Annotated in this window: 64 protein-coding genes (2 of these 64 running past the window's edge); 46 read left to right on the top strand and 18 right to left on the bottom strand. The window is 71.2% G+C overall.

Features of this window, described 5'->3' with window-relative positions:
• Both QQZ14_RS20065 and QQZ14_RS20060 read right to left on the bottom strand, forming a co-directional pair.
• Window positions 1–251: the start of a helicase C-terminal domain-containing protein gene (locus QQZ14_RS20065; protein ID WP_284536180.1), read on the bottom strand. 2,035 nt of this gene lie to the left of the window's left edge; 251 of the gene's 2,286 nt are visible here — the first part of the coding sequence; its start codon is at window positions 249–251; its stop codon lies off the left edge, out of view.
• A 65-nt stretch (window positions 252–316) separates the two neighbouring features.
• Window positions 317–823, bottom strand: a complete 507-nt coding sequence (locus QQZ14_RS20060) for an Lrp/AsnC family transcriptional regulator (protein ID WP_284536179.1) — start codon at window positions 821–823, stop codon at window positions 317–319.
• Window positions 824–889: 66 nt separating this feature from the next.
• On the opposite strand from QQZ14_RS20060, the gene QQZ14_RS20055 reads away from it, so the two are divergent.
• The 11 genes from QQZ14_RS20055 (at window position 890) to QQZ14_RS20005 (ending at window position 12,637) form a co-directional block, all read left to right on the top strand.
• Entirely contained in the window at window positions 890–2,089 is a 1,200-nt protein-coding gene (locus QQZ14_RS20055) for a trans-sulfuration enzyme family protein (protein ID WP_284536178.1), read from the top strand.
• 137 nt (window positions 2,090–2,226) lie between these two features.
• Window positions 2,227–2,988, top strand: a complete 762-nt coding sequence (locus QQZ14_RS20050; protein WP_284536177.1) for a PP2C family protein-serine/threonine phosphatase — start codon at window positions 2,227–2,229, stop codon at window positions 2,986–2,988.
• Window positions 2,985–4,073, top strand: a complete 1,089-nt coding sequence (locus QQZ14_RS20045) for an FHA domain-containing protein (RefSeq protein WP_284536176.1) — start codon at window positions 2,985–2,987, stop codon at window positions 4,071–4,073. Before QQZ14_RS20050 ends, QQZ14_RS20045 begins: the two co-directional genes overlap by 4 nt.
• Window positions 4,070–5,068: an FHA domain-containing protein gene (locus QQZ14_RS20040; RefSeq protein ID WP_284536175.1), complete on the top strand. Its 999-nt coding sequence runs from the start codon at window positions 4,070–4,072 to the stop codon at window positions 5,066–5,068. The genes QQZ14_RS20045 and QQZ14_RS20040 overlap by 4 nt, the downstream gene beginning before the upstream one ends.
• A 147-nt stretch (window positions 5,069–5,215) precedes the next feature.
• Window positions 5,216–7,600: an immune inhibitor A domain-containing protein gene (locus QQZ14_RS20035; RefSeq protein ID WP_284536174.1), complete on the top strand. Its 2,385-nt coding sequence runs from the start codon at window positions 5,216–5,218 to the stop codon at window positions 7,598–7,600.
• A 231-nt stretch (window positions 7,601–7,831) separates the two neighbouring features.
• On the top strand, window positions 7,832–8,242 hold the full coding sequence (locus QQZ14_RS20030; RefSeq protein WP_284536173.1) for an SRPBCC family protein: 411 nt from the start codon (window positions 7,832–7,834) through the stop codon (window positions 8,240–8,242).
• A gap of 69 nt (window positions 8,243–8,311) precedes the next feature.
• Window positions 8,312–8,866, top strand: a complete 555-nt coding sequence (locus QQZ14_RS20025) for a dihydrofolate reductase family protein (protein WP_284536172.1) — start codon at window positions 8,312–8,314, stop codon at window positions 8,864–8,866.
• 50 nt (window positions 8,867–8,916) lie between these two features.
• Window positions 8,917–10,536, top strand: a complete 1,620-nt coding sequence (locus QQZ14_RS20020; protein ID WP_284536171.1) for an AMP-binding protein — start codon at window positions 8,917–8,919, stop codon at window positions 10,534–10,536.
• A 69-nt stretch (window positions 10,537–10,605) separates the two neighbouring features.
• A complete protein-coding gene (locus QQZ14_RS20015; RefSeq protein WP_284536170.1) occupies window positions 10,606–11,109 on the top strand; it encodes a SigE family RNA polymerase sigma factor in 504 nt (167 codons plus the stop codon).
• Window positions 11,106–12,407, top strand: coding sequence for a hypothetical protein (locus tag QQZ14_RS20010; protein ID WP_284536169.1), 1,302 nt, complete (start codon window positions 11,106–11,108; stop codon window positions 12,405–12,407). Before QQZ14_RS20015 ends, QQZ14_RS20010 begins: the two co-directional genes overlap by 4 nt.
• A gap of 8 nt (window positions 12,408–12,415) precedes the next feature.
• Window positions 12,416–12,637: a putative signal transducing protein gene (locus QQZ14_RS20005; RefSeq protein ID WP_284536168.1), complete on the top strand. Its 222-nt coding sequence runs from the start codon at window positions 12,416–12,418 to the stop codon at window positions 12,635–12,637.
• Here QQZ14_RS20005 and QQZ14_RS20000 read toward each other — a convergent pair.
• Window positions 12,627–14,756, bottom strand: a complete 2,130-nt coding sequence (locus QQZ14_RS20000) for a S8 family serine peptidase (RefSeq protein WP_284536167.1) — start codon at window positions 14,754–14,756, stop codon at window positions 12,627–12,629. The genes QQZ14_RS20005 and QQZ14_RS20000 overlap by 11 nt on opposite strands.
• 77 nt (window positions 14,757–14,833) lie before the next feature.
• Here QQZ14_RS20000 and larE point away from each other — a divergent pair, with 77 nt between their 5' ends.
• Window positions 14,834–16,252, top strand: a complete 1,419-nt coding sequence (gene larE / locus QQZ14_RS19995; RefSeq protein WP_284536166.1) for an ATP-dependent sacrificial sulfur transferase LarE — start codon at window positions 14,834–14,836, stop codon at window positions 16,250–16,252.
• Between the two features lie 44 nt (window positions 16,253–16,296).
• Window positions 16,297–16,692 (top strand): cold-shock protein, encoded by a 396-nt coding sequence (locus tag QQZ14_RS19990; protein ID WP_284536165.1) that lies wholly within the window; start codon window positions 16,297–16,299, stop codon window positions 16,690–16,692.
• 79 nt (window positions 16,693–16,771) lie between these two features.
• Here the strand turns inward: QQZ14_RS19990 and QQZ14_RS19985 are convergent, their stop codons facing one another.
• The gene (locus QQZ14_RS19985) at window positions 16,772–18,124 is read right to left on the bottom strand and encodes an MFS transporter (RefSeq protein ID WP_284536164.1); all 1,353 of its coding nucleotides are present in this window, start codon (window positions 18,122–18,124) and stop codon (window positions 16,772–16,774) included.
• A gap of 41 nt (window positions 18,125–18,165) precedes the next feature.
• Here QQZ14_RS19985 and QQZ14_RS19980 point away from each other — a divergent pair, with 41 nt between their 5' ends.
• Window positions 18,166–18,960 (top strand): DUF3027 domain-containing protein, encoded by a 795-nt coding sequence (locus tag QQZ14_RS19980; RefSeq protein ID WP_446740506.1) that lies wholly within the window; start codon window positions 18,166–18,168, stop codon window positions 18,958–18,960.
• Between the two features lie 6 nt (window positions 18,961–18,966).
• Here the strand turns inward: QQZ14_RS19980 and QQZ14_RS19975 are convergent, their stop codons facing one another.
• Window positions 18,967–19,263, bottom strand: a complete 297-nt coding sequence (locus tag QQZ14_RS19975; RefSeq protein ID WP_284536162.1) for a DUF2530 domain-containing protein — start codon at window positions 19,261–19,263, stop codon at window positions 18,967–18,969.
• A 48-nt stretch (window positions 19,264–19,311) separates the two neighbouring features.
• Between QQZ14_RS19975 and QQZ14_RS19970 the strand changes: the two genes are divergently transcribed.
• From QQZ14_RS19970 to tuf, 7 genes are all read left to right on the top strand, one after another.
• Window positions 19,312–20,763 (top strand): NCS2 family permease, encoded by a 1,452-nt coding sequence (locus tag QQZ14_RS19970; RefSeq protein WP_284536161.1) that lies wholly within the window; start codon window positions 19,312–19,314, stop codon window positions 20,761–20,763.
• Between the two features lie 100 nt (window positions 20,764–20,863).
• Window positions 20,864–21,316, top strand: coding sequence for a MarR family winged helix-turn-helix transcriptional regulator (locus QQZ14_RS19965; protein WP_284536160.1), 453 nt, complete (start codon window positions 20,864–20,866; stop codon window positions 21,314–21,316).
• A gap of 10 nt (window positions 21,317–21,326) precedes the next feature.
• Window positions 21,327–22,700, top strand: a complete 1,374-nt coding sequence (locus tag QQZ14_RS19960) for an MFS transporter (protein WP_284536159.1) — start codon at window positions 21,327–21,329, stop codon at window positions 22,698–22,700.
• A 134-nt stretch (window positions 22,701–22,834) separates the two neighbouring features.
• A complete protein-coding gene (rpsL, locus tag QQZ14_RS19955) occupies window positions 22,835–23,209 on the top strand; it encodes a 30S ribosomal protein S12 (RefSeq protein ID WP_011757353.1) in 375 nt (124 codons plus the stop codon).
• 1 nt (window position 23,210) lies between these two features.
• The gene (gene rpsG / locus QQZ14_RS19950) at window positions 23,211–23,681 is read left to right on the top strand and encodes a 30S ribosomal protein S7 (protein ID WP_284536158.1); all 471 of its coding nucleotides are present in this window, start codon (window positions 23,211–23,213) and stop codon (window positions 23,679–23,681) included.
• Between the two features lie 72 nt (window positions 23,682–23,753).
• On the top strand, window positions 23,754–25,865 hold the full coding sequence (gene fusA / locus QQZ14_RS19945) for an elongation factor G (RefSeq protein ID WP_284536157.1): 2,112 nt from the start codon (window positions 23,754–23,756) through the stop codon (window positions 25,863–25,865).
• Between the two features lie 71 nt (window positions 25,866–25,936).
• Window positions 25,937–27,130 carry an elongation factor Tu gene (tuf, locus tag QQZ14_RS19940; RefSeq protein WP_284536156.1) on the top strand — a complete coding sequence of 398 codons (1,194 nt, stop codon included), beginning with the start codon at window positions 25,937–25,939 and terminating at the stop codon, window positions 27,128–27,130.
• Window positions 27,131–27,240: 110 nt separating this feature from the next.
• On the opposite strand, the gene QQZ14_RS19935 is transcribed toward tuf, so the two are convergent.
• Entirely contained in the window at window positions 27,241–28,584 is a 1,344-nt protein-coding gene (locus tag QQZ14_RS19935; protein ID WP_284536155.1) for an aspartate aminotransferase family protein, read from the bottom strand.
• Window positions 28,585–28,609: 25 nt separating this feature from the next.
• Window positions 28,610–29,095: a GyrI-like domain-containing protein gene (locus QQZ14_RS19930; protein ID WP_284536154.1), complete on the bottom strand. Its 486-nt coding sequence runs from the start codon at window positions 29,093–29,095 to the stop codon at window positions 28,610–28,612.
• A gap of 215 nt (window positions 29,096–29,310) precedes the next feature.
• On the opposite strand from QQZ14_RS19930, the gene trmB reads away from it, so the two are divergent.
• The gene (gene trmB, locus QQZ14_RS19925; protein ID WP_284536153.1) at window positions 29,311–29,976 is read left to right on the top strand and encodes a tRNA (guanosine(46)-N7)-methyltransferase TrmB; all 666 of its coding nucleotides are present in this window, start codon (window positions 29,311–29,313) and stop codon (window positions 29,974–29,976) included.
• Here trmB and QQZ14_RS19920 read toward each other — a convergent pair.
• Complete coding sequence (locus tag QQZ14_RS19920) at window positions 29,945–30,976, bottom strand: LacI family DNA-binding transcriptional regulator (RefSeq protein WP_284536152.1); 1,032 nt, start codon at window positions 30,974–30,976, stop codon at window positions 29,945–29,947. The genes trmB and QQZ14_RS19920 overlap by 32 nt on opposite strands.
• Before the next feature lie 47 nt (window positions 30,977–31,023).
• On the opposite strand from QQZ14_RS19920, the gene QQZ14_RS19915 reads away from it, so the two are divergent.
• Window positions 31,024–32,391: a GH1 family beta-glucosidase gene (locus QQZ14_RS19915; protein ID WP_284536151.1), complete on the top strand. Its 1,368-nt coding sequence runs from the start codon at window positions 31,024–31,026 to the stop codon at window positions 32,389–32,391.
• Between the two features lie 45 nt (window positions 32,392–32,436).
• Here the strand turns inward: QQZ14_RS19915 and QQZ14_RS19910 are convergent, their stop codons facing one another.
• The 4 genes from QQZ14_RS19910 to QQZ14_RS19895 form a co-directional block, all read right to left on the bottom strand.
• On the bottom strand, window positions 32,437–33,378 hold the full coding sequence (locus QQZ14_RS19910) for a carbohydrate ABC transporter permease (protein WP_284536150.1): 942 nt from the start codon (window positions 33,376–33,378) through the stop codon (window positions 32,437–32,439).
• Complete coding sequence (locus tag QQZ14_RS19905; RefSeq protein ID WP_284536149.1) at window positions 33,375–34,337, bottom strand: carbohydrate ABC transporter permease; 963 nt, start codon at window positions 34,335–34,337, stop codon at window positions 33,375–33,377. Before QQZ14_RS19905 ends, QQZ14_RS19910 begins: the two co-directional genes overlap by 4 nt.
• Before the next feature lie 196 nt (window positions 34,338–34,533).
• Entirely contained in the window at window positions 34,534–35,862 is a 1,329-nt protein-coding gene (locus QQZ14_RS19900; RefSeq protein WP_284536148.1) for an ABC transporter substrate-binding protein, read from the bottom strand.
• A gap of 480 nt (window positions 35,863–36,342) precedes the next feature.
• The gene (locus QQZ14_RS19895; protein WP_284536147.1) at window positions 36,343–37,152 is read right to left on the bottom strand and encodes an RDD family protein; all 810 of its coding nucleotides are present in this window, start codon (window positions 37,150–37,152) and stop codon (window positions 36,343–36,345) included.
• 41 nt (window positions 37,153–37,193) lie between these two features.
• Here QQZ14_RS19895 and QQZ14_RS19890 point away from each other — a divergent pair, with 41 nt between their 5' ends.
• Window positions 37,194–38,189, top strand: a complete 996-nt coding sequence (locus tag QQZ14_RS19890; protein WP_284536146.1) for a stage II sporulation protein M — start codon at window positions 37,194–37,196, stop codon at window positions 38,187–38,189.
• 100 nt (window positions 38,190–38,289) lie between these two features.
• On the opposite strand, the gene QQZ14_RS19885 is transcribed toward QQZ14_RS19890, so the two are convergent.
• The 6 genes from QQZ14_RS19885 to QQZ14_RS19860 are packed head-to-tail and all read right to left on the bottom strand — an operon-like array spanning window position 38,290 to window position 43,913.
• Entirely contained in the window at window positions 38,290–39,582 is a 1,293-nt protein-coding gene (locus QQZ14_RS19885; RefSeq protein WP_284536145.1) for a DUF58 domain-containing protein, read from the bottom strand.
• Window positions 39,583–39,592: 10 nt separating this feature from the next.
• Window positions 39,593–40,588 (bottom strand): AAA family ATPase, encoded by a 996-nt coding sequence (locus QQZ14_RS19880; protein ID WP_284536144.1) that lies wholly within the window; start codon window positions 40,586–40,588, stop codon window positions 39,593–39,595.
• A gap of 49 nt (window positions 40,589–40,637) precedes the next feature.
• Window positions 40,638–41,705 (bottom strand): DUF4350 domain-containing protein, encoded by a 1,068-nt coding sequence (locus QQZ14_RS19875; protein ID WP_284536143.1) that lies wholly within the window; start codon window positions 41,703–41,705, stop codon window positions 40,638–40,640.
• On the bottom strand, window positions 41,702–42,325 hold the full coding sequence (locus QQZ14_RS19870) for a DUF4129 domain-containing protein (RefSeq protein ID WP_284536142.1): 624 nt from the start codon (window positions 42,323–42,325) through the stop codon (window positions 41,702–41,704). The genes QQZ14_RS19875 and QQZ14_RS19870 overlap by 4 nt, the downstream gene beginning before the upstream one ends.
• Window positions 42,322–43,398 (bottom strand): hypothetical protein, encoded by a 1,077-nt coding sequence (locus QQZ14_RS19865; RefSeq protein WP_284536141.1) that lies wholly within the window; start codon window positions 43,396–43,398, stop codon window positions 42,322–42,324. Before QQZ14_RS19865 ends, QQZ14_RS19870 begins: the two co-directional genes overlap by 4 nt.
• Before the next feature lie 29 nt (window positions 43,399–43,427).
• Window positions 43,428–43,913, bottom strand: coding sequence for a carboxymuconolactone decarboxylase family protein (locus QQZ14_RS19860; RefSeq protein WP_284536140.1), 486 nt, complete (start codon window positions 43,911–43,913; stop codon window positions 43,428–43,430).
• Window positions 43,914–44,338: 425 nt separating this feature from the next.
• Here QQZ14_RS19860 and rpsJ point away from each other — a divergent pair, with 425 nt between their 5' ends.
• The 22 genes from rpsJ to secY form a co-directional block, all read left to right on the top strand.
• Window positions 44,339–44,647, top strand: coding sequence for a 30S ribosomal protein S10 (gene rpsJ / locus QQZ14_RS19855; protein ID WP_008360994.1), 309 nt, complete (start codon window positions 44,339–44,341; stop codon window positions 44,645–44,647).
• Window positions 44,648–44,657: 10 nt separating this feature from the next.
• Window positions 44,658–45,317 carry a 50S ribosomal protein L3 gene (rplC, locus tag QQZ14_RS19850; RefSeq protein ID WP_284536139.1) on the top strand — a complete coding sequence of 220 codons (660 nt, stop codon included), beginning with the start codon at window positions 44,658–44,660 and terminating at the stop codon, window positions 45,315–45,317.
• A 2-nt stretch (window positions 45,318–45,319) separates the two neighbouring features.
• Window positions 45,320–46,096, top strand: a complete 777-nt coding sequence (gene rplD, locus QQZ14_RS19845) for a 50S ribosomal protein L4 (protein ID WP_284536138.1) — start codon at window positions 45,320–45,322, stop codon at window positions 46,094–46,096.
• A gap of 76 nt (window positions 46,097–46,172) precedes the next feature.
• On the top strand, window positions 46,173–46,478 hold the full coding sequence (gene rplW, locus QQZ14_RS19840) for a 50S ribosomal protein L23 (RefSeq protein WP_011757332.1): 306 nt from the start codon (window positions 46,173–46,175) through the stop codon (window positions 46,476–46,478).
• Between the two features lie 29 nt (window positions 46,479–46,507).
• Window positions 46,508–47,344 (top strand): 50S ribosomal protein L2, encoded by an 837-nt coding sequence (rplB, locus tag QQZ14_RS19835; protein ID WP_284536137.1) that lies wholly within the window; start codon window positions 46,508–46,510, stop codon window positions 47,342–47,344.
• Between the two features lie 15 nt (window positions 47,345–47,359).
• Window positions 47,360–47,641, top strand: coding sequence for a 30S ribosomal protein S19 (gene rpsS / locus QQZ14_RS19830; RefSeq protein WP_091025716.1), 282 nt, complete (start codon window positions 47,360–47,362; stop codon window positions 47,639–47,641).
• On the top strand, window positions 47,638–48,078 hold the full coding sequence (gene rplV / locus QQZ14_RS19825) for a 50S ribosomal protein L22 (RefSeq protein WP_284536136.1): 441 nt from the start codon (window positions 47,638–47,640) through the stop codon (window positions 48,076–48,078). The genes rpsS and rplV overlap by 4 nt, the downstream gene beginning before the upstream one ends.
• Window positions 48,078–48,914 carry a 30S ribosomal protein S3 gene (gene rpsC / locus QQZ14_RS19820; RefSeq protein WP_284536135.1) on the top strand — a complete coding sequence of 279 codons (837 nt, stop codon included), beginning with the start codon at window positions 48,078–48,080 and terminating at the stop codon, window positions 48,912–48,914. The genes rplV and rpsC overlap by 1 nt, the downstream gene beginning before the upstream one ends.
• A gap of 3 nt (window positions 48,915–48,917) precedes the next feature.
• On the top strand, window positions 48,918–49,337 hold the full coding sequence (gene rplP, locus QQZ14_RS19815) for a 50S ribosomal protein L16 (RefSeq protein WP_284536134.1): 420 nt from the start codon (window positions 48,918–48,920) through the stop codon (window positions 49,335–49,337).
• A complete protein-coding gene (rpmC, locus tag QQZ14_RS19810; RefSeq protein WP_284536133.1) occupies window positions 49,337–49,579 on the top strand; it encodes a 50S ribosomal protein L29 in 243 nt (80 codons plus the stop codon). Before rplP ends, rpmC begins: the two co-directional genes overlap by 1 nt.
• Window positions 49,576–49,845 (top strand): 30S ribosomal protein S17, encoded by a 270-nt coding sequence (rpsQ, locus tag QQZ14_RS19805; RefSeq protein WP_284536132.1) that lies wholly within the window; start codon window positions 49,576–49,578, stop codon window positions 49,843–49,845. The genes rpmC and rpsQ overlap by 4 nt, the downstream gene beginning before the upstream one ends.
• A gap of 68 nt (window positions 49,846–49,913) precedes the next feature.
• Complete coding sequence (rplN, locus tag QQZ14_RS19800; protein WP_017932847.1) at window positions 49,914–50,282, top strand: 50S ribosomal protein L14; 369 nt, start codon at window positions 49,914–49,916, stop codon at window positions 50,280–50,282.
• A 3-nt stretch (window positions 50,283–50,285) separates the two neighbouring features.
• Entirely contained in the window at window positions 50,286–50,648 is a 363-nt protein-coding gene (rplX, locus tag QQZ14_RS19795) for a 50S ribosomal protein L24 (protein WP_284536131.1), read from the top strand.
• A complete protein-coding gene (gene rplE / locus QQZ14_RS19790) occupies window positions 50,648–51,226 on the top strand; it encodes a 50S ribosomal protein L5 (protein WP_284536130.1) in 579 nt (192 codons plus the stop codon). The genes rplX and rplE overlap by 1 nt, the downstream gene beginning before the upstream one ends.
• Before the next feature lies 1 nt (window position 51,227).
• Entirely contained in the window at window positions 51,228–51,413 is a 186-nt protein-coding gene (locus QQZ14_RS19785) for a type Z 30S ribosomal protein S14 (RefSeq protein WP_011757321.1), read from the top strand.
• A 77-nt stretch (window positions 51,414–51,490) separates the two neighbouring features.
• The gene (rpsH, locus tag QQZ14_RS19780; RefSeq protein WP_284536129.1) at window positions 51,491–51,898 is read left to right on the top strand and encodes a 30S ribosomal protein S8; all 408 of its coding nucleotides are present in this window, start codon (window positions 51,491–51,493) and stop codon (window positions 51,896–51,898) included.
• 29 nt (window positions 51,899–51,927) lie between these two features.
• Window positions 51,928–52,467 (top strand): 50S ribosomal protein L6, encoded by a 540-nt coding sequence (rplF, locus tag QQZ14_RS19775; protein ID WP_284536128.1) that lies wholly within the window; start codon window positions 51,928–51,930, stop codon window positions 52,465–52,467.
• Window positions 52,468–52,469: 2 nt separating this feature from the next.
• Window positions 52,470–52,853, top strand: coding sequence for a 50S ribosomal protein L18 (rplR, locus tag QQZ14_RS19770; RefSeq protein WP_284536127.1), 384 nt, complete (start codon window positions 52,470–52,472; stop codon window positions 52,851–52,853).
• A gap of 39 nt (window positions 52,854–52,892) precedes the next feature.
• Window positions 52,893–53,510 carry a 30S ribosomal protein S5 gene (rpsE, locus tag QQZ14_RS19765; RefSeq protein WP_284536126.1) on the top strand — a complete coding sequence of 206 codons (618 nt, stop codon included), beginning with the start codon at window positions 52,893–52,895 and terminating at the stop codon, window positions 53,508–53,510.
• Complete coding sequence (rpmD, locus tag QQZ14_RS19760) at window positions 53,510–53,692, top strand: 50S ribosomal protein L30 (protein ID WP_284536125.1); 183 nt, start codon at window positions 53,510–53,512, stop codon at window positions 53,690–53,692. Before rpsE ends, rpmD begins: the two co-directional genes overlap by 1 nt.
• Window position 53,693: 1 nt before the next feature.
• Complete coding sequence (gene rplO / locus QQZ14_RS19755) at window positions 53,694–54,134, top strand: 50S ribosomal protein L15 (RefSeq protein WP_284536124.1); 441 nt, start codon at window positions 53,694–53,696, stop codon at window positions 54,132–54,134.
• A gap of 165 nt (window positions 54,135–54,299) precedes the next feature.
• Window positions 54,300–54,641, top strand: partial view of a preprotein translocase subunit SecY gene (gene secY / locus QQZ14_RS19750; RefSeq protein ID WP_284536123.1) — the beginning only. Its footprint extends 972 nt past the window's final position; only the first 342 of its 1,314 coding nucleotides appear in the window; the start codon lies at window positions 54,300–54,302; the stop codon falls past the right edge of the window.

Genomic DNA, 54,641 nt, shown 5'->3' with positions numbered 1-54,641 from the left:
ACCGTGGCCAGGCCGGCCTCGGACGTGTGGCCGACCACCACGAGCGCGTCGAGGACGCTGAGCTCGGCCCTCGTCAGCTGGTCGAGCGCCCGCAGCAGCGAGGACCGGGTGGCGGCTCGCGACGCCAGCTGCGCGGAGTCGTGAGGGGCGGGGGTGGCGAGGTCGGGGCGGGCCACGAGCAGCCGGGACAGCCGCTCGTCCGGCCAGCTGCGCAGCTGGTCGGCGAGCGTGCGGAACCCGGTCGTGGACATCTCTTCAACGCTACCGGTCGGCTCGGCACCGCGCCGCCGTTGCACGCGTCGGGCTCGCCCTCGACTCAGCCGAGCACGGCGCGCCCACGCGTGGCGTGGAAGACCAGGCTGGTCTCGGCGTGCACGACCCCCGGGCGGCCGGTCAGGTTGTCGAGCACGAAGTCGCGCAGTGCCTCCGGGGTGGCGGTCGCCACGTGCACCAGGAAGTCGTTGGCGCCGGAGATGTTGTAGGCCGCCAGCACGCCCGGCAGGCCGGTCACCTCCTCGCCGAAGGCGTCCACGTCGGCGCGCAGGTGGCCCGAGAAGCGCACGGTGACCATCGCCTGCACGGGCAGGCCCAGCCGGGCGAGGTCGACGTCCGCCGTGACCCCGGTGACGATGCCGCGCTCGCGCAGGCTGCGCACCCGGGCCAGGCAGGTCGACTCGGCGATGCCGACCGACCGCGCGAGCTCGACGTTGGGGGTGCGGCCGTCGCGCACCAGGGCGTCGACCAGGGCTCGGTCGACGTCGTCGAGCACCGGCCGCTCGCGCGGTGACGGGCCGGGGGAGAGGTGTGGCGCATTCTTCGGCACGGGGCCACGATATCGCGCACCGGCCGAAGATCCTGCGGTCGAAACCGGGACGGACAAAGGATCTGCATGACCATTGTGGCAAGGGTCGCGGCGTTCGACCCTGGTGTCATGACCCGCTTCGACACGGACGCCGTCCACCTCGGCCGCGAGGACCTGACCGCGCTCGGCGTGCACGTCCCCTCGCTGGACCTCTCCACGACGTACCCGCTGCCCGGCGTCGACGCCGGCGGCGCGGCCTACGAGCAGCTCGCCACGGGTGGGCGGCCGGAGGGCGTCGACTCGCTGGTCTACCAGCGGCTCTGGAACCCCAACGTCGACCGGTTCGAACGGGCCGTGGCCGGCCTCGAGGGCCTGCCCGGCGCGGTCGCCTTCGCCTCCGGCATGGCGGCGCTCAGCGCGGTGCTGGTCGCCACGGTCGCCGCCGGCCGGCCCCATGTCGTCGGCGTCCGGCCGTTGTACGGCGGGACCGACCACGTGCTCGCCTCCGGCCTCCTGGGCACCCGCGTCACCTGGGCCACCGCCGACCGGATCGCCGAGGCGATCCAGCCCGACACGGGGCTGGTGATCGTCGAGACGCCGGCCAACCCGACCGTCGACCTGGTCGACATCGACTCGGTGGTCGCGCAGGCGGGCGCCGTCCCGGTGCTGGTCGACAACACGTTCGCGACCCCGGTGCTGCAGCGGCCCGGCTCCCACGGCGCGGCGCTGGTGCTGCACTCGGCCACGAAGTTCATGGGCGGCCACGGCGACGCCATGGGCGGCGTCGTCGCCGCGGGCGAGGCCTGGCAGGTGCGCCTGCGCCAGGTCCGGGCCGTCACCGGAGGCCTGCTCCACCCGCGCGCGGCGTACGACCTCCACCGCGGCCTGCAGACCCTGCCGCTGCGGGTCCGGGCGCAGCAGGAGTCGGCGGCCGTGCTCGCCACGCGGCTCGCCGAGCACCCCGCCGTCGCCCGGGTGATGTACCCCGGTCTCAAGGAGTGCGACCCCACCGGGCTGGTCGGCACCCAGATGAGCGGTCCCGGCAGCCTGCTGGCCTTCGAGCTCCGGGGCGCGTACGCCGCGGCGGCGGGCACCGCCCAGCGTTGCCGGCTGATCACCCATGCCGTCTCGCTCGGGGGCGTCGACACCCTCATCCAGCACCCCGCCGGCCTGACCCACCGGCCGGTCGAGGCCGCCGCTCGACCTGGCGAGGGCCTGCTCCGCCTGTCGGTGGGCCTCGAGGACGTCGAGGACCTCTGGGCCGACCTGGAGCAGTCCCTGCGCTGACCGCGATCCACTATCCGTGCGGCCCCGGGTTTGGCACCCGACGACGTGGGCATCTAGGACACTGAGGCCGAGCCGGCCGTCGTCCGCCGGCCCGAGCTCACCAGGCGGGGGCCGGAGTCGTGAGGGGCCGAGTAGCGATGGATCAGGTCGAGCTGCACCACGGCGCCGCCACCGATGTGGGCCGGGTCCGCCAGGTCAACGAGGACGCCTACCTGGCCGAGCCGCCGGTCTTCGTCGTCGCCGACGGGATGGGCGGCCATGAGGGCGGTGACGTCGCGAGCGCGATCGTCGTCGAGGAGTTCGCCCGCCTCGCCGCCACCGGCTACGACCCCCACCGCGGAGCCGAGGCCGTGACCGACACGCTCGACAGGTGTGCGGACCGGATCGCCGAGTACGCCGCCGCACAGCGCGCCGCCGGCGTGGCCCGGGGCCGGTCCGCGGGCACGACCGCGGTGGTCGCCCTCCTGGTGGAGGACGACCACGGCGCGGCCTGGCTGCTCGCCAACCTCGGCGACTCCCGGATCTACCGGTACGCCGACGGCCGGCTCGTCCAGGTCAGCGTCGACCACAGCCTCGTGCAGGAGCTGGTCGACGCCGGACAGCTCGACCCCGACGAGGCCGCAACCCACCCCGAGCGCAACGTGATCACCCGGGCGCTGGGGGACGCGAGCGGTGCCCGGCCCGACTTCTTCGAGCTGCCGGTGGCCGGAGCCGAACGGCTGCTGCTGTGCTCGGACGGCGTCAGTGGGATGGTCGACGACGTGGGGCTGGCGACGATCCTGGGCGCCTGCGCGGACCCCGAGGACGCCGCCGAGCGACTGGTCGCCGCGGCGGTGGAGGCCGGGGGTGAGGACAACGCCACCGCGGTGGTCGTCGACGTGGTAGGAGGGATGCCATGAGCGACGCCCAGACCTGGTCCTTCCGCGGTGGCGAGTGGTTCGGCATCTTCGGCGACGGTGCCACCGTAGTGCTGCCGCCGTCGGAGAAGGCGCGGGTGGCCGCGCTCTGGGAGCTGGTCGACGACGGTGCCGGCTTCGACGAGACCCTCGACGCGCTGATCTCCGGCGGCCTGCGCGACCTGCCGGGCTTCGTGCTGGTGAGCCGCGAGGGAGAGCAGACCCGGGTCGTGCTGCGCGGCGCGGCCCGGGCCCACCTGGCCACGGCCGCCGACGTGGTCCACGTCGAGGGCGACGGGGCGACGACCTGGGTCGAGCGGACGGTGAGCGGGGTGACCCGGATCCGCATCGAGGTGGGCGACGAGGACGCGCCCGACGACGACCTGGCCCTCGCCGGCGGACTGGTGCGGCTCGCGACCGCCGAGTGCCCGCCTGCCCAGCCGCAGCCCGAGGTGCCGGTGTCCGAGCCGGTGTCCGAGCCGGAGCCGGTGCCTGAGCCGGTGCCGGAGCCCGAGCCCGAGCCGGTCGCCGCGGCCGCTCCCGTGTGGACCCCGACCGACGGACCGGTCACCGAGCCGATGCCCGCGGTCCCTCCGCTGGCGCCCCCGCCGATGCACGCGGCTCCGGCCGTGGAGCACGACGGCCTGACCCGCACCGGGGACGCCGGCCTCGGCGGGCTGGGGCTCTCCAGGCCCGGCATCCCGGGCCAGCCGCCGGCGCCGCCGGTGACCGCTCGCCCCGTCGCTCGGCTGGTGTTCTCCAGCGGCGAGCAGGTCCTGGTCGACCGCTCCGTGCTGGTGGGCCGGGCCCCCGAGCCGCGACGCCACACGCAGACCGACGAGCCCCGCCTGGTGGCCGTCCCGAGCCCGCACCACGAGATCTCCTCCACCCACCTCGAGATCCGACCCGGCTCCGGAGCCGATCACGGCGCGGCGGTCGTCACCGACCTCGGCTCCACCAACGGCACCCTCCTCATCCAACCCGGACTGCCGCCCGAGGACCTGCAGGCCGGTGTCGCCGTCCAGCTGATCCCCGGCGCCGTCGTCGACCTCGGCGACGGGGTGACCATCCAGGTCGTCGACCCGTGACCGACGCGACGACGGAGCGCGCGCGGCCGCCGGCGGAGCCGGACCGCCGCTTCTACGCCTTCGTCGTCGATCGGCTGATGGCCTGGTCGGTGGAGGCCGCCGCGGCCTACCTCGCCGCCCGCTACCTGATCGCCCGCGACCACCCGCTCGTGGGCGTCCTGGCCGTCGCGACCGTCGTGGTGCTGGTCAGCGGGACCCTCACCGTCGTGCTCGGCCGCACCGGCAGCTCACCCGGCCGCGCCGCCGCCGGCCTGCGCCTCGTCGACGCCCGGACGGGGCAGCCCCTCGGGCCGGGCCGGGCACTGCGACGCCAGCTGCTGCTCGCTCTGGCGACCCTGCCGACGTTCGGCCTCGGGCTCGCCGCGCTCGCGTGGACGGCCCTCACAGACCCCGGCGGACGACGGCACGGCTGGCACGACCGGGTCGTCGGGTCGGAGGTCGTCGACGACCGGGTGCTGCGGGTCGAGGAGGTCGCCGCCGACGACCCGGGCCCCGGGCAGATCGTCAACCTCACCGCGCTCCGCCTGGTGCCCGCCCCGGCATCCGCCCAGGCGCCGGACGCGGTGGAGCGAGGTGCGCGGCCCGCGGCGGTGCCGCGCCGGCAGTCGCGTCCTGATCCGCGGGACCGCTGGGAGCTCCACTTCGACACCGGCGAGACGCTGGTGGTGGACGGGCCGGTGTTGCTCGGCCGCGACCCCGAGGCGCGGCCCGGCGAGCAGGCGCGCCACCTGCTGCCGCTGCGCTCCTCGGATCTGTCGCTGTCCAAGACCCACGCCTGCCTCCGCCTGGGTGGCGAGGGCGTGCTCGAGCTGGTCGACCTGGGCTCGACGAACGGCTCGATCCTGCTCCGGCGGGGCGCGGCGCGGGAGCTGCCCGCCGGTCGGGCCACCACGCTGCTCGACGGCGACGTGGTCAGGTTCGGCGACCGCGAGATGCGGGTGTCCCGGCGGATCGGGTCCGACCCGCTCCCGGACGATTCGATAACAGTCCGGTAACGAACCCGGGTCCCTCTTTCGCGACCCGCGCCCGGGCGTGTCCACTGCTCTCCACCCTGACGGTGAGTCTCGGCACCGTGATCCGATGTCGAGCCGACCCCCGGGGCTCTCGGGCGTACCTCGCCCCGACATTTGGGAGGAATTCTCTTGCGAAGGACCCGCGTCGCCGCCACGGCGACCGCATCACTGATCGCGGCGGCCACGGCGCTGTCGCTCACCACCCCGCAGGCCGGCGCCACACCTCCTGCCGCACCGTCGGCCAAGGCCGATCGCGACACGCCCTCGGACGTCATCACGCCCGGGTGGAAGACCACCTACCAGGAGCGCACCCAGACCGCTCTCGAGAAGCGGCTGCGCACTGGCGGCCGGGGCCAGGCCGAGAAGGTCGGCAAGGGCGTCTACGGCCGGGTCAGGCAGACCGGCAAGGACCGGATCTTCGTCGTGCTCGCGGAGTTCGGCGACCGGAGGCACCAGGCCTACCAGGACGACCCGGACTCGGGTGCACAGCGGTACGACGGCCCGCTGCACAACCAGATCCCCAAGCCGGACCGCAAGGTCGACAACACCACGCTCTGGAACGCCGACTTCAGCAGGTCGTACTTCGAGAACATGTACTTCAACCGGATGAAGGACTTCTTCGAGGACCAGTCCAGCGGGACCTACTCCATCGACGGCGACGTCACCGCGTGGGTGAAGGTGCCGTTCAACGAGGCCCGCTACGGCAGCAACAAGGACTGCGGCAGCATCGTCTGCGGAAACGTCAACTTCCTCATCCGCGACGCGCTCTCCGAGTGGGTCCAGGGCCGCCTCGACGGCGGCTGGACGATGGAGCGCATCCAGGCCTACCTCAAGACGTTCGACGTCCAGGACCGCTACGACTACGACAACGACGGCGACTTCCGCGAGCCGGACGGCTACATCGACCACTTCCAGATCGTGCACGCCGGCGGCGACGAGGCCGACGGCGACCCGATCTTCGGCTCCGACGCGATCTGGAGCCACCGCGGCAACGCCGCGCTGCACGGCCTGGGCACCGGCCCCGGTCCGGCGATCGGCGGCATCGAGGTCGGCGAGGGCGGCAAGAGCGACACCGGCGCCCCCGACGGCGGTGTCGAGTTCCCCAGCAACCCGACCGGCCTGTGGGTCAGCGACTACACGATGCAGCCCGAGAACGGCGGCCTCAGCGTGTTCGCGCACGAGTACACCCACGATCTGGAGCTGCCCGACCTCTACGACACCTCCGGCAACACCGGCGGGGCCAGCAACAGCGTCGAGCACTGGTCGCTGATGGCGCAGTCGCGCGGCACGGCCAAGCGCGACCAGGCCATCGGCGACCGCCCCCAGCCGATGGGCGCCTGGGAGAAGTTCCAGCTCGGGTGGCTCGTCTACGACACCATCCGCGCCGGCCGGTCCGGCACGTTCCGGCTGCGTCCGGGCGCGTCGACCTCGGGGTCGGAGTCCAACGGCCTGATCGTGCTGCTCCCGGACAAGGACGTCACGTTCCAGTACGGCCAGCCGTGCGCCGACTGCGGCGAGCGGTTCTACTTCTCCGGCTCCGGCGACAACCTGGACCACACCATGACTCGCGACGTCACCGACGGCGGTGCCCTCACCGCCAAGGTCCGGTACGCCATCGAGGAGGGCTGGGACTACGCGTTCCTCGAGGTCTCCAGCGACGGCGGCGAGACCTGGGCCTCGATCCCGACCAGCGAGAGCTATGAGGGTGAGGACCAGGGGTCGTTCAACCCCGACGGCACCGGCATCAGCGGCACCACCGATGGCCAGTGGGTCGACCTGACGGCCACCGTGCCCGCCGGCACCGACGCGGTCCGCTGGCGCTACCTCACCGACGGCGCGGCCGCCGAGGCCGGCTTCCAGGTGGACAACATCACGCTGGACGGCCAGCCCATCGGCACCGCCGAGGCGGGCGCCGAGGGCTGGGCGCTCGACGGGTTCGAGGCCGTCCACTCCGAGGAGACGAAGTCGTTCCTGAACACCTACTTCGTGGACAACCGGCAGTACGTCGGCCGCGACAAGGTGCTGCAGAGCGTCTACAACTTCGCGGGCTTCGAGAAGCGGCCCGACTGGGTGGACCACTTCGCCTACCAGCCCGGGGCGCTGATCAGCTACTGGGACACCTCCTACAACGACAACAACGTCGGTGACCACCCAGGTCACGGCGAGGTGCTCCCCGTGGACGCCCGCCCGGTGTTCCAGCACGCCTTCGACGACTCGATCCTGCGCACGAAGGTGCTGACCGCGGACTCGACGTTCTCGCTGCGACCGAGCCCGTCCCAGAAGCTGCACTACCGGGGCAAGGCCTACACGCTGAAGGGGCAGCGCGCCGTACCGCTGTTCGACGACACCCTGGACTGGTGGTTCAACGGCGACGAGCACGGCAGCGGCGACCACCCGGGCTTCTACGAGCCCGAGTGGTACAGCGTGGACGTGCCCAAGACCGGCACCACGGTCCGAGTGGTCAAGGTCAACCCGAGGACGAAGGTGATGACGGTGCGGGTCGGCACCAGCTGACCTCTCGACACCCGTCGGGCCCCGCCACCTCCAGGTGGCGGGGCCCGCGTCTGGCGTGTCGCCTTCGGCGCCACACCGGCCGCGGGATCGCTCCTGGCTCGGTCGACCGACGGTGCGGTTGCGGTGGGTGTCGAGCCTGTCGAGACCACACCCCGTCCGTGACCCGGCAGACACCAGGACGTCCAGTCCGAACCGACCCACCCGGCGCCCAGTCGTATTAGGTTGCTGAGCATGAGCTTCGACTACGAGCACACCGTGACCACGTCCGCTTCGCCCGCCGATGTCTGGGCGCTCTGGAGCGACGTGGGCAGCTGGCACCGCTGGGATCGGGCGGTCGAGCAGGTGGCCATCGAGGGCCACTTCGGTGAGGGTGCGGCGGGCACCCTGGTGCTCAGCGGCGGCACCTCGGCGCCGTTCGTCCTCGAGATCGTCGAGCCGGGCGCGCGCTACCTCGACAAGATCACCCTGGGCGAGCTGGTGATCCGCATCGACCACCAGGTCAAGGCGACGGCCGAGGGCTCCGAGGTGACCGTGCGCACCACCGTCGAGGGGCCGGGATCGGCCGACGTCGGCCCGATGGTCACCGCCGACACCCACAGCGCGCTCGACGCGCTGGTGGAGATGGCCGAGAAGCTGTCCTGACCGCTGTCGTATCCGGCGTCTCCCGTTCGTGGATCTGGTGATAGCAACCCCCGAACGGAAGGCGTCGACATGCGCACCCTGGTCACCACCCACTTCGTCTCCCTCGACGGCGTCGCCGAGGCCCCCGGCGGCGAGCCCGGATACAAGCACTCCGGCTGGACGTTCGACGTCGAGCCGGACCCCGCGCAGTACGAGCTGAAGGGTCGCGAGCAGGAGGAGGCCACGGCGTTCCTCATGGGCGCCCGGTCCTACGACGCGTTCGCGCCGATCTGGCCGACGATGGACTACTTCGCGGGCTTCAACGCGATGCCGAAGTACGTCGTCTCCAGCACGCTCACCGACCCGGAGTGGAACAACACCTCCGTCGTCTCGTTCGACGACGTCGCTCGCCTCAAGGACGGCGAGGGTGGCCCGATCCTCGTCCAGGGGAGCCTGCAGCTGACCCAGGGCCTGCTCGCGGCCGGGCTGGTCGACGAGATGCGGCTGATGGTGTTCCCGGTGATCCTCGGCAGCGGACGCCGGCTCTTCCCCGACGCCGCCGAGGACAAGGTGAGGCTGACCCTGGTCGAGACCACGACGTTCACCAACGGCGTGCAGCACCAGGTGTACCGACCCGTCCGCTGACCTCGGGCGGACCAACGACAGCCCAACGTCGCGCGGCGTAGGTTGCCGCCATGGAGGCCTACGCGAAGGGCGAGCTCGAGCCGCCCCTGCTCGAGGAGACCATCGGCGCGAGCTTCGAGCGGACCGTGGCGGCGTACGCCGAACGGGAGGCGCTCGTCGAGGTCGCGAGCGGCCGACGCTGGACCTGGGCCGAGCTCGACCGCGACGTCGACGACCTGGCCCGGGGTCTGGTGGCGGCCGGGATCGGCAAGGGCGACCGGGTCGGCATCTGGGCGCCCAACTGCGCGGAGTGGACGATCGTGCAGTACGCCACCGCCAAGCTCGGGATCGTGCTGGTCAACGTCAACCCGGCGTACCGCACCCACGAGCTGTCGTACGCGGTCAACCAGAGCGGGCTGCGGCTGCTGATCAGCGCGTCGACCTTCAAGACCAGCGACTACCGCGCGATGGTCGCCGAGATCGCCGGCCAAGCGCCGACGCTCGAGCGAGTGGTGTTCCTCGACACCGACGACTGGGCGCAGCTCGTCGAGGCCGGCCGGTCGCTGCCCGACGGCGTCGTCGCGGAGCGGATGGCGCAGACCTCGCCGGAGGACCCGATCAACATCCAGTACACGTCGGGCACCACCGGCTACCCCAAGGGCGCGACCCTGAGCCACCGCAACATCCTCAACAACGGCTACTTCACCACCGAGCTGATCGGCCTCGGTCCCGAGGACCGGCTGTGCATCCCCGTGCCCTTCTACCACTGCTTCGGCATGGTGATGGCCAACCTCGGCTGCACCACCCACGGCACCACGATGGTGATCCCGGCGCCGGGCTTCGACCCGGAGATCACGCTCCGCACGATCGCTGCCGAGCGCTGCACCGGCGTGTACGGCGTGCCGACGATGTTCATCGCGATGCAGAACCACCCCACTTATCGCCAGCACGACCTGTCCAGCCTGCGCACCGGCATCATGGCCGGCTCGATCTGCCCGGTCGAGGTGATGAAGCGGTGCGTCGACGACATGCACATGGCGGAGGTGTCGATCGCCTACGGCATGACCGAGACCAGCCCGGTGTCGTGCCAGACCCGGGCCGACGACGACCTGGAGCGCCGTACGGCGACCATCGGCCGGGTCCACCCGCACGTGGAGATCAAGATCGTCGACCCGGTGTCGGGCGAGACCGTCGAGCGCGGGCAGACCGGGGAGTTCTGCACCCGCGGCTACTCCGTGATGCTCGGCTACTGGGACGACCCCGACAAGACCGACGAGGCGATCGACGCCGACGGGTGGATGCACACCGGCGACCTCGCGGAGATGCGCGAGGACGGCTACTGCAACATCGTCGGCCGGATCAAGGACATGGTGATCCGGGGTGGGGAGAACATCTACCCGCGCGAGATCGAGGAGTTCCTCTACCAGCACCCCGACATCGAGGACGTGCAGGTGATCGGCGTCCCCGACCAGAAGTACGGCGAGGAGCTGTGCGCCTGGATCCGGATGCGTGCCGGGGCCGAGCCGCTCGACGCCGGCGCCGTGCGCGCCTACGCGACCGGGAAGCTCGCGCACTACAAGATCCCGCGCTACGTCCTGGTCGTCGAGGAGTTCCCGATGACGGTGACCGGCAAGATCCGCAAGGTGCAGATGCGCGAGGAGACCGCCAAGGCCCTGAATCTCGGTGGTTGAGGAAGGCGCTCTGCGCCTGTCTCGAAACCACCCCCACTCGGACGGGTGCCCCCGTGCGTGAATAGGGGTGTGGAGGACTTCGAGGCCTGGGTGCGCGCCCGGTCGGGCGCGCTCGCCCGCTCGGCATACCTCCTCACCGGCGACGTCCACCTCGCCGAGGACCTCGTGCAGGACACGCTCGCTCGAGTCGCCGACCACTGGGCCCGGGTCAGCCGGCGCGGCGATCCCGACGGCTACGCCCGACGGGTGATGCACCACCTCGCGATCGACCGCTGGCGGCGACGCCGCGCCCGGCCCGCCGAGGTCCTCACCGACCACCACCCCGAGCTCGGCGGCAGCGGCCCCGACGTCGAGCAGCGCCTGGTGCTGCGCGACGCGCTGGCCCGGCTGACCCCCAAGCAGCGTGCGGTGGTGTCGCTGCGGTTCTACGAGGACTTCACGGAGGTGCAGACCGCCCAGGTCCTGGGCTGCTCGCCCAACACCGTGAAGTCGCAGACCCGGCAGGCGCTCGAGCGGCTGCGTGTCCTCGCCCCCGACCTGCTGTCCGCCCTGACCGAGGAGGCCCACCGATGACGGATCTCCGCGAGCGCATGGAGCACCTCGTCGACGAGGTCCCGGCGTACGTCGTCCCCGACGCGCGCCGCGCCTGGGCCGCAGGCGCCCGCCGGCGGCTGGCGCGCCGGATCGGCGCCGGCGTGGCGGTCGTGGTGCTGGTCGCGCTGACGGCCGGCCTGGTCGGGGTGCTGCCCCGGTCCAGCGACGTACCGCCGGCCGACGGGGAGCGGGGGAGCGGTGTCGACGGCTATCCGTCCCGCATCGAGAAGCCCTGGATCCTCCGCGACCTGCCCGACCGGCCGGGTCCGTTGGCGGCGACCGTCGAGCTGGAGACTGATCACTTCATCGCGGTGTCGCCGAGCGGGGACGTCTGGCGGATCGTCCAGGAGCAACGCGCCGGAGACTTCTTCCCCTCGCTCTCCGCGGACGGACGGATGATCGGCTACCTGGCCGACCACGGGGCCTACGTCCTCCGCGACCTCGTGACCGGCGCCGAGACCCGGTTCGAGGAGATCGGGGACAACGCCAACGATCCATCGCGTCCGGAGGTCTGGTGGACGCAGGCGCAGGTGCCGGGCTACTGGTCGCCGGACGGCTCCACCCACCTGGTCCAGGCGTGGCGCTGGGACGCCGACCGCAGCAACCTCGTCCTGCTGCTCGGGACGGACGGCTCCCTGCGGCAGGTGGAGCGGCCGGGGAGTGAGGCGTACCCGGTCGGGTGGCTCGACGACGGGCTTCTCGGCTGGCTGACCGTGGCCGGCAAGGGCCGCCGTGCGACAGCCGGCCTGGCCGTCACCGACGAGACCGGTGCCGTGCTGAGGCGGGCCCCGCTGGACCTGCCTGCCCGGCTCCTGCCGGCACTGAACCAGTGGAGCGGGTCGCTCTCGCCCGACGGTGCCCGGCTCGGCGTCGCCGTGCCGGACGAGCAGTCCTGGGTCGTGTCGACGTTCGCGACCTCGGACGGCGCCCGGACCGCGCAGGTCCAGACGGCGATGGACGTGTGGGAGCCGTGCTCGATGTCGTGGCGCGGCCGGGACCTCGTGCTGCCCGTTCTCGGCGACGGACCGCCCGAGCTCGTGACCCGGTCCGGCGAGAGGGTGATGGCCGCCGACCCGGCCCTCAACGCCTACTGCGTGATGACCGCCGGTGACGCGCTCGGCGGTGACCGGCACCGGGCCGTGGGGGACCTCTTCGGCACCACGTGGCTGTCCTGGCACTGGCGCCAGGTGCTCCTGGACTTCTGCGGAGCGCTCGCGTTGGCGGCGACTTTCACGTGGTTCCTGCGCCGGCGCGGTCGTCACCTTCGTCGGGCATAGTGGCGCCCATGGCTGAGCTGGTGCGCACCAACGACCCCGCGATGATCTCGGTGATCGAGGGGCTGCTGACCTCCGCGGAGATCCCCTACCACGTCGCCGACCGCAACATGAGCGTGATGGAGGGCCTGATCCAGGTGATCCAGGTCCGGATCCTGGTGCCCGACGAGCGGATGGCCGAGGCCCGCGAGCTGCTCGTCGACGCCGAGCTGGAGGACTGGCTCAGCGACTGAGCAGGACGGGGATCCGGGTGACGGTGCCGGTGGCGCCACGCCAGGTGATCCACCCGTCGTCGCCCCCGCTCCCGGCCGCGCCGACCGTGAGCCGGAACGTCGCGCTCTCACCCGGCCCGAGCCGCACCGCCGCCGGCGTCACCCGCACGGCGTGCCGGGAGAAGCCGGTGGCGGACGAGGAGAAGTAGAGCCGCCGGCCGGTCACGTTGGTGATCGTCCGCTCGACGGTGCCGGCGCCGGCCAGCCGGATCGACGGCGTGTTCAGGTCCGTCAGGTCGCCGTCCAGCCAGGCCCGGTAGTCCTCGGGCGAGACGTCGTAGGCCAGTCCCGGGCGTACGGCGTCGTCCGGCGAGACCCGGCCGGTGCCCGCCCGGAGCACGTCGGAGCCCGGCACGCGGCGGGCGGTGGTGACCAGCGCCGAGCGGACCTGCGCCGGCGACCAGTCCTCGTGCCGGGAGCGGACCAGGGCGGCGACGCCGCTGGTGAGCGCCGCGGCCGCGGAGGTGCCGGTCATCAGGTCCCAGCCGGGGGCGGTCCCGTGGTGGGGCACGGCGCCGAGGAGCCCGACGCCGGTGGCCACCAGGTCGGGCTTGAGCGTCGCCGCTCCGGGGGTGCCGGGGCTCGACCAGGCGACCACGCGTGCGGGGGTCCGGACCAGGCCGCGCGGCTCGAGCCGCACCCGGGCGTCCGGGTGCGCGGTGAGCCAGTGCAGCAGGCGCCGCCCGGCGGCCTGGTCCACGTGCACGGTCGGCACCCGGTGGAAGTCGGCCACCAGGGCGCCGGGTCCGGCGTTGACCAGCACCATGCCGATGCCGCCGGCCAGGTCGATGGCAGCCGACTTGTCCACGCGGCCGACGGCCCCGCGCTCGCAGACCACGATCCGGCCCTCGACCCGGCCGGCGTCCAGGCTCCCGGGCGTGCAGACCCGGGCCTCGCTCCGGGTGGCGGCCGCGGTCGGCACGTCGGCGGCACGCACGAGCCGCGCCGGCCCGACGTCGCGGGCCGCGGCCATGGCGCCGGCGTACGACGCGCCGCCGGGGAGCACGACCCGACCGCGCCGTACGGGCCCGGTGGTCGCGCCGACCGAGGTCACCCACGGGCTGCGGTGGGCGGCCGGGGTCCGCGGGCTGTTGCCGGCCGCGCCGACGACGACCACGCCGCCCTCGGTGGCGCCGAGCAGCGCGCGCTCGACCGTGTCGATCCGGGACGGGCCACCGACCGAGAGGTTGAGGACGTCGACGCCGTCGGCCGTGGCGGCGTCGATCGCGGAGACGAGGTCGGCGCTCGCGCAGCCGTCGTCGGTGGGGTCGGGGGCGCTCCAGCAGGCCTTGTAGACCGCGAGCCGCGCCTGCGGGGCGACGCCGGCGTAGGTGCCGAGCCGCTGGCCGCGCACCCGCGCGGGGACGCCGGCGTTGCCGGCGACGATCGAGGCGACCTGGGTGCCGTGACCGTCGTCGTCGAGCGGGGAGAGCGAGGAGGCGGAGCGCAGCCGGTCGGTGCCGAACCCCCCGACGAACCAGCGGGCCCCGAGGATCTTGCGGTCGCAGGTGCTCGCCGGCCAGCCGTCGCCGGTCTCGCAGCTCCCGGCGAAGCCGCGCGGGGCCCGGCCGAGCCCGGTCACCGCCGAGAACAGCGGCGAGTCCGGCGCGATGCCGGAGTCCACCAGGCCGACCACCACCCCCGCACCGCCGCGGGTGGCGGCCGGGGTGCCGAGCAGGCCGGTGGTGACCGTGCGGCCGGCCAGCGGCCGCACGGTGTTGCGCTCGACGAGAGCGACGCGTGCGTCGGCGCGGAGCTGGGCGGCCTCGGTGGCCGAGAGGTCGACCGCGACGCCGTTGAGGGCGGTGGTCCAGCGGTAGACGGGGTCGGGGGCGCCCACCGTGTCGAGCACGGCGTCCTGCTCCGTGCGCATCCGGGCGGCGGCGAGCAGGTCGGTGTGGGTGCCCGAGGTGCCCGGCCCCGCAAGCGTGACGAGGTAGAGGGTGTCGGAGGCGCCCGCCGGGTCCGAGGTGTCCGGCTCGGTGGCCGACGTCGGGGCGAGCACCCCGAGGGGACCCAGGACGAGGGCAGCGGTCAGGGCCGCGGTCACTCCGCGCAGCGTCGTCCTCGGCGTCGTCATCGGCACCCCCTGTCACCTGAACCACTCATTGTGACAGGAGTTTCAGGATCCTCCCCAGGGATCCCTACTGTGGAGCCATGCACGCAGCGCCGCTGGTGGTCGGCTTCGACCTCGACATGACGCTGATCGACACCGCCCCGGGCTTCGGCGCCGTGCTCCGGGCGCTGGGTGCGGAGCTCGGCGTGGAGTTCCCTGTCGAGGAGATGACCGCCCGGCTCGGACCTCCGCTGGACCTGATGCTCGGCGAGCACCTGGCCGCCGACGCGGTCGGCCCGGCCGGGGACCGGTTCCGGGCGCTCTACCCCGACCACGCGATCGCCTCGGTGCCGCTCCTGGCCGGCGCCGAGGACGCGATCGCCGCCGTCCGCCGCCACGGTGGCCGGGTGCTGGTGGTCACCGGCAAGTACCCCGCCAACGCCCGGCTCCACCTCGACCACCTCGGCCTGGACGTCGACCACCTCGAGGGGTGGGTCTGGGGCGTCGGCAAGGCCGACGTGCTGCGCCGTGAGGGCGCCACGATCTACGTCGGCGACCACGTCCACGACGTCGAGGGCGCGCGGGCGGCCGGGGCGCTCAGCGTCTCGGTGCTGACCGGCGGGTGCACCCGCGAGGAGCTGCTCGAGGCCGGCACCGACGTCGTGCTCGAGGGCCTCGACGACTTCCCCGCGTGGCTCGAGGACCACCTGCTGACGCTGCGGCTCGACGCGCTCGAGGCCGACCTGCGCGAGCGCGGCTCGGTGCTGGTCGCCTACAGCGGTGGCGCGGACAGCGCGTTCCTGCTCGCGGCCGCCGTCCGCGCCCTCGGCCCGGACCGGGTCGCGGCCGCGACCGGCTACTCCCACTCGCTGCCGCTCGCCGAGCGCGACCCCGCGCGTGGGTTCGCCGCCTCGCTGGGCGTCGAGGTCCTCACCCCGGCCACCCACGAGATGGAGCGCGACGGCTACCGCGCCAACGGCGCCGACCGCTGCTACTTCTGCAAGGCCGAGCTCCTCGACGTGCTCACCCCGCTCGCCGCCGAGCACGGGCTGGCGCACGTGGCGACCGGGACCAACGCCGACGACGCCGTCGCCGGCTTCCGGCCCGGCATCCGGGCGGCCGACGAGCGCGGCGCGATCGCCCCACTGCGCGACGCCGGGCTGACCAAGGCCCAGGTCCGCGAGGCCTCGCGCCGGTGGGGCCTGCCGACCTGGGACAAGCCGGCGGCCGCCTGCCTCTCCTCCCGGGTCGCCTACGGCGTCGAGGTGACGCCGTACCGCCTGGGTCGGGTGGAGCGGGCCGAGACCGGGGTGCGCGCGGTGCTCGAGCCCGCCGGCCTGCGCCACCTGCGGGTCCGCGACCGCGGCGACCGGGCCTCGGTCGAGGTCGACGCGACGCTGCTGCCGCTGCCCGACGAGCTGGAGCGCCGGGTGCTCGACGCCGTCCGGGGGGCCGGGTTCGAGGCGGCCGAGGTGGATCCGCGCGGATTCCGGTCGGGGTCGATGAACGAGGCGCTATAGGCTGGAGTGCCCCAGTCCTACAGCGTTGAGAAGAAGGTCAGACCGTGCCCACTGGCAAGGTGAAGTGGTTCGACGCCGAGAAGGGTTTCGGCTTCCTCTCCCAGGACGACGGCCCCGACGTGTACGTGCGCTCGGAGGCCCTTCCGGACGGGATGACCGTGCTCAAGGCCGGCACTCGCGTCGAGTTCGGGATCGCGCAGGGCCGGCGCGGCGACCAGGCGCTCCAGGTGCGCGTCCTCGACGCGCCGGTCTCGGTCGCGCGCAACCAGCGCGACGCCCGCCGCAAGAAGCCCGAGGAGATGGTCTCGATCGTCGAGGACCTGATCCGGATGCTCGACGGCGTCGGCGAGGCCTACCGTCACGGCCGGCACCCCGACCCCCGTACGGCGAAGCCGGCCGCCAAGCTGCTCCGTGCCCTCGCCGACGAGCTCGAGCGCTAGCCCCCGTTGAGTCGGGAGTTCTGACGGTCGAGTCGGGAGTTCTGACGGTCGAGTCGGGAGTTTCCTCCGGACCCGACCGTCACCCGACCCGAGTCGACCTGCGTGGACTGTTGACGAGCACGAACACCGCCCACGCAGCGAGCACCACGGCCGCGACGCCGAGGCCCAGCCGCGGGGGGTCGAGGGGCATGGCGATGCCGACGAAGCCGCCGATCACCCACGCCAGCTGCAGGGTGGTGTCGCTGCGGGCGAACGCGCTGGCCTGCACCCGGTGCGGGATGTCGCGCTGGATGGTCGCGTCGAGGGAGAACTTCGCCAGCGCCTGGCCGAGACCGGCCACGAGGCCGAGCAGCGCGACCGTGAGCACGCCGTACAGCAGCGCGGCGACGACCGCCACGCCCACGTCGGCCACCAGCACGGCGGTCACCGTGATCGAGGGGCTGATCCGCCGGAACAGCGACGCCGCGACCACGCCGAGGAAGTTCCCGACGCCCGCCGCGCCGACCACGATCCCGGTCAGCACCTGCGGGCTCCAGTCGCCGATCGGGTTCTCGCGCAGCAGGAAGGCCATGAACATGATGAGGAACCCGGCGAGCCATCGCGGGCCGCAGTTGGCGCGCAGCGCGTAGGCCACCGCCGGCGGGATCCGGGTCCGGTGTCGACCCGAGCCGCGGGATGTCTCCGGACCGCGGAGCACCAGCTCCTCCTCGCCCTGGCTGGAGTCGACCCGGGCCGGCAGCCGGATCGCGGCCACCGTCGCGACCACGAACAGCACGAACGCGTACCTCAGCACCCACTCCGAGCCGGCCAGCGAGGCCAGACCGGCGATCGGCGCCGAGATGGCGACCCCCACGATCCCCGACATCGAGACCCGCCCGTTGGCCTTGACCAGCGTGAAGTCCTTCGGCAGCAGACGCGGTACGGCGGCCGCGCGGGTCACGCCGTACGCCTTGGACGCCACGAGCACGCCGAGCGCGGCGGGGAACAGCAGCGCGGACTCGGTGACGACCGCGTCGGCCAGCACCCAGCAGAGGAACGCCCGGATCGCCATCGTCGCGCCGATCGCCCACCGCCGGCCGTGGGCGAACCGGTCGAGGAACGGGCCGATCAGCGGTGCGACGATCGCGAACGGGAGCATCGTCAGCCCGAGGAACAGCGCGACCTGGCCGCGGGCCTCCCCGGAGGGGACCTGGAAGAACAGCGAGCCGGCCAGCGAGATCGCCACCGCCGCGTCACCTGCGGTGTTGAACGTGTGCATCTGGATCAGGCGCGACAGGCCCGACTCGCCGGCGCCCTCCGCCTCCGCGGCCCGCTTCGCCTGGCGCACCGTGAACCGTCCGAAGCGCTGGGTCGCGCGGGCGGTGGCGCCGAGCCCCCGCACCATCTTCGACCCCCGCCCGGTGGTCGGTGTCTCGGGCGACGGGGCGGACATGGGCCCATCCTGCCGCACCCGACCTGACAGTCGGTGCGGACATGAGTCATGATTCCGTGGTGATCACGACCACGCGACCCAAGCCCGACTCCGCCACGGTGGCGGCGGTGGACGTGGCCCGCGACGCCCTCGTCGAACAGGTCGGCGCGGCCGACGTCGGCGAGCACCTCGGCCACGAGGTCGAGGGCGAGCGGGTGGTCACCCACCTCTTCGCCTGCACCCGCCCCGGGTACGTCGGATGGCGCTGGTCCGTCACCGTCGCGCGGGCGCCGCGCCAGAAGCACGTGACGATCGACGAGGTCGTGCTGATCCCGGGCGCCGAGGCGATCGTGGCCCCGCCCTGGGTGCCCTACCGCGAGCGGATCAAGCCGGGGGACCTCTCCCCGGGCGACTTGCTGCCGGTCGACGACGAGGACCCGCGCCTGGTCCCGACGTACTCCTACGGCGACGACCCGCTCGACGCCGACGACAAGGCCCAGATCCGCCAGGTCGCCCAGGACCTCGGCCTCGGCCGGGTCCGCACGCTGTCGCCGGAGGGCCGCGAGCTCGCCGCCCAGCGCTGGTACGACGGCGACGGCGGGCCGGACGCGCCGCTGGCCCGCTCGGCCCCGGACAGCTGCACGACCTGCGGCTTCCTGCTGCGGGTCGCCGGCCCGCTCTCGGAGCTGTTCGGCGTGTGCGCCAACGGTGACGCCAACGACGACGGCCGCGTCGTGTCCTTCGACCACGGCTGCGGCGCCCACTCCGAGGTCCGGCTGGCCAAGAAGCACGAGCCGCTCCCGCCGCCCGAGCCCGTGGTCGACACGATCAACCCCGACGACATCGAGCACTTCTAGGCAGCGCTAGGCGGCCGAGGCCTCCTCGGCCAGCTCCCGGCGCGCCTTGCGGCGGCGCCGGCAGTACTCCAGCCCGAACAGCCCGAGCCCGAAGCCGGCCAGGCACGTCCACAGCCACCACTCGTTGCCGGCGTCCTGGAGCCGTCCGTAGAACGGCAGCAGCGCGAGGAACCCGACCAGCCACAGCCCGGTGCCGACCTCGACGGTGCGGACGCCGTCGACGTCGAGCGGCTCGACGTCCGCGACGAAGAACGTGCGGTTGCCGAACTCGTGCTGCAGCGGCTGGTTGTCGCGAAGCTCCACGCGAGACACGCTAGTCGACGGCCTCCGGGTCTGCGATGCTTGCGGCCCGTGAGCACACACACGACCACGGGTCGCAGCGGCCTGGACCGCTACTTCAAGATCACCGAGCGCGGCTCGACCATCGAGCGTGAGATCCGCGGTGGCCTCGTCACGTTCTTCACGATGTCCTACATCATCGTGCTGAACCCGATCATCCTGTCCGGCGCGGTCGACATGGACGGCAAGCACCTCGGGGGCGCCGACGGCTTCGTCGCGATCGCAGCCGGCACGGCGTTGGTCGCGGGGGTGATGACGATCCTCATGGGGGTGGTGGCCAACTACCCGCTCGCGCTCGCCACCGGCCTCGGCCTGAACGCGTTCGTCGCGTTCTCGGTCGCCAACCAGATGACCTGGGCCGACGCGATGGGCCTGGTGGTCATCGAGGGTCTGGTGATCCTCGTGCTGGTGCTCACCGGCTTCCGCGAGGCTGTGTTCCACGCCGTGCCTCCCCAGCTCAAGATCGCGATCTCGGTGGGGATCGGCCTGTTCATCGCGCTGATCGGCTTCGTCGACGCCGGGTTCGTGCGCCGCATCCCCGACGCGGCCCAGACCACGGTGCCGGTCCAGCTCGGCCAGACCGGGCAGCTCTCCGGCTGGCCGGTGCTGGTGTTCGCCTTCGGCCTGGTGCTGGTGATCGCCCTGTGGGTCAACAAGGTGCGCGGCGCCATCCTGCTGTCGATCATCGGCACGACCCTGGTGGCGATCATCGTCGAGGCCGTCGCCGACCTCGGGCCGAGCACGGAGAACCCCAAGGGCTGGAGCCTCAACGTGCCGGCCTGGCCCGACGACGTCATCGCGACGCCGCACTTCGACACCCTCGGTGAGTTCAGCCTGCTCGGGTCCTGGGAGAACGCCGGCGTCGTGACCGTGCTGCTGCTGATCTTCACGCTGATGCTCGCCGACTTCTTCGACACGATGGGCACCATGACCGCGATCGGCGCCGAGGCCGGCCTGCTCGAGGAGGACGGCACCCCGCCCAACACGCGCCGCATCCTCGTCGTCGACTCCCTGGCCGCGGCCGCCGGCGGCGCCGCCGGAGTCTCCTCCAACACCTCCTACATCGAGTCCGCCTCCGGTGTCGGCGAGGGCGCCCGCACCGGGCTCGCCTCGGTGGTGACCGGCGTGCTGTTCCTCGCGGCGATCTTCATCGCCCCCGTCGTCGAGATCATCCCGTCCGAGGCCGCGGTCCCCGCCCTCGTGCTGGTCGGCTTCCTGATGATGCAGCAGGTCAAGGGCATCGACTGGGACGACCTCGAGATCGCGATCCCGGCGTTCCTCACCATCGTGCTGATGCCGTTCACTTACTCGATCTCGGTCGGCATCGGCGCGGGCTTCCTCGCGTTCGTGCTGATCAAGGTCGTCCGCGGCAAGGTCGCCGCCGTCCATCCGCTGATGTGGGTCGTGGCCGCCCTGTTCGTCGTCTACTTCGCGATCAACCCGATCACCAACTGGCTCAGCTAGGCACCCACCACGTTGACCCGCCCGAAACTTTCGGGCGGGTCAACGTCATTTCCAGCCACAGCGGGAATCGTTAGCACAGGTAATGAGTTATGCTAACGATATGTCAACGCTGCAGAAGGTCGCCAGGACGGACGCCGGGCTCGCCTCGGAGCTCCGCCTCAGCGTGATGCGCCTGCGGCGCCGACTCGCCGTCGAGCGGCACCCGGACAACGAGCTGAGCATCAACCAGATGGGCGTGCTCGGGGTCCTCACCCGCTCGGGCGGCGCCCTGACCGTCGGCGAGCTGGCCGCGGCCGAGAAGGTCCAGCCCCCGTCGATGACCCGCACCGTCAACTGCCTCGAGCAGAGCGGCGACGTCGTACGCCGCCCCCACGAGACCGACGGCCGTCAGGTCGTCGTCGAGCTCTCCGAGCAGGGCCGCGCGCGCGTCCTCGCCGACCGCGATCGTCGCGACGCCTGGCTCGCCCGGCGGCTCAAGGAGCTGACGCCCGAGGAGCGGGCGATCCTCCGCCAGGCCGCCCCCATCCTCGCCAACCTCGCTCAGAAGGACTGACCACCACACCTTGAGTCCCACGTTCCGCTCGCTGCGCAACCCCAACTACCGGCGCTACCTGGCCGGCAGTCTGGTGTCGAACACCGGCACCTGGATGCAGCGGGTGGCACAGGACTGGCTGGTGCTCCAGCTCCCCGGCAACAGCGGCAGCGAGCTCGGCATCACCACCGGCCTTCAGTTCCTCCCGATCCTGCTCCTCAGTCCGTACGCCGGCGTCGTGGCCGACCGGTTCCCCAAGCGGCGGCTGCTGCAGGTGACGCAGGCGATGATGGCGCTCGCGTCACTGGCCCTGGGCCTGGTCGCCGTCCTCGGGGTGGCCCAGACCTGGCACGTGTACGTGATCGCGCTGCTCTTCGGCGTCGGTGCGGCGTTCGACGGCCCGGCCCGCCAGTCGTTCGTCTCGGAGATGGTCGGTCCCGACGACCTCACCAACGCCGTCGGCCTCAACTCCGCGAGCTTCAACGCCGCCCGCATCCTCGGCCCCGCGGTGGCCGGCCTGATGATCGGCGCGCTCGGCGGCGGCGCCGAGGCGACCGGCTGGGTGATCCTGGTCAACGCGGCGTCCTACCTCGCGGTGATCGCGCAGCTCCAGCGTATGGAGGCCGCCCTCCTGCACCCCACCGAGATCCAGCCGCGCTCGCCGGGCATGCTCGTCGAGGGCGTCCGCTACGTGCGCAGCCAGCCCAAGATGGTGCTGATCATGATCATGGTGTTCTTCGCGGGCACGTTCGGCATGAACTTCCAGATCACCTCCGCGCTGATGGCCACCGAGGTGTTCGGCAAGGGCGCGGGGGAGTACGGCGTGCTCGGCTCGGCCCTGGCGGTCGGGTCGCTGACCGGCGCGCTGCTCGCCGCCCGTCGGGTGCGGATCCGGGTGCGGCTGCTGGTGGTGGCCGCGCTGGGCTTCGGGATCGCGGAGGTCGTGGCCGGGCTGCTGCCGACGTACCTCTCGTTCGCGCTGTTCGCCCCCATCATCGGGTTCTTCACCCTGACGTTCCTCAGCTCGGCCAACGCGACCCTCCAGCTCGAGTCGGCTCCGGCGCTCCGGGGTCGGGTGATGGCGCTCTACATGACGATCCTGATGGGCGGTACGCCGCTCGGTGCGCCGGTCATCGGACGGATCGCGCAGGACCTCGGTGCCCGCTGGGCGCTGATCATCGGTGGGCTGCTCACCATCGGCGGCGTACTCTTGGCCCTGGCCGTGCACGCCCGCCTCGATCGGGGGGTGCGCACCGTTTTGACCGTGCCGACCCACCCGGGTAGCCTTTTTCCTCGTGTCTGGGACAACCAGGCCGTTGTGCGTGCCCGGAAGCAATCGGGGAGTCAGGTTCTCGAGTCCGGCACCGAAAACCCCGTCAACGGAACCCTCGCGGGAAGTCGTTGACAAGTGCGGTCAGGGCGACACGCCCGACCTCGGGGGCGAGCGACGAGGGTTGACCTAGCACCACCCGGACACGAGCAGAACACCGTGCGGACAGAGCGTCCGTACTGAGAGCGGAAAAGAAGGGGAACCACCCGGTGCCCACCATTCAGCAGTTGGTCCGCAAGGGCCGCCAGGACAAGGTGTCGAAGAACAAGACGCCTGCCCTCAAGGGTTCGCCCCAGCGACGCGGTGTGTGCACCCGCGTCTACACCACGACTCCGAAGAAGCCGAACTCCGCCCTCCGCAAGGTCGCCCGCGTGCGCCTGTCGAGCGGCGTCGAGGTCACGGCGTACATCCCGGGCGTCGGCCACAACCTGCAGGAGCACTCGATCGTGCTCGTGCGCGGCGGCCGTGTGAAGGACCTCCCCGGTGTCCGCTACAAGATCATCCGCGGCACGCTCGACACCCAGGGTGTGAAGAACCGTAAGCAGGCCCGCAGCCGCTACGGCGCCAAGAAGGAGAAGAGCTGATATGCCGCGCAAGGGTCCCGCTCCGAAGCGGCCGATCGACATCGACCCGGTCTACGGGTCGCAGCTGGTCTCCCAGCTCGTGTCCAAGGTCCTCATGGACGGCAAGAAGCAGGTCGCACAGCGCATCGTCTACACCGCGCTCGAGGGCTGCCGCGAGAAGACCGGCACCGACCCGGTCGTCACGCTGAAGCGTGCGCTCGACAACGTCAAGCCGGCGATCGAGGTCAAGTCCCGCCGCGTCGGCGGTGCGACCTACCAGGTCCCGATCGAGGTCAAGGGCACGCGCGGCACCACGCTCGCGCTGCGCTGGCTGGTCGGCTACGCCGCCGACCGTCGTGAGAAGACCATGCACGAGCGCCTCATGAACGAGATCCTCGACGCGTCCAACGGCCTCGGTGCCGCTGTGAAGAAGCGTGAGGACACCCACAAGATGGCCGAGTCCAACAAGGCCTTCGCGCACTACCGCTGGTGACCTCGGTGGGAGCCGGCGACCCCGGCTCCCGCCGCCCACCAGACTTCCAACTTTCTAAGGAACGCACAGACAGTGGCTGTCGACATCACCACGGACCTCAACAAGGTCCGCAACATCGGCATCATGGCGCACATCGACGCCGGCAAGACCACCACCACCGAGCGCATCCTCTTCTACACCGGCATCACCTACAAGATCGGTGAGGTCCACGAGGGCGCGGCCACGATGGACTGGATGGAGCAGGAGCAGGAGCGCGGCATCACGATCACGTCCGCCGCGACGACCTGCTGGTGGAAGGACCACCAGATCAACATCATCGACACCCCCGGGCACGTGGACTTCACGGCCGAGGTCGAGCGCTCGCTGCGCGTCCTCGACGGTGCCGTCGCGGTGTTCGACGGTGTCGCCGGTGTCGAGCCCCAGACGATGACGGTGTGGCGGCAGGCCAACAAGTACTCCGTCCCGCGGATGTGCTTCGTCAACAAGCTCGACCGCACCGGCGCGGACTTCTTCCGCTGCGTGGACATGATGGTCGAGCGCCTCAACTCCACCCCGCTGGTCCTGCAGCTGCCGATCGGCGCCGAGTCGGACTTCCTGGGTGTCATCGACCTGGTCGGCATGCGCGCGCTCACCTGGCGCGGCGAGACCAAGATGGGCGAGGACTACGAGATCGAGGAGATCCCCGCGGAGCTGGCCGAGCAGGCCGCCGAGTACCGCGAGAAGCTCCTCGAGACGCTGGCCGACGCCGACGACGCGATCATGGAGAAGTTCCTCGAGGGCGAGGAGCTCTCGGTCGAGGAGCTCGAGACCGCGATCCGTCGCGCCACGCTCGCCGACAAGATCAACCCGGTCCTGTGCGGCACCGCGTTCAAGAACAAGGGCGTCCAGCCCCTGCTCGACGCCGTCGTGAAGTACCTGCCCTCGCCCCTCGACATCGGCGAGATCATCGGTCACTCCGTCAAGGACGAGAACGAGCAGGTCTCCCGCAAGCCGTCGGACTCCGAGCCGTTCTCCGGCCTGGCCTACAAGATCGCCTCGGACCCGCACCTCGGCAAGCTGATCTACGTCCGGGTCTACTCCGGCAAGCTCGAGGCCGGCTCGACGGTGATCAACTCGGTCAACGGCCGCAAGGAGCGGATCGGCAAGGTCTACCAGATGCACGCCAACAAGCGTGAGGAGATCGCGTCGGTCGGCGCCGGGCAGATCGTGGCGGTCATGGGTCTGAAGGACACCAAGACCGGCCACACCCTCTGCGACGCGCAGCACCAGGTCGTGCTCGAGTCGATGACGTTCCCGGCCCCGGTGATCGAGGTCGCGATCGAGCCCAAGACCAAGAGCGACCAGGAGAAGCTCGGTACGGCGATCCAGCGCCTCTCCGACGAGGACCCGACGTTCACCGTCAAGTCCGACGAGGAGACCGGCCAGACGATCATCGCCGGCATGGGCGAGCTCCACCTGGAGATCCTGGTCGACCGAATGCGCCGGGAGTTCCGCGTGGAGGCCACCGTCGGCAAGCCGCAGGTCGCCTACCGCGAGACCGTCCGCCGCAAGGTGGCGAACCACAGCTACACCCACAAGAAGCAGACCGGTGGGTCGGGCCAGTTCGCGAAGGTCGTCATCTCCCTCGAGCCCAACATCGACCCGGAGACCGGGACCGGCGCGGGCTACGAGTTCGTCAACAACGTCTCGGGTGGCCGCGTGCCGCGCGAGTACATCCCGTCGGTCGACCAGGGTGGCCAGGACGCCATGGAGTTCGGCGTGCTCGCCGGCTACCCGATGGTCGACGTGAAGTTCACGCTCGAGGACGGCGCCTACCACGACGTCGACTCGTCCGAGCTCGCGTTCAAGATCGCCGGCAACCAGGCCTTCAAGGAGGCCGCCCGCCAGGCCAAGCCGGTGCTGCTGGAGCCGATGTTCGCCGTGGAGGTGACCACGCCGGAGACCTTCCTCGGCACCGTCATCGGCGACATCAACAGCCGCCGCGGCCAGATCCAGGCACAGGAGGAGCGTCACGGTGACATGGTCATCAACGCCCTCGTGCCGCTGTCCGAGATGTTCGGGTACGTTGGCGACCTGAGGTCCAAGACCTCCGGCCAGGCTTCGTACTCGATGGAGTTCGACTCGTACGCCGAGGTTCCCACGAACATCGCCGACGAGATCATCAAGAAGGTGCGCGGCGAGTAGTCGCGGCGGACCCTCGGCACCACCCCCAGCAAGTACGAGTCAAGTAACAACCCAACCAGGAGGAGCCCACAGTGGCTAAGGCGAAGTTCGAGCGGACCAAGCCGCACGTCAACATCGGCACCATCGGTCACATCGACCATGGCAAGACGACGCTCACCGCGGCGATCACCAAGGTGCTGCACGACAAGTACCCGGACCTGAACCCCTTCACGCCGTTCGACGAGATCGACAAGGCCCCTGAGGAGCGTCAGCGCGGTATCACCATCTCGATCGCGCACGTCGAGTACCAGACCGAGTCGCGCCACTACGCGCACGTCGACTGCCCCGGTCACGCGGACTACATCAAGAACATGATCACCGGTGCGGCCCAGATGGACGGCGCGATCCTCGTGGTCGCCGCCACCGACGGCCCGATGCCGCAGACGCGTGAGCACGTGCTGCTCGCCCGCCAGGTCGGTGTGCCCGCCCTGGTCGTCGCCCTGAACAAGTGCGACATGGTCGACGACGAGGAGCTCATCGAGCTCGTCGAGATGGAGGTGCGCGAGCTCCTCTCCGAGTACGAGTTCCCGGGCGACGACATCCCGGTCGTGCGCGTGGCGGCCTTCCCGGCCCTCAACGGCGACGCCAAGTGGGGCGAGTCGATCATCGAGCTGATGGACGCGGTCGACGAGGCCATCCCGACCCCCGAGCGTGAGACGGACAAGCCGTTCCTCATGCCGGTCGAGGACGTCTTCACGATCACCGGTCGCGGCACCGTCATCACGGGCCGCATCGAGCGCGGCATCGTCAAGGTCGGTGAGGAGGTCGAGATCGTCGGCATCCGCGACACCGCCCAGAAGTCGACCGTCACCGGCGTCGAGATGTTCCGCAAGCTGCTCGACGAGGGCCAGGCCGGCGAGAACGTCGGGCTGCTGCTTCGTGGCACCAAGCGCGAGGACGTCGAGCGCGGCATGGTCGTCATCAAGCCGGGCACCACGACCCCGCACACCAACTTCGAGGCCTCGGTCTACATCCTCTCGAAGGAGGAGGGCGGCCGTCACACGCCGTTCTTCAACAACTACCGCCCGCAGTTCTACTTCCGTACGACGGACGTGACCGGCGTCGTGACCCTCCCCGAGGGCACCGAGATGGTCATGCCCGGCGACAACACGGAGATGGCCGTTGAGCTGATCCAGCCCATCGCCATGGACGAGGGTCTGCGGTTCGCGATCCGCGAGGGTGGCCGCACCGTCGGCGCCGGCCGGGTCACCAAGATCACGAAGTGATCGCCTGATCCACCCAAAGGGCCCCGAGAGCTGCGCAGCAGCTTTCGGGGCCCTTTGCTGTGGATGAGCCATCCTGCGCGCTTGCCAGCCGAGTCGGTGCCCCGCGGCCGTCACCCCAGCAGGGCGTCCAGCGCCTCCGCGAACACCTCGGTGTGCCGGTCGACGTCGGCGGGGGTGTGCGCGGGGGAGAACAGCGCCATGTTGTGGAACGGCGTGAGCAGCACGCCCCGGTTGAGGCACCACAGGTGCAGGAACCCCTCGAGCTCCTCGTCGACGGCCGCCGCGGCGGCGGCTCCGTCGCGCGGGGGCGGGCAGAACCAGTACTCCGCGCGGCAGCCCAGCCGCTGCACGTGCCAGGGCAGATCGTGCTCGGCGATCACTCCGGCGACGCCGGCGGCGAACCGCTCCGCGAGCGGCACCGCCACCGCGAAGTCCTCGTCGCGCAGGCAGGTGGACAGGGTGGCCCGGATCGCCGCCAGCGCGAGGGCGTTGCCGGTGAGCGTGCCGCCGACCCCGGCGACGTCGATCTCGTGGTCGAGCATGGGGCCGGTGAGCCGCTCGGCGACCTCGGCGCTCATGCCGTACGCCGCGCACGGCACCCCGCCGCCGATCGGCTTGCCCACCACCACGAGGTCGGGGTCGAGACCCCAGGCGGCGGTTGCGCCACCGGGGCCGGTGCAGAGCGTGTGGGTCTCGTCGATCACCAGCAGCACGCCGTGCCGCCGGGTGATCTCGCGGACCGCGTCGAGGTAGCCCGGCTCGGGCAGCACGATCCCGATGTTGGTCAGCGCGGGCTCCATCAGCAGGCAGGCGACGTCGCCCTCGGCGAGCCGTCGGTCCAGCGCGTCGGCGTCGTTGAACGCGACCACGGCCGTGGTGTCGGCGACGTCGACCTGCGGCCCCAGCGCTCCGGGACGCGGGGCGACCCGGTCGCCGTCGAGGACGGCGAGGGTCTCGTCCACGGTGCCGTGGTAGCACCAGTCCATGACCGCGACCCGGGGCCGGCCGGTGAGGTGCCGGGCGAAGCGCAGCACGAACCGGTTGGCATCCGTCGCCGACATCGCGAGCTGCCAGGTCGGCAGCCCGAACCGGCGGGCGAGCTCCTCGCCGACCCAGATGGCGTCCGCGGAGGGGAGCATCGTGGTCAGCCCCGTGCGGGCTCGGGTCGCGATGGCGTCGGCGACCTGCGGCAGCGCATGGCCGGTCATCGCGCCGGTGTCGCCGAGGCAGAGGTCGACGTACTCCCGACCGTCGACGTCGACGAGCCTGGCTCCCGAGGCGGACTCGAAGAACAGCGGGAACCGTCCGGGCCAGCGGGTCATCCAGGGCATGGGAACGCCCGCGAGCAGGGGCCCGCGTGCGCGTGCCGCCAGTTCGGCGGAGCGAGGGTGGGTGGTGCCGAAGCGCTCCTCCTCGGCTGCTCTCAGGTCGGCGAGGCGGGTTCGGTCCAGCACCCGGTCAATCTAGTAGGCGGACGGCTCAGTGGACGGGAGCCGGCACGTTCGCGTGCGTCACCGGCCAGGTCACCCGGGTGTGGACCTGCTCGGGGTCGACGTCGGGGGCGGAGAGGTACTCCTCCCACATCGTCTCCTGGTCGAGCACCAGGTGGTGCCGGGCGGCGTAGTCCTGGAGTGCGTCGTAGGTCTCGGTGAGCCGCTCGTAGGGGCCGATGTGGACCGTGGAGATCACTCGCCCGGCCGGCAGGCGCATCACCTCGACGGTGCCGTCGCTCTCGAACGCCTGGTCGACGACGAAGCCCGCGGAGACCCGGAAGTGCCCGTTGGTCTGCTTGGTGTAGTAGCCCACGGCGGGTCCGGTGATCGGCACGCGCACCTGGGCGAGGTAGCGGGCCACGGTCCCGAACGACCCGGCCATCAGCTCCTCGATGTCCTCGTGCTCCCAGGGGAACGACGCGACGGCGATCCTCCGGCCGGCCTCGTGCACGTCGTCGATCGTCTGGTTCATGTCCCTCACTACCTCCGTTGATCTGCTCACCTCTGACGCTAGAAACGCGGCCGGACAGGGAGTAGGGCCGAAGGGCACGGTTGGCAGGGACGGCCGGCACGCACCCGGCACGCGGTACGGCGGGCGTGGGGGAGGATGGTCCCATGTCCGACGACGCCCCAGCCGGAGTGCGCCCCGCACGACCTCACCACAAACTGACCGAGGACGGTCGGCGGATGCGCGAGGTGCTGACCTACTCGCGGCGCGGCAACCGCTTCAGCCCGCGCCAGGAGGCCGCCTGGGGCGCCTACGCCCACCTCTGGTGGGTGCCCGACGAGACGGTCGACGACCCCGGGTTCTCGTTGGCCGGCTGCTTCGGCCGCACCGCCCCGCTGATCGTCGAGATCGGCTCGGGGATCGGGGAGTCGACCGTGGCTCTCGCCGCGGCCAGGCCCGACCACGACGTGGTGGCCTTCGAGGTCTGGCGACCCGGCGTCGCCGACACCTTGGGCCGGATCGGTGCGGCCGGGCTCTCCAACGTCCGGCTGCTCAGCGTCGACGCGGTCTGGTCGATGGAGCACCTGGTGCGGCCGGGCAGCCTCGCCACGCTATGGACGTTCTTCCCGGACCCGTGGCACAAGACCAAGCACCACAAGCGCCGGTTGGTGACGCCGTCATTTGCGAGCCTGGCCGCGGACCGGCTGATGCCCGGCGCCGAGTGGCGCCTGGCCACCGACTGGGCCGACTACGCCGACCAGATGGTCGAGGTGCTCGACGCCGAGCCGCTGCTCGACGGCGGTGTCGTGGACCGCTGGGCCGAGCGACCGGTGACGAAGTTCGAGCGCAAGGGCATCGCCGCCGGCCGGGCGATCACCGACCTCGCGTACGTCCGCGTGCCGTAGGCGGCGGCGCGGTGGTGCTCCGCACCACCAGCCTCGTCGGCAGCAGCACCTGCTCGGGCTCCCACTCGGGGAGGGTCAGCGAGCGCAGCACCTGCTGGGCGGCCACCCGGCCCTGCTCGTGCACCGGCTGGGCCACGGTCGTCAGCTCGAAGAACCCCGCCATCTCGTGGTCGTCGATGCCGATCACCGAGAGGTCATCGGGCACCTGCAGATCGAGCTCGCGGGCGGCGCGCAGCACCCCGATCGCCATCTCGTCCGATGCGGCGAAGATCGCGGTCGGAGGGTCCGCGCGCTCGAGCAGCTCGCGGCCGGCACGCATCCCGCCGGCGAAGGTGAACTCGCCGTTGGCCTCCAGGCCCGGCTCGGACACCAGCCCGGCCGCGAGGAGCGAGTCGCGGTAGCCCGCCAGCCGCGCCGTGGGCGCCGTGAAGTCGAGGACGCCCTCGGTCGCGCCGCCGACGTACCCGATCCGGCGATGCCCCAGGTCGATCAGGTGCTCCATCGCGGTGGCGGCGGCATGGCGGTCGTCGATGCGGACCGTCGCCCAGCCGGGCAGGTCCGCCCCGACCACGGTCACCGGCCGCCCGAGCCGCCGGAGGCGCTGCAGCTCCTCCTCGCTGGGCTTGAGGCTGAGCACCAGCACGGCGTCGACGCGCTTGGTCAGCAGGTTGGTCTCGAAGACCCGGTGCCGCGCCGAGGGATCGCCCGCGAGGTTGTAGAGCAGCAGGTCGTAGCCGCGCTCGCGCAGCACCTCCTCGGCGCCCTGCACGACGGCGGCGAAGAACCAGCGGGTCACGAACGGGACGATCACCGCGACCGTCCGGGTCTGCCCGCTGGCCAGGCCGGCGGCGCTCGGCGAGGGCACGTAGCCCAGCCGACGCGCGGTCTCCTGGACCCGGGTGCGGGTCTCCTCCGAGACGCCCGGGAGACCGCGCAGGGCGCGCGAGACCGTCGCGGTCGACATCTCGACCTCGCGAGCGACGTCCTTGATGCCCGTCACAGCGGGAGCGCTCCCACTTTACCGGTCCAGGTACTACGATGGGGCCCATGAGCCTGCATCTGCCCGACGGAAGCACCCTCGCGTACGGCGCCGCCACGGCGTCCTACCAGATCGAGGGGGCGAGCACCGAGGACGGTCGCGGCGTCTCGATCTGGGACACGTTCGCGGCCCGACCGGGCGCGATCCGGGACGGGTCGGACGGCTCGGTCGCGTGCGACTCCTACCACCGCTACGAGGAGGACGCCGACCTGCTCGCCGGGCTGGGCGTCGGCTGGTACCGCTTCTCGATCGCCTGGCCGCGGATCGTGCCGGAGGGCACCGGCCGGGTCGAGACGCGCGGCCTCGACTACTACGACCGCCTGGTCGACGCCCTGCTCGCGCGCGGCGTCTCGCCGACGGCCACGCTCTACCACTGGGACCTGCCCCAGGCCCTCGAGGACCGCGGCGGGTGGCTGGAGCGCAGCACCGCCGAGGCGTTCGCCGACTACGCGATGGTCGTCCACGAGCGCCTCGGCGACCGGGTCGGCGTCTGGGCGACCCACAACGAGCCGTGGTGCGCGGCCTACCTCGGCTACGCCGCCGGCATCCACGCGCCCGGACGGCGCGAGGGCGGCCGGGCCCACGTCGCGGCCCACCACCTCGTGCTCGGCCACGCGCTGGCCGCGGAGCGGCTCCACGCGGCGGGCGTCACCGACGTGGGCATGGCGCTCAACCTGGCGCCGTTCTGGCCGGAGACCCCGGAGGCCGAGGCGGCCGCCGACGGCATCGACGCGATCCGCAACCGGCTCTGGCTGGGCCCGCTGGTCGACGGCGCGTACGACGACGGCCTCCTGGCGGTCGCCCCCGAGCTGGCCGATCCCGCCGTCGTCCGCGACGGCGACCTCGAGCTCGCCCGCGGCTCGGCCGACTGGATCGGCATCAACTACTACACGCCGTTCCGCCCGGCGGTGCCCGACCCGAGCATCCCGGTGCACCACGAGCTCGACGCTTACCCCGGCGCCGCACCCGTCTCGATCGTCGTGCGCGAGCCGCGCACCGACATCGGCTGGGAGGTCGACGCCCGCGGCCTCGAGGAGCTGCTCGTCGAGACCCACGCCCGCACCGGCCTCCCGCTCGTGGTCACCGAGAACGGCGCGGCGTACCCCGACGACCGCCTCGTCGAGGGTGCCGTGGGGGTCATCGACGACCAGGACCGAATCGGCTACCTGCGCGACCACGTCGCGGCGACCGAGCGCGCGCGGGCCGCCGGAGCGGACGTCCGGGCCTACATCCTCTGGACGCTGCTGGACAACTTCGAGTGGGCCGAGGGCTACACCAAGACCTTCGGCGTGGTGCAGGTCGACCCCAAGGACCAGACCCGGACGCCCAAGGCGTCGTACCGGTGGTTCGCAGAGCACATCGCCGGGGCCGGCTGAGCGCCGTACGGCGTTCGACCCGACCCCGGCGTGCACGGTCCTGACCTAGCCCTTGACGCTTCCGGCCAGCAGCCCGCGGACGAAGTACCGCTGGAGCGACAGGAAGACGATCAGCGGCACGATCAGCGAGACGAAGGCACCCGCGGACAGCAGGAACCAGTCGTTGCCGCGGGTGCCCGAGAGCTCCGCGAGGCGCACCGTCAGCGGTGAGACCTCGAGGCTGCCGCCACCGAACACCAGCGCGACGAGCAGGTCGTTCCAGACCCACAGGAACTGGAAGATGCCGAAGGCGGCGATGGCGGGTGCCATCAGCGGCAGCATGATCCGGGTGAAGATCTGCACGTGCGCGGCGCCGTCGACTCGGGCCGACTCGATGAGCTCGCCGGGGATCTGGCTCATGAAGTTGTGCAGCAGGTAGATCGCCAGCGGGAGCGCGAAGATCGAGTGCGAGAGCCAGATCGTGTAGAAGCCTCCGCCGGGGGCCTCCGAGCCCGCGAAGCCCTGGTTCACGTACAGCTTCAGCAGCGGGATCATCGTGACCTGGATCGGCACGATCTGGAGCGCGAAGACCGCCACGAACAGGAAGTCGCGGCCCGGGAACTTCATCCACGCGAACGCATAGGCTGCCATCACCGCGATGCTGATCGGGATCAGCACCGACGGAACGGTGATGATGATCGAGTTGATGAAGTACGTCGACAGGTTGGTGTCGCTGCCGTTGAGGACCTGGTCGTAGTTGGCGAGGGTCCAGTTCTTCCATGGCGTCGAGGTGATGAAGGCGCTCCACCAGCCGCTGGTCTTGATGTCACCCTCCGGGCGGAACGACGTGACCAGCAGGCCGAACGTCGGGAGCGTCCAGACCACGGCGATGATGATCGCCGTCAGCGATGCCCAGGGAGAGCTGAGCGCGCGCTTGGCGGTCGCGGCGACGGGCTCCTGGGCCACGAGGGCCTCGACGCCCTTCTCGTCGGGGACGGCGGTGGTCATCGTGCCTCCAGCTTGCGCATCTGACGGACGTTGTAGATGACGATCGGCATCACGAGCAGGAAGATCAGCGACGCGATCGCCGTGGCCAGCCCCTGGTTCGCCGAGTTGAAGTACTCCCGGTAGAACTGGTAGGCCAGCACGCTGGTGTCGAAGTTGCCGCCGGTCATCGTGCGGACGATGTCGAACGCCTTGAGCGTGGTGATGCTGATCGTGGTGAGCACGACGATCAGCGAGGGTCGGATGCTCGGCACCGTGATGTAGCGGAACATCTTCAGGCCGCCCACGCCGTCGAGCGTCGCGGCTTCGATGATGTCGTCGGGGATGGCCTTGATCGAGGCCGAGAGGATCGTCATCGCGAAGCCCGCCTGCACCCAGATCATCACGATGATCAGGAACACCGTGTTCCACGGGTCGTTGAGGATGAACTTGTAGGTGTCGAAGCCGAGGCCCTTGAGGATCGCGTTCGCGATGCCGATCTGGGTGTTGCTGGAGTCGCGGTAGTCGTACACGAACTTCCAGATGATCGACGCGCCGACCAACGAGATCGCCATCGGCAGGAAGATCAGCGCCTTTGCGACCTTCTCGAAGCGGGACCGGTCGACGAGCACGGCGTACACGAGCCCGATGAACGTGGACAGGATCGGGACCAGGAGGACCCAGGCTGCGGTGTTGCGCAGCACGAGCAGCTGGTCGGAGTCGGTGAAGATCGTCTTGTAGTTGTCGAACCCGACGGCGGCGTCGCCGGTCCGGTCGAAGAACGACTGGTAGATGGTCGTGACCGCCGGGTAGAGCAGGCCGACGCCGATCAAGATGATGGCCGGCAGGATGAATGCCGCCGACTGGATCAACTCGCCCCGGCGGGACCGGAGCCGTTGGGTAAGCAACAAGATGATCGCGACGACGGCGAAGAACACCGCGATCGCGATCAGCATCTGGATGAACTTCTCACCTGTGGACATACAGGCAACTCCCGATGGACTCGGGCCGGCGAGCGGCGGCTCGGCAGCCGGGCGGACGGCGAGATCAGTGGGTCAGAGATCGGTGGAGATGCGCCGGGCCGCGACACCCGCCCGTCCGGGCAGGTGTCGCGGCCTGGCAGATGGAACCAGGAACGGGTCCTCCCCGCCGGTCAGCGACCGACGGGGAGGAGGTCCGTCACGGCCAGGAGGCCTCGATGTTGTCGAGGGCGTCCTGGGTGCTCTCGCCGGTGATCCAGTTCGTCATTTCCTTCCAGAACGACCCGGCGCCGACCTCGCCCGGCATCATGTCGGAACCGTCGAAGCGGAACACCGCGTCGGGGTTCTGCAGGATCTCGCCGGACAGCTTGTCGACCGGGCTGGCGAGGTTGGCGATGTCCAGACCCGTGTTGGCGCTGACCCAGCCGCCGTTCGGGGTGGCCTTGGCCTTCTCGTTGGCCCACTGGTCGCTGGACAGGTAGGTCTGGAACGCCTGGACCTCGGGAGCGTCCGAGAACGCCGCGACGAACTCGCCGCCGCCGAGGACCGGGCTGCCGAACTCGTCACCCATCGGGGGCAGGTAGAAGGCGAAGACCTGGCCGTTCTCCGACACGTCCGTGCCCTCGTCCCAGTTGGCGGCGTAGAAGCTCGCCTGGCGGTGCATGGCGCACTTGCCCTCGAGGATCGGCAGGCCGCCGTCCTGGAACGCGGTCGTGGCGATCGAGCTGACGTCACCGATGCCGCCGTTGACGTACTTGTCGTTCTTCAGGATCGCGCCGACGTTGTCGAGGCTCTCGACGACCTTGGGGTCGTTGAACGGGATCTCGTGGGCGACCCACTGGTCGTAGACGTCCGGGCCGACCGAGCGGAGCAGCACGTCCTCGAGCCAGTCGGTGGCCGGCCAGCCGGTGGCCTCACCGGACTCGATGCCTGCGCACCACGGCTTGATGCCGGTGGCCGCGATCGTGTCGGAGAGGGCGAGCATGTCGTCCCACGTGGTCGGGATCTCCCAGCCGTTGTCGGCGAACATCTTGGGGGAGTACCACACGAACGACTTCACGTTCGCGCCCAGCGGGGCGGCGTAGAGCTTGCCGTCGACGCTGCCGTACGAGCGCCAGTCCTCGCCGAACCACTTGTCGACGTTGGCCGCCACGGTGTCGGGAGCCTCGACGACCTTGCCGGTGCCGACCAGGGTCTGCAGGAGGCCGGGCTGCGGGATGTAGGCGATGTCCGGCGGGTTGCCGGACTGGACGCGCACCTGCAGCTGGGTCTCGAACTCCTTGGAGCCCTCGTACTTGACGTCGGCCCCGGTGCAGTCCTCGAAGACCTTCCAGGAGTCGATGTGGGGCTTGTCCTCGGGCGCGACGATCGAGGTGTAGACGGTGACGTCCTTGCCGGACAGGTCACCGAACTGGGTGAGCTGGGCGCACTCCGCCTTGCCCTCGCCAGGCGACTTGCCGCTGGCCTCCCCGCTGCCCTTGTCGTCGTCGCTCCCGCCACATCCGGCGAGAACGAGTCCTGCGCTCACGAGAGCGGCAGTGACTGCCATCCCCCGGCGCGTCTTGCGTGATCGCATGCGTGCTTCCTCTCTGCGTTGTCAGCAGGTCCGTCCTGGGTCCGCGTGCCCGAAACCCGCTCCGTCGAGAATGATGCAAACGTTTACGCTCCGCGCCGTCAAGGACGAGCCGTAACGTTTCCGTAACGTGCACCACATTTCCGTGGGAACGCTCCCAAACCCGCCGAAACTTCTCGGCCGAGGGGTGGGAACCGGACGATCTCCATCGCTGCCGTCAACGGGATGTTGCCGGTACGGACCATCGTGGGTGCGGCATCCATCCGGCGGGAGGGACCAATGACAGCAGAACTTGTTGACCTTGGGCCCGCGCATGGTCACGGTTCGTGACCTTGGCCGGCCGGCTGCCTCACCCGCCCATCGGCCGGTCTCGGGTCGGTCCCGAGGCGTCCTCAGGACGTCCTGAGTTCGGGGCCGCTCGGCCCCGAACGGGGGTCAGCCGCCGGCGGTGAGTCGCCGGCGCAGCGCCGCCTCCCGAGCCAGCCGGGCGGCGTCGCGCTCGCGCCGGGCGGCGACGACCGCGGCGAGGAACGCCTCCGGCGGGGTGCCGGCCGGCGGCGGGGGAGCGACGTACTCGGCGACGGCGGCAGCGAGCCGCTCGCCGACGGCGGTGCGGGAGGCGGGGTCGATCTGGGGCAGCCGTCCGAGGTACTGGCGGACGGCGAGCGACAGCCCGACCGGCAGCGAGGCGAGGTCGGCACCGGCCGCCCACGCGGCCAGCCCCGGGGGCATCGCCGGGGGCGCGGGCAGCTGCAGCGCGACCCGCTCGCGCACGACGTAGGTGCCGGCGGCGAAGTCGCCCAGCCGCTTGCCGCGCGCGCTCAGCAGCGCCGAGAAGAACGCCGGGCCGCCGGCGAACGCGTAGATCTCCACGACGCCGACCAGGGCCCGGACGAACGCGTGCTGGAACGAGATGGGGCCGGCGTCGTCGCGCACCGTGCGCAGCCCGAGGGCGAGCTTGCCGAGCGTGCGGCCCCCCGTCAGCGTCTCGAGCGTCGTCGGGAAGCCGACCAGCGAGACGATGACCGCGGCCAGCACCGCCACCTGGACTAGGGCGTCGTCGGCCTGCACGGCCGCGACCACCAGACCGAGCAGCAGCGCGACGAGGAGGACGCCCGTCGCCAGCGCGTCGATCAGCCCGGAGGCGATCCGCACCCCGAGGCTGGCGGGTGGGAGGTCGAGCGCGACCGCCTCGCCGGTGACGAGGTCGTCGGTGGTGAGCGTCGCGAGCTCGGGGGTCGCCATCGCTGGCCAGTGTAGGAGCGCTGGGACCTTAGGCTCGGCGCATGGACCTCGATGCGTACGTCGGCGCGCACGCGCCGGAGTGGCGGCGCCTCGAGGAGCTGACCCGCAAGCACCGGCTCACGGGCGCGGAGGCCGACGAGCTCGTCGAGCGCTACCAGCAGGTCGCCACCCAGCTCTCGGTCGTGCGGACCTCGGCCCCGGACGCGACGGTGGTCGCGCACCTCTCCTCGCTGCTCTCGCGCGCCCGCAACCGGGCCGCCGGGGCGCGGACGGGGACCTGGCGGGGTGTCCGGCTGTTCTTCAGCGAGCGCTTCCCCGCCGCGCTCTACCGGCTGCGGTGGTGGTGGCTGGCGACGCTCGCCGCCAACGTGGCCGTCACGGCGGTGATGATGCTGTGGCTCCTGGAGCACCCGGCGGTCGAGCAGAGCCTGCTCTCGCCGGAGCAGGTCGACCAGCTCGTCTCCCACGACTTCGAGGACTACTACAGCGAGTACGCCGCGAGCCACTTCGCCGCGCAGGTGTGGGTGAACAACGCGTGGGTCGCCGGGCTGTGCCTGGCACTGGGTGTGCTCGGCGTACCGATCGTGTACCTGCTGTTCCAGAACGTCGCGAACCTGGCGATCATCGGATCGATCATGATCCGGCACGACCACGGGGCGCACTTCTGGGGGCTGATCCTGCCGCACGGGATGCTCGAGCTCACCGCGGTCTTCGTCGCGGGCGGGGTCGGCCTGCGGCTGTTCTGGTCGTGGGTCGAGCCCGGTGCGCTGACCCGCACCCAGTCGCTGGCCCATGAGGGACGCACCGCCGGCACCGTGGCCCTCGGCCTGGTCGCCGTGCTGTTCGTCAGCGGGCTGATCGAGGCGTTCGTGACGCCCTCGGGCCTGCCCACCTGGGCGCGGATCGGCGTCGGCGTCCTCGCCGAGGCGGTCTTCCTCGCCTACGTGTTCGTGCTCGGCCGGGACGCCGCCCGCCGCGGCGCGACCGGCGACCTGGACGCCGCGCTGCTGGAGGACCGGGTCGCCACCCAGGCGTGAGCGGAGACGCGCCAGCGGATCCGCTGATGGTGGTCGAGCGAGGCGCGCGGCTGAGGGACGAAGCCGCGACCGCCGTGTCGAGACCCAGTGTGTTGGCGGGTCACAGCAACCCCCGCGCCTTGAGCGCCAGGTAGTGGTCGGCGAGCGCGGGCGGCAGCGCCTCCGCGTCCGCGTCCACCACGTCGACGCCGAGCGCCCGGAGCAGGCCCGCGGTGTGACGCCGTCGGCCGAGGACCTGCTCGGCCGCGGCCGCGTCGTACACCTCGTCGAGGGTGCCGCGGGTGGCGGCGAGCTCCTCGAGGGCGGGGTCGCGCACCGAGGCGAGCACCACGCGGTGGTGCTGGGTGAGCGTGGGGAGCACGGGCAGCAGCCCCTCCTCCACGGCCGACGGCTCGAGCGGGGTGAGCAGTACGACGAGGGCGCGCTGGCGGCCCAGGCCGGCGACCGCGCCGGCGAGCGCACCCCAGTCGGCCTCCGCGATCACCGGGTCCAGGTCGGCCATCGCCTCCTGGAGCCGTGCGGCCACGTCGCGCGCGCCTGCTGACCGGAGCCGGCTGCGGACCCGCCGGTCGCCGGCGACGAAGTCGACCCGGTCGCCCGCCCGGGCCGCGAGCGCCGCGAGCAGCAGCGCGGCGTCCATCGCGGAGTCCAGGCGGGGGACGTCGCCGACCCGGCCCGCCGAGGTCCGGGACGTGTCGAGCACGAGCACCACCCGCCGGTCGCGCTCGGGCTGCCAGGTGCGGACCACCACGGTGCGGTTGCGGGCGCTCGCGCGCCAGTCGATCGAGCGGACGTCGTCGCCGCGGACGTACTCACGCAGCGAGTCGAACTCCGTGCCCGGCCCGCGCACCCGCACCGCGGCCCGCCCGTCGAGCTCGCGCAGCCGGGCCAGCCGGCTCGGCAGGTGCTTGCGCGAGTCGAACGGCGGGAGCGCGCGGACCGCGCCGGCGACCACCGTCGTCCGCTGCCGGGACGCCAGGCCGAGCGGACCACGCAGGCGGACGGTGACCCCGAGCCCGCGCAGGTCGCCGCGCCGCCGGGGGAGCAGTGGCGTGCGCAGCACCACCCGGTCGCCGGGGCCGAGCGCGAGCCGGTGCCGGTTGGCGCTCGCCCCGGCCGACGGCTGCCAGGCGTCGCGGAGCACGCCCCGCAGGCGCCGGCGGGAGGTGTTGGCGACCAGCAGCCGGGCCTCGGCCGACTGGCCGAGTCGCACCGTCCCGACCGGTGGTCGCTCCAGGGTCACGCGGGCGGGTGAGGGCGCCAGCAGGACGTCGGCGCCGACGAGCACCGCGACCGCGAGCACCCACAGCCACACCGTGCCCATCCCCGGGCGCAGCACCACGGCCACCACTCCGAGGAGCATCAGCAGCGGGACGCGGCCGGAGATCGACATCAGCGGCCCGTCACCGGGGGACCGGCACGGAGCCGAGCGCCGAGGCGAGGACCTCCCCGACGTCGACGCCCTCGAGCTCGGCCTCGGGACGCAGCCCGAGCCGGTGCACGAGGGTGGCGTGGGCGAGCGCCTTGACGTCGTCGGGCGTCACGAAGTCGCGGCCGGTCAGCCACGCCCAGGCCCGTGCCGACCGGAGCAGCGCGGTCGCGCCGCGGGGGCTGACCCCGAGGCTCAGCGAGGGTGAGCTGCGGGTCGCCCGGGCGATGTCGACGACGTAGCCCGCGACCTCGGGGCTGACCTGCACCCGGCCGACCGCCGCCCTCCCGGCGGCGATGTCGTCGGCGCCGGCCACGGGCCGTACGCCGGCCGCCGCGACGTCGCGCGGGTCGAACCCGGCCGCGTGCCGGCGGACGATCTCGAGCTCCGCCTCCCGCTCGGGCACCGGCATCACGACCTTGAGCAGGAACCGGTCCAGCTGGGCCTCGGGGAGCGGGTAGGTGCCTTCGTACTCGACCGGGTTCTGCGTGGCGGCGACCAGGAACGGCCGCGGCAGCTGGCGGGAGACGCCGTCGACCGAGACTTGGCCCTCCTCCATCGCCTCGAGCAGCGCCGACTGCGTCTTGGGCGGCGTCCGGTTGATCTCGTCGGCCAGCAGCAGGTTGGTGAAGACCGGGCCCTCACGGAAGCTGAGCTCGCCGCGGGTGCTGTCGATGACCATCGAGCCCGTGATGTCGCCCGGCATGAGGTCGGGCGTGAACTGCACGCGTCGCGCGTCGACCGAGAGCGCTGCGGCCAGCGTCCGCACGAGCAGCGTCTTCGCGACGCCCGGCACGCCCTCCATGAGCACGTGCCCGCCGCACAGCAGCGCGACGAGCAGGCCCGACACGGCGGCGTCCTGCCCGACGACGGCCTTGGCGACCTCGGTGCGTACGGCGGCCAGCCGGTCGCGTGCCTCCTGACCGGCGGCCTCGGGGCTGCCGGGCGGGGGGACGGGGGTCTCGGTCATGGGCGGCGTACCTCTCTGTCGAGCTCGGCCAGCTGGCCGGCCAGGGCGATCAGGTCGTGGTCGGTGGCGGGGGACGGGGCATCCGGCCCGAGGAGCCGCGCGAGCTCCTCGTGCGGGCGGCCGGTGTGCCGGGCCAGGTCGTCCAGCAGGGTGGCGGGGCGGGGTCGGCCCGGGTGCCGAGGCCGAACCGTTCGGCGAGCCGGCCGCGCGCGGCCGACCGCAGGGCCGCGGCGGCGTGGCCGCGGTCGCCGGCCTTGCGGTAGAGCCGGCCCCGGCTGTGGGTGGTCTCGATCGCCTTGACGACGACGGGCAGCGGCTCGGTCGCGAGCGGCCCCAGCCTGCGGGCGCGCCAGACGAGGAGCGCGAGGGTCGACAGGGCGACCACCCACAGCGACGGCCGCAGCCAGCGGGGCAGCAGGGTCGTCAGGCTCACCCCGTCGTCGCCGGCGAGGTCGTCGAGGGAGGGCACGTACCAGACCAGCCGGTCGCGTCCGCCCAGCAGCCGCAGCGCGACCGCGGCGTCGTCGGCGCGCAGGACCTGGTCGTTGCTGAGCAGGTCCCCGGCGCCGAGCAGCACCAGCCCCGGCTGCGGCTCGGCGAGCAGCGCACCGTGCTCGCCGCGGAAGCAGCCGCCACCGACGGGGTACTCGACAGCCTGGTCCACCAGCACCGAGAGCCCGGCGTACGCCGGGTCCGCGCAGTCGGCCGCACGCGGCTCGTCCAGGTCGACCCGGAAGGGGAGGCTGCTGACCCCGAGGGCCGCGGTCGTGCCGGGGCCCGGCTCCGCGAGCACGAGCAGCGCGTCAGTGGTGTGATCGACGAGCCGGGCGACCGTGCTCTCGCCGAGGTTGCCGGTGGAGGTGACCAGCACCGTCGCGCCGGCGACGTCGGCCTCCTCGAGCTGGTCCGCGCTGCGCACCACGGTCACGTCGACACCCTGGCCGGCCAGCACGCGCGCCACGGCCCGGCCACCCTCGGGATCGGGGTTGTCGGGGTCGAGCGGGACCCCGTGGCGGGCGCCGCCGCCGCCGACCACCAGCACGACCGCGACTGCGGCGAGCAGCCCGGCCAGGACCGCCAGCGTCGCCCGGTGCCGGCGCACGCGCCCGCCGGTCACGGCCGGCCCGCCAGCGCGTCGTCGAGCTCGAGCACGCCCTGTGCCTGGGCGGTCGTCGCGGGCCGGTCGCCGTACCGCACGGCGTCGAAGAGCGCCGCGGTGCGGTCGACGTCGGGCTGCTGGTGCGGGTGCGCGGCGCCCAGCGCTGCGGCGACCTCGTGGGCCGTCGCCCCGGGTCGGTCCTCGATCCGGCCGCGCTCGACCTGCCGGACCGCGAGCGCGCGGAAGGCGTCGACGACCGCGTCCTCGGAGCGGCCCTCGGCCAGTGCCCGCTCCGCCCGGGCGCGCAGGTCGGCGGCGGTGACGGTCCGGTCGGCGGGCAGCACGGCGCGGTCACGGGCGGCGCGGGCGGTACGCCGGGCCCGCGAGAGCAGCCAGCCCAGCCCGAGGGCCAGGAGCAGGAACGCGACCATCGCCGCGAAGGTCGACAGCGGTGGCGTGCCCGAGGCCGCGTCCACCGCGCCGTCGACCATGCGGCCGACCCAGTCGAGGATCTGCTGGAGCACGTCGTGCTCGTGGTACTCCGGCCGGACCAGCTCGCGGCGCAACAGCGAGCTCGCGTCGTCCGGCGAGGGGTCGAGCGGCGGCTCGGACAGGGCCGCCGCGAGCAGCCAGGTCACGACGCGGTGATCCCTGCCTGGGTCATCAGCTCGACGTCGTACGCCTCCTTGCGGATCCGCTGGTCGAGGTACTGCACGCTCGTGACCGCGGAGGTGAACGGCGTGACGAACGCCGTCTGGACGACGGTGCCGACGGCGGTCAGCGCCACGAGCACGAGGACCGCGTAGCGCGAGTCGGCCATCGCCAGCGGCAGCAGTTGGGCGCCGATCGAGAACGGCGCCGAGAGCATGCTGCCGGCGATCCCCGCGACCAGCAGCGTGAGCAGCGCGATCCCGAAGGTCCGCCAGAACTGGCGCCGGGTCAGCCGGAACCCGCGACCGATCGCGACGAGCACGCCGGTGCGCTCGAGCATCAGCGCCGGGACCGGGAGGTAGTAGACCCGGATCCAGAACCAGCAGGCGAAGGCGAGGAACGCGGGCACCGTGACGACCCCGAACAGCACGATCGCCCAGGTGGGGAGCAGCACGACGGCGAGCACCCACAGCGCGCCGTAGGCGAGCAGCCCGCCGGCCAGCATGAGCCCGAGCAGCAGCGTGAGCCCCACCAGACGCCAGCGTGAGCCCCGGGTCGCGGCCCAGGCCTCACCGAGCGTGAGCCGGCGACCGATCGCGGCGGCGGCCGTCACGTGGGCCACCATGCCGGTGACCAGGATCGAGCCGATCGACTGCAGCATCGTGCCGAGGAACAGCGACCCGATCGAGCCCGCGTAGCCCAGGAGCTCGGCGGTCGAGAGGTCGTCGCCGGACTGGGCCGCGGAGAGGTCGACGAGGACGGTCAGCAGCGCGGTGACCAGCACCGGGACCGCCATCGAGACCGCGGCGACGAGCACCGAGGAGCCGACCGTCGCCCGCGGGTTGAACCGGATGATCCGGAACGCCGCGTCGTACATGTCGCCGAGCGAGAGCGGCCGCAGCGGCATCGCGCCCGGCTTGTGCGCGGCGCCCAGCATCCCCGGGGCGGGCGCCCAGGTGCCGGCGGCGGGACCGGCCGAGGGAGGTGCTCCCCAGGTCGGCGCCGGGGCCGCGGGTGGGGGCTGCCACCCGGGCGGGGGAGGGTATTCGTCGCCCGACACGCGCCTATCCTGTCAGCCGCGCCACCGGGTCAGCCCTGCCGCGCGGGCAGCTGGCACGCGGTGTCCAGGCCCAGCACCCGGTTGAGCCGGCCGAACGCGATCCAGGAGCCCAGGCACATCGAGAGCTCGACGATCTCCGCGTCGCTGTAGGCCCGCTTCACCCGGGTCCAGAACTCCTCGTCCAGGCCGTGGTGGTCGAGGGCGAAGCGCTCGGCGTACTCGGCGGCGAGCCGGACGCGCTCGTCGAGGTCGGTCGCGGTCCGCCAGCCGGCCACCGCGTCGGGGAAGGAGTCCTCGACCGTGGCGCCGTCACGCTCGGTGCGCCAGTCCTGGCAGAACACACAGCCGTTGATCTGGGCGATCCGCAGCCGCGCGGCCTCGAACTCGCGGAGACCCAGGGTGGTGTGGCTGTAGACGCTCTGGGAGAACCGGGACGCCGCGACGCCGATGTGCGGGACCATCTCGCCCCACACGTGCAGGATGGGGTCCACGCCCTCGGGCAGATCGATGATCATCGCCGTAGGATATCTCGGATCTAGAACGTGTTCTCGTGGCCGTTCGGGCGTGCGCGAGGCGCGGATCCGGATGCCGCCGACCCCGGTTTGGCGCTCGCGGCGATCTCTGTCAAGATAGTCCGGTTGCTTCGGCGGGTTGCCGGGGTGCGCCACATCTTGACTACTGAATCGCGTCTCCACGAGAGGTCAGTGGTCCGGCGTGCGGCCGCACCGACCCAGGAGACCCGATCCGCTCGACGAACCGTCGGGCACCACCACCACAGCAGACGAGATCCACCCGGTCTCGTGTTGCGCCTAGCAGGTGCGACACGCCCGACCGCGGGGGTCGGAGCTGCGAGGTGGGGAAGCACGGGCGGGGACGACTCAAGCCGGAGGAACCCCCGGGACTGCACGCGGTACCGAATCGAGAAGGACGAGAGAGACCTATGGCGGGACAGAAGATCCGCATCAGGCTCAAGGCCTATGACCACGAGGTGATCGACACCTCGGCGCGCAAGATCGTGGACACGGTCACCCGCACGGGTGCCAAGGTCGCCGGCCCGGTGCCGCTGCCGACCGAGAAGAACGTGTACTGCGTCATCCGCTCGCCCCACAAGTACAAGGACTCCCGCGAGCACTTCGAGATGCGCACCCACAAGCGCCTCATCGACATCATCGACCCCACGCCGAAGACCGTCGACTCGCTCATGCGCCTCGACCTGCCTGCCGGTGTCGACATCGAGATCAAGCTCTGAGGTTCCTGAGATGACTTTCGAACGCAACGTGAAGGGCCTGCTGGGCGCCAAGCTCGGCATGACCCAGGTCTGGGACGAGAACAACCGCGTCGTCCCCGTGACCGTGATCGCCGCCAGCACCAACGTGGTGACCCAGGTCCGGACCCCCGCCACCGACGGCTACAACGCCATCCAGGTCGGCTTCGGTGAGATCGACGGCCGCAAGGTGACCAAGCCGCAGGCCGGCCACTTCGGCAAGGCCGGCACCACGCCGCGCCGCCACCTGGTCGAGATCCGCACCGCCCTCGCCGCCGACTACACCGTGGGCCAGGAGCTGGCCGTCGACACCTTCGCCCCGGGCGAGGAGATCGACGTGACCGGCACCAGCAAGGGCAAGGGCTTCGCCGGTGTCATGAAGCGACACGGCTTCGCCGGTGTCTCCGCTTCCCACGGCGCCCACCGCAACCACCGCAAGCCCGGATCGATCGGCGCCTGCGCCACCCCGGGCCGCGTGTTCAAGGGCGTCCGCATGGCCGGCCGGATGGGTACCGACACCGTCACCACCCAGAACGTCACCGTGCACGCCGTGGACGTCGAGAAGGGCCTGATCCTCCTCAAGGGCGCGGTTCCCGGCCCCAAGGGTGGCGTCGTGGTGCTCCGCTCGGCCGCCAAGAAGACGCAGGAGGTCTGATCATGGCTGAGGACAACGAGAAGACCACTCCCGACGAGTCGGCTCCGGCGAAGAAGACGGCCGCCAAGAAGGCGACCACCGCCAAGAAGGCTGCTCCGGCCAAGAAGGCCGCGCCCGCCAAGAAGGCCGCGCCCGCCAAGGCCGCCGCTCCCAAGGCTGCGAAGGTCGACCTGCCCGCCGAGATCTTCGACGTCGAGGTCAACATCCCGCTGATGCACCAGGTCGTGGTGGCCCAGCAGGCCTCCGCCCGCCAGGGCACGCACGCCACCAAGACCCGCGGCGAGGTTCGCGGCGGTGGCCGCAAGCCCTACAAGCAGAAGGGCACCGGCCGCGCCCGTCAGGGCTCGACCCGTGCGCCGCAGTTCGCCGGCGGTGGCGTCGTCCACGGCCCGCAGCCGCGCAACTACGACCAGCGGACGCCCAAGAAGATGAAGGCCGCCGCGCTGCGCGGTGCCCTCTCCGACCGGGCGCGCAACGACCGCATCCACGTGGTGGAGTCGATCATCGCCGCGGAGGCACCGTCGACCCGGGCGGCCCTGGCCGCGCTGACGACGCTCTCCGACCGGTCGCGCTTCCTCGTGGTGCTGGAGCGCACCGACACCGTCACCTGGCTGTCGCTGCGCAACGCTCCCCAGGTGCACATCGTGGCGGTCGACCAGCTCAACACCTACGACGTGCTGGCGTCCGACGACGTCGTCTTCACGCAGGGCGCCTACGACGCCTTCGTGAACGGCACCGCGCTGTCCAAGCCCGTTTCGGCCGAGGAGGCTGCGAAGTGAGCGAGCGGAGCGAGCGAACCATTCAAGACCGCGCGACATGTGCCTCATGCGCGCACGGAGCGAAGCGAGTACGCGCATGAGCACGCTGCACAAGGACCACCGCGACATCCTGCTGGCGCCGGTCGTGTCCGAGAAGAGCTACGGCCTCCTCGACGCGAACAAGTACACCTTCCTGGTGCACCCCGACGCCAACAAGACCGAGATCAAGATCGCGGTCGAGAAGGTGTTCAACGTCAAGGTGACCTCCGTCAACACGATCAACCGTCCGGGCAAGACGCGCCGGACCCGCAACGGGCTGGGTAAGCGCAAGGACACCAAGCGCGCGATCGTCAGCCTCGCTGAGGGCGACCGCATCGACATCTTCGGAGGCCCGGTCTCCTGACCGGGCACCTGGATACGAGGACTAGACACATGGCTATCCGCAAGTACAAGCCGACTACCCCGGGCCGTCGCGGCTCGTCGGTCGCCGACTTCGTCGAGATCACCCGGACCACTCCGGAGAAGTCGCTGACGCGTCCGCTGCCCAAGAAGGGCGGCCGCAACAACCAGGGCCGGATCACCACCCGGCACCAGGGTGGCGGTCACAAGCGCGCCTACCGCATCATCGACTTCCGTCGCTACGACAAGGACGGTGTCCCGGCCAAGGTCGCGCACATCGAGTACGACCCCAACCGCACCGCGCGCATCGCGCTGCTGCACTACGTCGACGGCGAGAAGCGCTACATCATCGCGCCGAAGGACCTGTCGCAGGGCACGCGCGTCGAGTCGGGGCCGAACGCCGACATCAAGCCCGGCAACAACCTGCCGCTGCGCAACATCCCGGTCGGTACGACCATCCACTGCGTGGAGCTGCGGCCCGGTGGCGGCGCGAAGATCGCCCGCTCCGCCGGCAACAGCGCCCAGCTGGTCGCCCGTGAGGGCTCCCGCGCGACGCTGCGTCTGCCCTCGGGCGAGATGCGCTTCGTCGACGTGCGCTGCCGCGCCACCGTCGGTGAGGTCGGCAACGCCGAGCAGTCGAACATCAACTGGGGCAAGGCCGGCCGCATGCGCTGGAAGGGCAAGCGTCCGACCGTCCGCGGTGTGGTCATGAACCCGGTCGACCACCCCCACGGTGGTGGCGAGGGCAAGACCTCGGGTGGTCGTCACCCGGTGTCCCCCTGGGGCAAGCCCGAGGGCCGTACGCGCAAGCGCAAGGCCAGCGACTCCCAGATCATCCGTCGCCGCAAGACCGGCAAGAACAAGCGCTGATAGGGAAATAGAGACATGCCTCGCAGCCTGAAGAAGGGCCCGTTCGTCGACGACCACCTGCAGAAGAAGGTGGACGCCGAGAACGCCAAGGGCTCGCACAACGTCATCAAGACCTGGTCGCGCCGGTCGATGATCGTGCCGGACATGATCGGTCACACGATCGCCGTGCACGACGGTCGCAAGCACGTGCCGGTCTTCGTGACCGACGCCATGGTCGGCCACAAGCTCGGGGAGTTCGCTCCCACCCGCACCTACCGCGGGCACGTCAAGGAAGACCGGAAGGGACGACGCCGATGAGCACCACCGAGCGCAGGCGCACCAGCGCCCGCCGCGAGTCGCTGCTCGGCGACCAGCCCGGAGCCTTCGCGAGCGCCCGCTACGTGCGGATCACGCCGATGAAGGCCCGCCGGGTCGTCGACATGGTCCGCGGGCTGCCCGTGGACGACGCCCTCTCGCTGCTGCAGTTCGCGCCGCAGGCCGCCTCCGAGACCGTCTACAAGGTCCTCGAGAGCGCGGTCGCCAACGCCGAGACCACCGAGAGCCTCGACCGCAGCGCCCTCGTGGTCGCCGTGGCCCAGGTCGACGAGGGCCCGACGATGAAGCGCTGGCGCCCCCGTGCGCAGGGTCGTGCGACCCGCATCAACAAGCGCACCAGCCACATCACGCTCGTCGTCCAGCCGGCCGACGTGGTGGCAGAGAAGAAGGCGTCCCTGAAGAAGAGGAAGAGTGCCTGATGGGCCAGAAGATCAACCCGAACGGCTTCCGCCTCGGCATCTCGACCGACCACAAGAGCCGGTGGTACGCCGACAAGCTCTACAAGGCGTACGTCGGCGAGGACGTCGCCATCCGCAAGCTGCTCTCCAAGGGCATGGAGCGGGCCGGCATCTCCAAGGTCGAGATCGAGCGCACCCGTGACCGCGTGCGAGTGGACATCCACACCGCGCGTCCGGGCATCGTCATCGGCCGCCGTGGCGCCGAGGCCGACCGCATCCGCGGCGAGCTCGAGAAGCTCACCGGCAAGCAGGTGCAGCTGAACATCCTCGAGGTCAAGAACCCCGAGATGGACGCGCAGCTGGTCGCCCAGGGTGTTGCCGAGCAGCTCTCCGGCCGCGTGCAGTTCCGTCGCGCCATGCGCAAGGCCATGCAGACCACGATGCGCTCGGGTGCCAAGGGCATCCGGATCCAGTGCTCGGGCCGCCTCAACGGTGCCGAGATGTCGCGCACCGAGTTCTACCGCGAGGGCCGCGTCCCGCTGCACACCCTGCGTGCCGACATCGACTACGGCTTCTACGAGGCCAAGACGACCTTCGGCCGCATCGGCGTGAAGGTCTGGATCTACAAGGGCGAGGTCGCCGGCACCCGTGCCGAGCGCCAGGCCCAGGCCGCCGCCCGCGCCGGGGTCCCCGGCCGCGGTGGTCGCCCGACCCGTGGCAACGAGCGTGGCGGCGAGCGTCCGAGCCGTGGCTCCCGTGGCGACCGTCCGGCGCGCTCGGACCGCGCCGACGCTCCCGCAGCCCCGGCCGAGGCCGCCGCTCCGGCTCCGGCCGCTGACACCCCCAAGGAGGGCTGAGCCATGTTGATGCCCCGTCGTGTCAAGCACCGCAAGCAGCACCACCCCAAGCGGACCGGTGCGGCCAAGGGTGGCACCCGCCTGGCCTTCGGTGACTTCGGCATCCAGGCGATCGAGTCCCACTACGTGACCAACCGGCAGATCGAGTCCGCTCGTATCGCCATGACGCGTCACATCAAGCGTGGCGGCAAGGTGTGGATCAACATCTACCCCGACCGCCCGCTGACCAAGAAGCCTGCCGAGACCCGCATGGGCTCCGGCAAGGGCTCTCCCGAGTGGTGGATCGCCAACGTGAAGCCGGGCCGGGTCATGTTCGAACTCTCCGGCGTCGACGAGACGACTGCCCGCGAGGCCATGCGCCGCGCGATGCACAAGCTCCCGATGAAGTGCCGGTTCATCTCCCGCGAAGCAGGTGAATTCTGATGGCTACGACTGCTCACGAGCTCGACGAGCTGAACGCCGTCGACCTCGAGGCCAAGCTCCGCGAGGCCAAGGAGGAGCTCTTCAACCTCCGCTTCCAGGCGGCCACCGGCCAGCTGGAGAGCCACGGCCGTCTCCGCACGGTCAAGAAGGACATCGCCCGGATCTACACCGTGGTGCGTGAGCGCGAGCTCGGCATCCGCACCGCCCCGGGCAACGACAGCAACGAGGATGGTGACGCATGAGCGAGCAGACTGCTGCGCGGAACGCCCGCAAGGTCCGCGAGGGCCTGGTCGTCAGCGACAAGATGGACAAGACCGTGGTCGTGTCCGTCGAGGACCGTGTGAAGCACGCGCTGTACGGCAAGGTCATGCGTCGCACGAGCAAGCTCAAGGCGCACGACGAGCAGAACGAGTGTGGCATCGGCGACCGTGTCCTCCTCATGGAGACCCGTCCGCTGTCGGCCACCAAGCGTTGGCGCGTCGTCGAGATCCTCGAGAAGGCCAAGTAACTCACCCGTTCGGCCAGGCTCACCGCCCGCCGAGGCGTTGAGAACCGGCACGACAACCAGGAGAAGAAATGATTCAGCAGGAGTCGCGGCTCAAGGTCGCCGACAACACCGGTGCGAAGGAGATCCTCTGCATCCGTGTTCTCGGCGGCTCGGGTCGGCGCTACGCCGGTATCGGCGACGTCATCGTCGCCACCGTCAAGGACGCGATCCCCGGTGGCAACGTGAAGAAGGGTGATGTCGTCAAGGCCGTGATCGTGCGCACCGTCAAGGAGCGCCGCCGTCCCGACGGCTCGTACATCCGCTTCGACGAGAACGCCGCCGTCATTCTCAAGAACGACGGCGAGCCCCGTGGGACCCGCATCTTCGGCCCCGTGGGCCGCGAGCTGCGCGAGAAGAAGTTCATGAAGATCATCTCGCTCGCACCGGAGGTGCTCTGAGTCATGGCCAAGAGTCTGAACATCAAGAAGGGCGACACCGTCAAGGTGATCGCCGGCAAGGACAAGGGCGCCGAGGGCAAGGTCATCCAGGTGCTCCGTGAGGAGCAGCGGGTGATCGTCGAGGGCGTGAACCGCGTCAAGCGGCACACCAAGGTCGTCAACCAGGGCGGTCGCGCCGGGACCACCGGCGGCATCATCACCGCCGAGGCCCCGATCCACGTCTCCAACGTGATGCTCGTCGACGGTGACGGCGTGACCCGGGTCGGCTTCCGCCGCGACGAGGTCACCAAGCGCCGCCCGGACGGCTCGACGTACAAGGCGGAGCGCAGCGTCCGCATCTCGCGCAAGACCGGCAAGGAAATCTGATGACCGAGACCCAGACGACCGCCTCAGCGTCGGTCACCCCTCGTCTCAAGACCCGCTACCGCGAGGAGATCCTCCCCGCGCTGCGCTCCGAGTTCGACATCAAGAACGTCATGCAGGTGCCCGGGCTGACCAAGATCGTGGTCAACATGGGCGTCGGCGAGGCGGCTCGCGACTCGAAGCTGATCGAGGGTGCCGTCAAGGACCTCACCGCGATCACCGGCCAGAAGCCGCTGGTGACCAAGGCCCGCAAGTCCATCGCCCAGTTCAAGCTGCGTGAGGGCATGCCGATCGGCGCGCACACCACGCTGCGCGGCGACCGGATGTGGGAGTTCCTCGACCGGCTGCTCTCGCTCGCGCTCCCGCGTATCCGCGACTTCCGGGGTCTCAACCCCAACCAGTTCGACGGTCGCGGCAACTACACGTTCGGTCTCACGGAGCAGGTCATGTTCCACGAGATCGACCAGGACCGGATCGACCGCTCGCGCGGGATGGACATCACGGTCGTCACCACCGCCACCAATGACGAGCAGGGTCGCGCGCTGTTGAAGCAGCTCGGCTTCCCGTTCAAGGAGAACTGACATGGCGAAGACCGCTCTGAAGGTCAAGGCCGCTCGCAAGCCGAAGTTCGCGGTGCGCGGCTACACCCGCTGCCAGCGCTGCGGCCGGCCCAAGGCCGTCTACCGCAAGTTCGGCCTGTGCCGCATCTGCCTCCGGGAGATGGCGCACCGGGGCGAGCTGCCGGGCGTGACCAAGTCCAGCTGGTGACCACCACCCTCCACAACCGCTGAAGGTCGCGTCTCCGCGAGGGGCGCGAAACCGCAGAAGAGAGAGAAACAACCGCAATGACGATGACTGACCCGATCGCAGACATGCTCACGCGTCTGCGCAACGCCAACCAGGCGTACCACGATGCGGTCTCCATGCCGTACAGCAAGCTCAAGCAGGGTGTCGCCGACATCCTCAAGCAGGAGGGGTACATCACCTCCTACGAGGTCACCGAGCCGGCCGAGGGCGAGGTCGGCAAGACGCTGACGATCACCCTCAAGTACGGCCGCAACCGGGAGCGCTCGATCGCCGGCGTCCGCCGGATCAGCAAGCCCGGTCTGCGCGTGTACGCCAAGCACACGGGTCTCCCGAAGGTGCTCGGCGGCCTCGGCGTCGCGATCATCTCGACCAGCCAGGGCCTGCTGACCGACCGCCAGGCAAACCAGAAGGGCGTGGGTGGGGAAGTCCTCGCCTACGTCTGGTAACGACGAGACCGAGAAGGAGATCTAGAAGCATGTCGCGTATTGGCAAGCTCCCCGTCGCGGTCCCGTCGGGTGTCGACGTCGCCATCGACGGCGCGCACGTGACGGTCAAGGGCCCCAAGGGCACCCTGTCCCACACCGTGGCCGCCCCCATCATCGTGGAGAAGGGCGACGGCGTCCTCGACGTCAAGCGTCCCGACGACGAGCGTCAGAGCCGGGCCCTCCACGGGCTCACCCGCACCCTGGTCAACAACATGGTGGTGGGTGTGACCGAGGGCTACGAGAAGAGGCTCGAGATCGTGGGCGTCGGCTACCGCGTCCTGTCCAAGGGCCCGACCCAGCTGGAGTTCCAGCTCGGGTACTCGCACCCCATCACGTTCAACGCCCCCGAGGGCATCACCTTCACCGTCGACGGCCCCACTCGCCTCGGCGTCCAGGGCATCGACAAACAGCTCGTCGGTGAGGTGGCCGCCAACATCCGCAAGCTGCGCAAGCCCGAGCCGTACAAGGGCAAGGGCGTCCGCTACGCCGGCGAGCAGATCCGCCGCAAGGTCGGAAAGGCCGGTAAGTAACCATGGCGATCTCGCTTTCGAACAACAAGCACACCGCTGCGCGGACCAAGTCCCGCCTGCGTCGACAGGTGCGCGGCCGCAAGAAGGTCTCCGGCACGTCGGAGCGCCCGCGTCTCGTCGTCACCCGATCCTCGAAGCACATCACCGTCCAGGTCGTCGACGACCTGGTCGGCAAGACGCTCGCGTCGGCCTCCACCATGGAGCCGGACCTGCGTGGCTTCACGGGTGACAAGACCGCCAAGGCCAAGAAGGTCGGCGAGCTGGTCGCCGAGCGGGCGAAGTCCGCCGGCGTGGACGGCGTGGTCTTCGACCGCGCCGGCAACAAGTACCACGGTCGCGTCGCGGCCCTGGCGGAGGGCGCCCGCGAGGGCGGCCTGACCTTCTGATCGCGATAGATACGCAAGAAGAGAGAAGAGGAAAGTCTCATGAGCGGAGCCCAGCGCAGTCAGCGCGGTGGCGAGCGCCGTGGTGGACGCGACGACCGTCGCGGCCAGGGTGCTGACAAGACCGCCTACATCGAGCGCGTCGTTGCGATCAACCGTGTCGCCAAGGTCGTGAAGGGTGGTCGTCGCTTCAGCTTCACCGCCCTCGTGATCGTCGGCGACGGCGAGGGTCTGGTCGGCGTCGGCTACGGCAAGGCCAAGGAAGTCCCCGCGGCGATCGCCAAGGGCGTCGAGGAGGCGAAGAAGGCATTCTTCCGCGTCCCGCGCATCCAGGGCACGATCCCGCACCCCGTCCAGGGTGAGAAGGCCGCCGGTGTGGTCCTCCTGCGTCCCGCCGCTCCCGGTACCGGCGTCATCGCCGGTGGCCCGGTGCGCGCGGTGCTGGAGTGCGCCGGCATCCACGACGTGCTGAGCAAGTCGCTCGGCTCGTCGAACCAGATCAACATCGTCCACGCGACGGTGGCGGCCCTCAAGATGCTCGAGCAGCCCGAGGCTGTCGCTGCTCGGCGCGGCCTGCCGGTCGAGGAGGTCGCTCCGGCGGCCCTGCTCCGGGCCCGTGCCGAGGTGCCGGCGGGCGCCTCGCAGGAGGTGTCCTCCTGATGGCGCAGCTCAAGGTCCAGCAGAAGAAGGGCACCGTCGGCGTCAAGGCCAACCAGCGCGAGACCCTGCGCACGCTCGGTCTCAAGCGCATCGGCGACGTCGTGGTGAAGGAGGACCGCCCGGAGATCCGCGGCATGGTCAACACCGTCCGTCACCTCGTGACGGTCGAGGAGGTCGAGTGACATGACGCTCAAGCTGCACAACCTGCGTCCCGCCAAGGGCGCCAAGACCGCCAAGACGCGCGTCGGCCGTGGTGAGGGCTCCAAGGGCAAGACGGCGGGCCGTGGCACCAAGGGCACCAAGGCCCGCTACCAGGTCCCGTCCGCCTTCGAGGGCGGCCAGATGCCGATCCACATGCGGCTCCCGAAGCTCAAGGGCTTCAAGAACCCGAACAAGGTGGAGTTCCAGGTCGTCAACCTCGACCGCCTGGGCGAGCTCTTCCCCGAGGGTGGGGCCGTGACGGTCGACGACCTCGTCGCCAAGGGCGCCGTCCGCGACGGTCTCCCCGTCAAGGTCCTCGGCCAGGGTGACCTGTCCGTGGCCGTGCAGGTGAGCGCGAACGCGTTCTCCGGCTCGGCCAAGGAGAAGATCGAGGCCGCCGGCGGCACCACCACGTTGGTGTGACCGACGGGTGACCCGCTTCAGCGCGTTGGGCGCGGCAGTCCTGCCCCTGGCAGGACCGGCCGCGCCCGTCGCGCGTTCTGGGGCCATCACCCCGCCTGTTAGGCTTCCCCGGGTCCTTGCGATCGAGTCGCAGGGACCGCTTCACGCTTGGAGAAAGAGGATCTCGTGCTGAGCGCGTTCGCGAACGCTTTCCGGACCCCGGACCTGCGGCGGAAGCTGCTGTTCGTCCTGTTGATCATCACGATCTTCCGGCTGGGGTCCCAGGTCCCGACCCCTGGCGTCGACGTGGCCAACGTCAAGAGCTGCATCGATATCGCCAACAACGGCAGCAATGCAGACCTCTACAGCATGGTCAACATGTTCTCCGGCGGAGCGCTGCTGCAGATCACGATCTTCGCGCTGGGCATCATGCCGTACATCACCGCGAGCATCATCCTGCAGCTGCTCGTCGTGGTGATCCCACGGCTCGAGGCGCTGAAGAAGGAAGGCCAGTCCGGCCAGACCAAG

The organism is Nocardioides sp. T2.26MG-1 (genome assembly GCF_950101795.1).
Classification (GTDB): Bacteria; Actinomycetota; Actinomycetes; order Propionibacteriales; family Nocardioidaceae; genus Nocardioides.
This window is presented reverse-complemented; position numbering and strand designations above follow the sequence as displayed.

Excerpts from the sequence above, each read along its gene's own strand:
- QQZ14_RS19905 (WP_284536149.1), bottom strand. The coding sequence starts at position 34,337 with ATGTCCACAGGTGAGAAGTTCATCCAGATGCTGATCGCGATCGCGGTG.
- rplB (WP_284536137.1), top strand. The coding sequence starts at position 46,508 with ATGGCTATCCGCAAGTACAAGCCGACTACCCCGGGCCGTCGCGGCTCG.
- QQZ14_RS20055 (WP_284536178.1), top strand. The coding sequence starts at position 890 with ATGACCATTGTGGCAAGGGTCGCGGCGTTCGACCCTGGTGTCATGACC.
- QQZ14_RS19890 (WP_284536146.1), top strand. The coding sequence starts at position 37,194 with ATGGACCTCGATGCGTACGTCGGCGCGCACGCGCCGGAGTGGCGGCGC.
- rpsS (WP_091025716.1), top strand. The coding sequence starts at position 47,360 with ATGCCTCGCAGCCTGAAGAAGGGCCCGTTCGTCGACGACCACCTGCAG.
- rpsG (WP_284536158.1), top strand. The coding sequence starts at position 23,211 with ATGCCGCGCAAGGGTCCCGCTCCGAAGCGGCCGATCGACATCGACCCG.
- rpmD (WP_284536125.1), top strand. The coding sequence starts at position 53,510 with ATGGCGCAGCTCAAGGTCCAGCAGAAGAAGGGCACCGTCGGCGTCAAG.
- rplO (WP_284536124.1), top strand. The coding sequence starts at position 53,694 with ATGACGCTCAAGCTGCACAACCTGCGTCCCGCCAAGGGCGCCAAGACC.
- rplC (WP_284536139.1), top strand. The coding sequence starts at position 44,658 with ATGACTTTCGAACGCAACGTGAAGGGCCTGCTGGGCGCCAAGCTCGGC.
- QQZ14_RS19980 (WP_446740506.1), top strand. The coding sequence starts at position 18,166 with ATGAGTCATGATTCCGTGGTGATCACGACCACGCGACCCAAGCCCGAC.
- QQZ14_RS19880 (WP_284536144.1), bottom strand. The coding sequence starts at position 40,588 with ATGACCGAGACCCCCGTCCCCCCGCCCGGCAGCCCCGAGGCCGCCGGT.
- QQZ14_RS19915 (WP_284536151.1), top strand. The coding sequence starts at position 31,024 with ATGAGCCTGCATCTGCCCGACGGAAGCACCCTCGCGTACGGCGCCGCC.
- QQZ14_RS19785 (WP_011757321.1), top strand. The coding sequence starts at position 51,228 with ATGGCGAAGACCGCTCTGAAGGTCAAGGCCGCTCGCAAGCCGAAGTTC.
- QQZ14_RS19910 (WP_284536150.1), bottom strand. The coding sequence starts at position 33,378 with ATGACCACCGCCGTCCCCGACGAGAAGGGCGTCGAGGCCCTCGTGGCC.
- rplP (WP_284536134.1), top strand. The coding sequence starts at position 48,918 with ATGTTGATGCCCCGTCGTGTCAAGCACCGCAAGCAGCACCACCCCAAG.
- rpsQ (WP_284536132.1), top strand. The coding sequence starts at position 49,576 with ATGAGCGAGCAGACTGCTGCGCGGAACGCCCGCAAGGTCCGCGAGGGC.
- rplE (WP_284536130.1), top strand. The coding sequence starts at position 50,648 with ATGACCGAGACCCAGACGACCGCCTCAGCGTCGGTCACCCCTCGTCTC.
- rpsE (WP_284536126.1), top strand. The coding sequence starts at position 52,893 with ATGAGCGGAGCCCAGCGCAGTCAGCGCGGTGGCGAGCGCCGTGGTGGA.
- QQZ14_RS19895 (WP_284536147.1), bottom strand. The coding sequence starts at position 37,152 with ATGGCGACCCCCGAGCTCGCGACGCTCACCACCGACGACCTCGTCACC.
- QQZ14_RS19930 (WP_284536154.1), bottom strand. The coding sequence starts at position 29,095 with ATGAACCAGACGATCGACGACGTGCACGAGGCCGGCCGGAGGATCGCC.
- QQZ14_RS20050 (WP_284536177.1), top strand. The coding sequence starts at position 2,227 with ATGGATCAGGTCGAGCTGCACCACGGCGCCGCCACCGATGTGGGCCGG.
- rplR (WP_284536127.1), top strand. The coding sequence starts at position 52,470 with ATGGCGATCTCGCTTTCGAACAACAAGCACACCGCTGCGCGGACCAAG.
- larE (WP_284536166.1), top strand. The coding sequence starts at position 14,834 with ATGCACGCAGCGCCGCTGGTGGTCGGCTTCGACCTCGACATGACGCTG.
- rplW (WP_011757332.1), top strand. The coding sequence starts at position 46,173 with ATGAGCACGCTGCACAAGGACCACCGCGACATCCTGCTGGCGCCGGTC.
- rplF (WP_284536128.1), top strand. The coding sequence starts at position 51,928 with ATGTCGCGTATTGGCAAGCTCCCCGTCGCGGTCCCGTCGGGTGTCGAC.
- rplD (WP_284536138.1), top strand. The coding sequence starts at position 45,320 with ATGGCTGAGGACAACGAGAAGACCACTCCCGACGAGTCGGCTCCGGCG.
- rplX (WP_284536131.1), top strand. The coding sequence starts at position 50,286 with ATGGCCAAGAGTCTGAACATCAAGAAGGGCGACACCGTCAAGGTGATC.
- QQZ14_RS20020 (WP_284536171.1), top strand. The coding sequence starts at position 8,917 with ATGGAGGCCTACGCGAAGGGCGAGCTCGAGCCGCCCCTGCTCGAGGAG.
- QQZ14_RS19885 (WP_284536145.1), bottom strand. The coding sequence starts at position 39,582 with ATGTCGATCTCCGGCCGCGTCCCGCTGCTGATGCTCCTCGGAGTGGTG.
- trmB (WP_284536153.1), top strand. The coding sequence starts at position 29,311 with ATGCGCGAGGTGCTGACCTACTCGCGGCGCGGCAACCGCTTCAGCCCG.
- rpsJ (WP_008360994.1), top strand. The coding sequence starts at position 44,339 with ATGGCGGGACAGAAGATCCGCATCAGGCTCAAGGCCTATGACCACGAG.
- QQZ14_RS20010 (WP_284536169.1), top strand. The coding sequence starts at position 11,106 with ATGACGGATCTCCGCGAGCGCATGGAGCACCTCGTCGACGAGGTCCCG.
- rpmC (WP_284536133.1), top strand. The coding sequence starts at position 49,337 with ATGGCTACGACTGCTCACGAGCTCGACGAGCTGAACGCCGTCGACCTC.
- rplV (WP_284536136.1), top strand. The coding sequence starts at position 47,638 with ATGAGCACCACCGAGCGCAGGCGCACCAGCGCCCGCCGCGAGTCGCTG.
- rpsH (WP_284536129.1), top strand. The coding sequence starts at position 51,491 with ATGACGATGACTGACCCGATCGCAGACATGCTCACGCGTCTGCGCAAC.
- rplN (WP_017932847.1), top strand. The coding sequence starts at position 49,914 with ATGATTCAGCAGGAGTCGCGGCTCAAGGTCGCCGACAACACCGGTGCG.
- QQZ14_RS19965 (WP_284536160.1), top strand. The coding sequence starts at position 20,864 with ATGTCAACGCTGCAGAAGGTCGCCAGGACGGACGCCGGGCTCGCCTCG.
- rpsC (WP_284536135.1), top strand. The coding sequence starts at position 48,078 with ATGGGCCAGAAGATCAACCCGAACGGCTTCCGCCTCGGCATCTCGACC.
- QQZ14_RS19985 (WP_284536164.1), bottom strand. The coding sequence starts at position 18,124 with ATGTCCGCCCCGTCGCCCGAGACACCGACCACCGGGCGGGGGTCGAAG.
- QQZ14_RS19860 (WP_284536140.1), bottom strand. The coding sequence starts at position 43,913 with ATGATCATCGATCTGCCCGAGGGCGTGGACCCCATCCTGCACGTGTGG.
- QQZ14_RS20045 (WP_284536176.1), top strand. The coding sequence starts at position 2,985 with ATGAGCGACGCCCAGACCTGGTCCTTCCGCGGTGGCGAGTGGTTCGGC.
- QQZ14_RS20025 (WP_284536172.1), top strand. The coding sequence starts at position 8,312 with ATGCGCACCCTGGTCACCACCCACTTCGTCTCCCTCGACGGCGTCGCC.
- QQZ14_RS20000 (WP_284536167.1), bottom strand. The coding sequence starts at position 14,756 with ATGACGACGCCGAGGACGACGCTGCGCGGAGTGACCGCGGCCCTGACC.
- QQZ14_RS20005 (WP_284536168.1), top strand. The coding sequence starts at position 12,416 with ATGGCTGAGCTGGTGCGCACCAACGACCCCGCGATGATCTCGGTGATC.
- QQZ14_RS20030 (WP_284536173.1), top strand. The coding sequence starts at position 7,832 with ATGAGCTTCGACTACGAGCACACCGTGACCACGTCCGCTTCGCCCGCC.